Origin of the sequence: Mucilaginibacter flavidus, assembly GCF_024055575.1 — a bacterium.
GTDB classification, from domain to species: domain Bacteria; phylum Bacteroidota; class Bacteroidia; order Sphingobacteriales; family Sphingobacteriaceae; genus Mucilaginibacter; species Mucilaginibacter flavidus.
The window spans coordinates 115343-173013 of record NZ_JAMXOE010000001.1 but is presented as its reverse complement, the minus strand read 5'-3'; the positions used below and the strand labels follow the sequence as shown (position 1 = coordinate 173013).

General features: G+C 43.7%; 58 protein-coding genes (2 of these 58 running past the window's edge). 24 read left to right on the top strand and 34 right to left on the bottom strand.

What is annotated here, in order from left to right; translation table 11 throughout:
* Window positions 1-2891 carry the 5' portion of a cadherin-like beta sandwich domain-containing protein gene (locus NAF19_RS00770; RefSeq protein ID WP_252787830.1) on the bottom strand. 130 nt of this gene lie to the left of the window's left edge, so the window shows 2891 of its 3021 coding nt (coding positions 1-2891); it begins with the start codon at window positions 2889-2891; the stop codon falls past the left edge of the window.
* Window positions 2892-3188: 297 nt separating this feature from the next.
* Here NAF19_RS00770 and NAF19_RS00765 point away from each other — a divergent pair, with 297 nt between their 5' ends.
* Window positions 3189-3932 carry a LytR/AlgR family response regulator transcription factor gene (locus NAF19_RS00765; RefSeq protein WP_252787829.1) on the top strand — a complete coding sequence of 248 codons (744 nt, stop codon included), beginning with the start codon at window positions 3189-3191 and terminating at the stop codon, window positions 3930-3932.
* Here the strand turns inward: NAF19_RS00765 and NAF19_RS00760 are convergent.
* The 3 genes from NAF19_RS00760 to NAF19_RS00750 form a co-directional block, all read right to left on the bottom strand.
* Window positions 3915-6008, bottom strand: coding sequence for an ATP-binding protein (locus tag NAF19_RS00760; RefSeq protein WP_252787828.1), 2094 nt, complete (start codon window positions 6006-6008; stop codon window positions 3915-3917). The genes NAF19_RS00765 and NAF19_RS00760 overlap by 18 nt on opposite strands.
* A gap of 170 nt (window positions 6009-6178) precedes the next feature.
* Window positions 6179-6730: a hypothetical protein gene (locus NAF19_RS00755; RefSeq protein ID WP_252787827.1), complete on the bottom strand. Its 552-nt coding sequence runs from the start codon at window positions 6728-6730 to the stop codon at window positions 6179-6181.
* A gap of 95 nt (window positions 6731-6825) precedes the next feature.
* Window positions 6826-7254: a response regulator gene (locus tag NAF19_RS00750; protein WP_252787826.1), complete on the bottom strand. Its 429-nt coding sequence runs from the start codon at window positions 7252-7254 to the stop codon at window positions 6826-6828.
* 461 nt (window positions 7255-7715) lie between these two features.
* Between NAF19_RS00750 and NAF19_RS00745 the strand changes: the two genes are divergently transcribed.
* From NAF19_RS00745 to NAF19_RS00735, 3 genes are all read left to right on the top strand, one after another.
* Window positions 7716-9167 carry a circularly permuted type 2 ATP-grasp protein gene (locus tag NAF19_RS00745; protein ID WP_252787825.1) on the top strand — a complete coding sequence of 484 codons (1452 nt, stop codon included), beginning with the start codon at window positions 7716-7718 and terminating at the stop codon, window positions 9165-9167.
* Between the two features lie 138 nt (window positions 9168-9305).
* Entirely contained in the window at window positions 9306-10244 is a 939-nt protein-coding gene (locus NAF19_RS00740) for an alpha-E domain-containing protein (RefSeq protein ID WP_252787824.1), read from the top strand.
* A 133-nt stretch (window positions 10245-10377) separates the two neighbouring features.
* Window positions 10378-11355 carry a transglutaminase family protein gene (locus NAF19_RS00735; protein ID WP_252787823.1) on the top strand — a complete coding sequence of 326 codons (978 nt, stop codon included), beginning with the start codon at window positions 10378-10380 and terminating at the stop codon, window positions 11353-11355.
* Window positions 11356-11568: 213 nt separating this feature from the next.
* Here the strand turns inward: NAF19_RS00735 and NAF19_RS00730 are convergent, their stop codons facing one another.
* Window positions 11569-13107, bottom strand: coding sequence for a S53 family peptidase (locus NAF19_RS00730; RefSeq protein ID WP_252787822.1), 1539 nt, complete (start codon window positions 13105-13107; stop codon window positions 11569-11571).
* A gap of 234 nt (window positions 13108-13341) precedes the next feature.
* Between NAF19_RS00730 and NAF19_RS00725 the strand changes: the two genes are divergently transcribed.
* Window positions 13342-13746, top strand: a complete 405-nt coding sequence (locus NAF19_RS00725) for a hypothetical protein (protein ID WP_252787821.1) — start codon at window positions 13342-13344, stop codon at window positions 13744-13746.
* Window positions 13747-13840: 94 nt separating this feature from the next.
* On the opposite strand, the gene NAF19_RS00720 is transcribed toward NAF19_RS00725, so the two are convergent.
* Window positions 13841-14080 (bottom strand): hypothetical protein, encoded by a 240-nt coding sequence (locus NAF19_RS00720; RefSeq protein WP_252787820.1) that lies wholly within the window; start codon window positions 14078-14080, stop codon window positions 13841-13843.
* A 155-nt stretch (window positions 14081-14235) separates the two neighbouring features.
* Entirely contained in the window at window positions 14236-14781 is a 546-nt protein-coding gene (locus NAF19_RS00715; RefSeq protein WP_252787819.1) for a phage tail protein, read from the bottom strand.
* A 298-nt stretch (window positions 14782-15079) separates the two neighbouring features.
* Here NAF19_RS00715 and NAF19_RS00710 point away from each other — a divergent pair, with 298 nt between their 5' ends.
* The gene (locus tag NAF19_RS00710) at window positions 15080-16138 is read left to right on the top strand and encodes a glycosyltransferase family 4 protein (protein WP_252787818.1); all 1059 of its coding nucleotides are present in this window, start codon (window positions 15080-15082) and stop codon (window positions 16136-16138) included.
* 16 nt (window positions 16139-16154) lie between these two features.
* Window positions 16155-17117: a hypothetical protein gene (locus NAF19_RS00705; protein ID WP_252787817.1), complete on the top strand. Its 963-nt coding sequence runs from the start codon at window positions 16155-16157 to the stop codon at window positions 17115-17117.
* Between the two features lie 33 nt (window positions 17118-17150).
* On the opposite strand, the gene NAF19_RS00700 is transcribed toward NAF19_RS00705, so the two are convergent.
* The 5 genes from NAF19_RS00700 to NAF19_RS00680 form a co-directional block, all read right to left on the bottom strand.
* Window positions 17151-17891 (bottom strand): glycosyltransferase family 2 protein, encoded by a 741-nt coding sequence (locus tag NAF19_RS00700; RefSeq protein ID WP_252787816.1) that lies wholly within the window; start codon window positions 17889-17891, stop codon window positions 17151-17153.
* A 237-nt stretch (window positions 17892-18128) separates the two neighbouring features.
* The gene (locus NAF19_RS00695; RefSeq protein WP_252787815.1) at window positions 18129-18740 is read right to left on the bottom strand and encodes a CAP domain-containing protein; all 612 of its coding nucleotides are present in this window, start codon (window positions 18738-18740) and stop codon (window positions 18129-18131) included.
* Window positions 18741-19246: 506 nt separating this feature from the next.
* A complete protein-coding gene (locus tag NAF19_RS00690; RefSeq protein ID WP_252787814.1) occupies window positions 19247-19798 on the bottom strand; it encodes an REP-associated tyrosine transposase in 552 nt (183 codons plus the stop codon).
* Between the two features lie 187 nt (window positions 19799-19985).
* Window positions 19986-20249 (bottom strand): hypothetical protein, encoded by a 264-nt coding sequence (locus NAF19_RS00685; RefSeq protein WP_252787813.1) that lies wholly within the window; start codon window positions 20247-20249, stop codon window positions 19986-19988.
* Between the two features lie 136 nt (window positions 20250-20385).
* Window positions 20386-20937: an REP-associated tyrosine transposase gene (locus NAF19_RS00680; RefSeq protein WP_252787812.1), complete on the bottom strand. Its 552-nt coding sequence runs from the start codon at window positions 20935-20937 to the stop codon at window positions 20386-20388.
* Between the two features lie 223 nt (window positions 20938-21160).
* Between NAF19_RS00680 and NAF19_RS00675 the strand changes: the two genes are divergently transcribed.
* The 5 genes from NAF19_RS00675 (at window position 21161) to NAF19_RS00655 (ending at window position 26698) form a co-directional block, all read left to right on the top strand.
* Window positions 21161-22060, top strand: coding sequence for a hypothetical protein (locus NAF19_RS00675; RefSeq protein ID WP_252787811.1), 900 nt, complete (start codon window positions 21161-21163; stop codon window positions 22058-22060).
* Between the two features lie 111 nt (window positions 22061-22171).
* Window positions 22172-23269 (top strand): hypothetical protein, encoded by a 1098-nt coding sequence (locus NAF19_RS00670; RefSeq protein WP_252787810.1) that lies wholly within the window; start codon window positions 22172-22174, stop codon window positions 23267-23269.
* A gap of 21 nt (window positions 23270-23290) precedes the next feature.
* Window positions 23291-24229, top strand: coding sequence for a hypothetical protein (locus NAF19_RS00665; RefSeq protein WP_252787809.1), 939 nt, complete (start codon window positions 23291-23293; stop codon window positions 24227-24229).
* A gap of 14 nt (window positions 24230-24243) precedes the next feature.
* Window positions 24244-24867 (top strand): hypothetical protein, encoded by a 624-nt coding sequence (locus NAF19_RS00660; protein WP_252787808.1) that lies wholly within the window; start codon window positions 24244-24246, stop codon window positions 24865-24867.
* Between the two features lie 16 nt (window positions 24868-24883).
* Window positions 24884-26698 (top strand): hypothetical protein, encoded by a 1815-nt coding sequence (locus NAF19_RS00655; RefSeq protein ID WP_252787807.1) that lies wholly within the window; start codon window positions 24884-24886, stop codon window positions 26696-26698.
* Window positions 26699-27063: 365 nt separating this feature from the next.
* On the opposite strand, the gene NAF19_RS00650 is transcribed toward NAF19_RS00655, so the two are convergent.
* The 4 genes from NAF19_RS00650 to NAF19_RS00635 all read right to left on the bottom strand — a co-directional run bounded on the left by NAF19_RS00650 (window position 27064) and on the right by NAF19_RS00635 (window position 34071).
* Window positions 27064-29616: a TonB-dependent receptor gene (locus NAF19_RS00650; RefSeq protein WP_252787806.1), complete on the bottom strand. Its 2553-nt coding sequence runs from the start codon at window positions 29614-29616 to the stop codon at window positions 27064-27066.
* A gap of 346 nt (window positions 29617-29962) precedes the next feature.
* Window positions 29963-30460 (bottom strand): TlpA family protein disulfide reductase, encoded by a 498-nt coding sequence (locus tag NAF19_RS00645; RefSeq protein ID WP_252787805.1) that lies wholly within the window; start codon window positions 30458-30460, stop codon window positions 29963-29965.
* A 42-nt stretch (window positions 30461-30502) separates the two neighbouring features.
* On the bottom strand, window positions 30503-31519 hold the full coding sequence (locus NAF19_RS00640; RefSeq protein ID WP_252787804.1) for a Gfo/Idh/MocA family oxidoreductase: 1017 nt from the start codon (window positions 31517-31519) through the stop codon (window positions 30503-30505).
* 134 nt (window positions 31520-31653) lie between these two features.
* Window positions 31654-34071 carry a zinc-dependent metalloprotease gene (locus tag NAF19_RS00635; RefSeq protein ID WP_252787803.1) on the bottom strand — a complete coding sequence of 806 codons (2418 nt, stop codon included), beginning with the start codon at window positions 34069-34071 and terminating at the stop codon, window positions 31654-31656.
* 182 nt (window positions 34072-34253) lie between these two features.
* Between NAF19_RS00635 and NAF19_RS00630 the strand changes: the two genes are divergently transcribed.
* Window positions 34254-34673, top strand: coding sequence for a response regulator (locus NAF19_RS00630; protein ID WP_252787802.1), 420 nt, complete (start codon window positions 34254-34256; stop codon window positions 34671-34673).
* On the opposite strand, the gene NAF19_RS00625 is transcribed toward NAF19_RS00630, so the two are convergent.
* Together NAF19_RS00625 and NAF19_RS00620 are read right to left on the bottom strand one after the other, a co-directional pair.
* Window positions 34670-35440, bottom strand: coding sequence for an MBL fold metallo-hydrolase (locus tag NAF19_RS00625; protein WP_252787801.1), 771 nt, complete (start codon window positions 35438-35440; stop codon window positions 34670-34672). The two genes, NAF19_RS00630 and NAF19_RS00625, sit on opposite strands and share 4 nt — an antisense overlap.
* 234 nt (window positions 35441-35674) lie before the next feature.
* The gene (locus tag NAF19_RS00620) at window positions 35675-36205 is read right to left on the bottom strand and encodes a hypothetical protein (protein WP_252787800.1); all 531 of its coding nucleotides are present in this window, start codon (window positions 36203-36205) and stop codon (window positions 35675-35677) included.
* Between the two features lie 134 nt (window positions 36206-36339).
* On the opposite strand from NAF19_RS00620, the gene recJ reads away from it, so the two are divergent.
* From recJ to NAF19_RS00590, 6 genes are all read left to right on the top strand, one after another.
* The gene (gene recJ / locus NAF19_RS00615) at window positions 36340-38049 is read left to right on the top strand and encodes a single-stranded-DNA-specific exonuclease RecJ (protein WP_252787799.1); all 1710 of its coding nucleotides are present in this window, start codon (window positions 36340-36342) and stop codon (window positions 38047-38049) included.
* A 143-nt stretch (window positions 38050-38192) separates the two neighbouring features.
* The gene (gene lptB / locus NAF19_RS00610; RefSeq protein ID WP_252787798.1) at window positions 38193-38957 is read left to right on the top strand and encodes an LPS export ABC transporter ATP-binding protein; all 765 of its coding nucleotides are present in this window, start codon (window positions 38193-38195) and stop codon (window positions 38955-38957) included.
* A gap of 105 nt (window positions 38958-39062) precedes the next feature.
* A complete protein-coding gene (locus NAF19_RS00605; RefSeq protein WP_252787797.1) occupies window positions 39063-40583 on the top strand; it encodes a GH3 auxin-responsive promoter family protein in 1521 nt (506 codons plus the stop codon).
* 126 nt (window positions 40584-40709) lie between these two features.
* The gene (locus tag NAF19_RS00600) at window positions 40710-41189 is read left to right on the top strand and encodes a DUF3291 domain-containing protein (RefSeq protein WP_252787796.1); all 480 of its coding nucleotides are present in this window, start codon (window positions 40710-40712) and stop codon (window positions 41187-41189) included.
* 77 nt (window positions 41190-41266) lie between these two features.
* A complete protein-coding gene (locus tag NAF19_RS00595; protein ID WP_252787795.1) occupies window positions 41267-41659 on the top strand; it encodes a hypothetical protein in 393 nt (130 codons plus the stop codon).
* Between the two features lie 11 nt (window positions 41660-41670).
* The gene (locus tag NAF19_RS00590; RefSeq protein WP_252787794.1) at window positions 41671-42090 is read left to right on the top strand and encodes a hypothetical protein; all 420 of its coding nucleotides are present in this window, start codon (window positions 41671-41673) and stop codon (window positions 42088-42090) included.
* Here the strand turns inward: NAF19_RS00590 and NAF19_RS00585 are convergent, their stop codons facing one another.
* Window positions 42091-42585: a GNAT family N-acetyltransferase gene (locus NAF19_RS00585; RefSeq protein WP_252787793.1), complete on the bottom strand. Its 495-nt coding sequence runs from the start codon at window positions 42583-42585 to the stop codon at window positions 42091-42093.
* 4 nt (window positions 42586-42589) lie between these two features.
* Window positions 42590-43441 carry a dihydropteroate synthase gene (gene folP / locus NAF19_RS00580; RefSeq protein WP_252787792.1) on the bottom strand — a complete coding sequence of 284 codons (852 nt, stop codon included), beginning with the start codon at window positions 43439-43441 and terminating at the stop codon, window positions 42590-42592.
* 103 nt (window positions 43442-43544) lie between these two features.
* Here folP and NAF19_RS00575 point away from each other — a divergent pair, with 103 nt between their 5' ends.
* From NAF19_RS00575 to NAF19_RS00565, 3 genes are read left to right on the top strand one after another with little or no spacing between them, the layout of a single operon-like run.
* Window positions 43545-44714 carry a BT_3928 family protein gene (locus NAF19_RS00575; protein ID WP_252787791.1) on the top strand — a complete coding sequence of 390 codons (1170 nt, stop codon included), beginning with the start codon at window positions 43545-43547 and terminating at the stop codon, window positions 44712-44714.
* Between the two features lies 1 nt (window position 44715).
* Window positions 44716-45774, top strand: coding sequence for an ABC transporter permease (locus NAF19_RS00570; protein WP_252787790.1), 1059 nt, complete (start codon window positions 44716-44718; stop codon window positions 45772-45774).
* Window positions 45775-45834: 60 nt separating this feature from the next.
* On the top strand, window positions 45835-46371 hold the full coding sequence (locus NAF19_RS00565; protein ID WP_252787789.1) for a shikimate kinase: 537 nt from the start codon (window positions 45835-45837) through the stop codon (window positions 46369-46371).
* A gap of 41 nt (window positions 46372-46412) precedes the next feature.
* Here NAF19_RS00565 and NAF19_RS00560 read toward each other — a convergent pair whose 3' ends face one another.
* From NAF19_RS00560 to NAF19_RS00500, 13 genes are all read right to left on the bottom strand, one after another.
* The gene (locus NAF19_RS00560; RefSeq protein ID WP_252787788.1) at window positions 46413-46976 is read right to left on the bottom strand and encodes a hypothetical protein; all 564 of its coding nucleotides are present in this window, start codon (window positions 46974-46976) and stop codon (window positions 46413-46415) included.
* A gap of 39 nt (window positions 46977-47015) precedes the next feature.
* Complete coding sequence (locus NAF19_RS00555; protein WP_252787787.1) at window positions 47016-47525, bottom strand: phosphoribosyltransferase family protein; 510 nt, start codon at window positions 47523-47525, stop codon at window positions 47016-47018.
* Between the two features lie 158 nt (window positions 47526-47683).
* Complete coding sequence (locus tag NAF19_RS00550; RefSeq protein WP_252787786.1) at window positions 47684-48082, bottom strand: hypothetical protein; 399 nt, start codon at window positions 48080-48082, stop codon at window positions 47684-47686.
* Window positions 48083-48230: 148 nt separating this feature from the next.
* Window positions 48231-49643 (bottom strand): 23S rRNA (uracil(1939)-C(5))-methyltransferase RlmD, encoded by a 1413-nt coding sequence (gene rlmD, locus NAF19_RS00545; RefSeq protein ID WP_252787785.1) that lies wholly within the window; start codon window positions 49641-49643, stop codon window positions 48231-48233.
* A gap of 395 nt (window positions 49644-50038) precedes the next feature.
* A complete protein-coding gene (locus NAF19_RS00540) occupies window positions 50039-50719 on the bottom strand; it encodes a hypothetical protein (protein WP_252787784.1) in 681 nt (226 codons plus the stop codon).
* 1 nt (window position 50720) lies between these two features.
* Complete coding sequence (locus NAF19_RS00535; protein ID WP_252787783.1) at window positions 50721-51161, bottom strand: hypothetical protein; 441 nt, start codon at window positions 51159-51161, stop codon at window positions 50721-50723.
* Window positions 51162-51247: 86 nt separating this feature from the next.
* Window positions 51248-51688, bottom strand: coding sequence for a hypothetical protein (locus NAF19_RS00530; RefSeq protein ID WP_252787782.1), 441 nt, complete (start codon window positions 51686-51688; stop codon window positions 51248-51250).
* Window positions 51689-51729: 41 nt separating this feature from the next.
* Window positions 51730-52167, bottom strand: a complete 438-nt coding sequence (locus NAF19_RS00525) for a hypothetical protein (RefSeq protein WP_252787781.1) — start codon at window positions 52165-52167, stop codon at window positions 51730-51732.
* A gap of 57 nt (window positions 52168-52224) precedes the next feature.
* Entirely contained in the window at window positions 52225-53586 is a 1362-nt protein-coding gene (creD, locus tag NAF19_RS00520; protein ID WP_252787780.1) for a cell envelope integrity protein CreD, read from the bottom strand.
* A 63-nt stretch (window positions 53587-53649) separates the two neighbouring features.
* Entirely contained in the window at window positions 53650-54399 is a 750-nt protein-coding gene (locus tag NAF19_RS00515; protein ID WP_252787779.1) for a ferritin family protein, read from the bottom strand.
* Window positions 54400-54450: 51 nt separating this feature from the next.
* Window positions 54451-54672 carry a hypothetical protein gene (locus tag NAF19_RS00510; RefSeq protein WP_252787778.1) on the bottom strand — a complete coding sequence of 74 codons (222 nt, stop codon included), beginning with the start codon at window positions 54670-54672 and terminating at the stop codon, window positions 54451-54453.
* A 23-nt stretch (window positions 54673-54695) separates the two neighbouring features.
* On the bottom strand, window positions 54696-55001 hold the full coding sequence (locus NAF19_RS00505; protein ID WP_252787777.1) for a winged helix-turn-helix domain-containing protein: 306 nt from the start codon (window positions 54999-55001) through the stop codon (window positions 54696-54698).
* Window positions 54998-55651: a hypothetical protein gene (locus tag NAF19_RS00500; protein WP_252787776.1), complete on the bottom strand. Its 654-nt coding sequence runs from the start codon at window positions 55649-55651 to the stop codon at window positions 54998-55000. Before NAF19_RS00500 ends, NAF19_RS00505 begins: the two co-directional genes overlap by 4 nt.
* Before the next feature lie 132 nt (window positions 55652-55783).
* Here NAF19_RS00500 and NAF19_RS00495 point away from each other — a divergent pair, with 132 nt between their 5' ends.
* Entirely contained in the window at window positions 55784-56341 is a 558-nt protein-coding gene (locus NAF19_RS00495; RefSeq protein ID WP_252787775.1) for a hypothetical protein, read from the top strand.
* 298 nt (window positions 56342-56639) lie between these two features.
* Here the strand turns inward: NAF19_RS00495 and NAF19_RS00490 are convergent, their stop codons facing one another.
* A complete protein-coding gene (locus NAF19_RS00490; RefSeq protein ID WP_252787774.1) occupies window positions 56640-57113 on the bottom strand; it encodes a hypothetical protein in 474 nt (157 codons plus the stop codon).
* Between the two features lie 107 nt (window positions 57114-57220).
* Here NAF19_RS00490 and NAF19_RS00485 point away from each other — a divergent pair, with 107 nt between their 5' ends.
* Window positions 57221-57671: the beginning of an IS1595 family transposase gene (locus NAF19_RS00485; RefSeq protein ID WP_252787773.1), read on the top strand. The gene runs 542 nt beyond the window's last position; 451 of the gene's 993 nt are visible here — the first part of the coding sequence; the start codon lies at window positions 57221-57223; its stop codon lies beyond the right edge, outside the window.

Below are 57671 nucleotides of genomic sequence, written 5' to 3'. Positions count from 1 at the left end.
GTAGCATTGTCATAACCTTTAGCCTCATAAACCAATGCGCCGCTTCGGCTCATGATCTGCAGCTTGTTATCAGGGTGGGCCGCGATACCTTCAATAACCAGGGCATCGCTATTCCCGTCGCCATTTGGCGATACGTTCTGGTGAACAACAATTGCGGTGTTAGTGATCGGCGATTCCTGAGGCTGATATTGCATAACCACAGCAACCGGAGGCACAGGTTGCCTGGTTATGGTTAACGTGTAGGTGGTGGTCGACGAGCCATCGCTTGCGGTCACCACGGTAGTAATCAGGTTTGAGCCGACATCAAGTGATATAGGGCCCGAATCTGAACCAGATGCCACAGTAGTCCCATTGACCTTAATGGTTGCGCCTGCCCCTTGTGCGGTTGGGGTTACCTTAACCGTTGTATAGGTGTTGGCTACAGTAGCTGTGTAATCAGCGTAGTTAGAACCTGATACCAGCGTTTGTGCGAGCTGAGGGTAATATTTAAGCGTTGTTAATAAACTCGATGGCAGTCTTGTTACCACCAGGCTGTATGTTTTTGAACTTAAGCCATCGGCAGCGGTTACCACTGTATTAATAGTATTGGGCCCGGCCACCAACGGGATTTGGGCTGATCTGACACCTGATGGTACTATCGTACCGTTAACCTTTATAGTCGCCCCTGCATCGGCAGCAGTAGGGGTTACTAAAATGTAGCTGTATTTGTTAGGCACTGTAGCAGTGAAATCCTTGTAATTAGGGCCCGTTACCTGTGTTTGTACAATTGGGGGGCTGTAGCTAAGGTCGGTTAACAATGCCGACGACTGGCGCCTTATGGTTAACTTATAGGTTTTTGTTGTTCCATCCTGGGCCGTTACAACCGTAGTAATGGTGTTAAGGCCAACGTTCAGCGCTATGGGGGTGGAGGTGGCGCCCGAGGCTACAGTCGTTCCATTTATTTTAACGGTAGCTGTAGCGGCCTGCGTTGTAGGGGTTGCAGTAATTGACGTAAAAGTATTGGCCACTGTTGCAGAGAAGTCCTTGTAGTCAGGTCCGCTCACCTGGGTTTGCGATATGCCGGGATAGTACTTAAGCGTGGTTAACACGTTATTTGTAGCAAGCGCCCGGTTAACTGTTATAGTGTAAGTTTTTGTAGTTGTACCGTCCTGGGCAGTTACCTGCACGTCAATTGTATTATCGCCTGCATTTAGTGCAAGCGGGTCTGACGTGCTGCCGCTGCTTATAAGTTTATAACTGCCTGCATTAACACGTACCTTTATTATTGCGCTGGCATCTGCAACGGTTGGTGTTATTGTAGTAGTAAGCGAGTCATTTGGCACTGAAGCATTGTAGCTGGTGGTGTTAACATCAAAGGCCGGAGTAAATGAATTTGCAGAAGTGGTAAGATTGCTTAAATCGGCCACTGTACTTCCGGCTGCCCTGGTAACCGCTACTCTGTAAACATTTTTGGTGGTTCCGTCCTGGGCAAAAACTAGTACTGAAGCTGTATTTGTGCCTGGCGCCAATGGTATATCTAATGATGGTGTGCCACTTGTTACAAAGTGCGCATATATTTGAACCGTAGCATTAGGATCCTCAAGGGTTGGCGTTAAGGTTATGCTGGTTGTGCTGTAGGGGACATCCATTGTATACAAAAACGTCGCCTTATCAAAAGCCGGAGAAAAGCTTCCGGGACTTATTGTTAACCCGGTTAAATTAGCATCTGTCGATACCGAGGCAAGAACTCCTATGCTTAGAGTAACGCTGTTGCTGCCACTTGCGTTCGATGCCGTAATGGTGTAGTTTGTTGCATCGCTTAACACAGTTGGTGTGCCGCTTATGGTCCCGGTAGTTTGGTCAATGCTCAAACCCGCAGGCAAAGCAGGACTAACATAATAGCCGCCTATAGGTTTAAATTTCTTTAAGGTGCCATTGTCAATAACGAAAAGGTTGCCTGTGGCATCTAACATTAATCCCTCGGGGGCAAAGAATCCCGAACCTATCGCTACAGGTGTAGTGCTGCCTGCCGGAATCTCCGAAACTTTTGACCCGTTCCTTTCCGAGAAAAAGATATTGCCGGCCGGGTCGACAATTATCTGTGACAGATCCGCTGTACTGAAGCTTGTAAAGCCCGAGGCTATAGTTATCATGCTGCTGCCATCTGCAGGGAACTTTTTTATAGAGGCATCGTTATCATTACAAACATACACATTGCCGGCGGCGTCAACCGCTACGTCAGTCATGTAACCAAGGCCCGAACCGATACTAATACTACTCCCTCCATCAGCAGGGAATTCAAGAATTGACGTTGTACTACCGGAATACCTTGCCACATACACGTTACCGGCTCCATCTATTCCAATACCACTGGCCGAACTAACGGTTTGAAACGTACTAACGGCACCTGCCGGGGTAATTTTATAAATGGTTGCACCATCAAGCGCAAATACATTCCCTGAGGGGTCAATAGCAATATCTTCGGGTCTGCCTAAAAAAGTCAATAACTCAACGGGGTTGGTGCCCGTGGGCGATAATTTTACCAGTTTGTGGTTGTTGGAAACTGAAAAATCAAACGTGTATATATTGTTGGATGCATCACGTACAAAACTAACTGAGTACGATGTGCCCGAAAATATATTCACCGGGCTACTGCTGTAACCGGGCGCCGCCACTGCGCCACCGTTATTGGTTGGTGAGAGTGGCGTAATTGCCGCGTTTACGAGGTAATTTTTTGCGACGCCATAACTTATTGACGGGACCTGTGCAAAAACATTCTCCGCGGTTACCGATACCAGCAACGCAATTGTTAGCAGCGGGTGTGTAATTATTTTAATCAGGCGCCCTGAAGCAACTTTCATTATTTGTTGAAAGCCGGAATTTACCGGGGGGAGTAGGTCAAACTTTTGCATGGGGTTAAATATTTATAATAACTTTTCTGCCGGTGGCTATTGTGATTTTTAATAAGTGCTTTGAATTTAGCGGATACCGCCTTAGCAATTTCGCCAATGAACACGAAAGGCTTTTTTTTGATGATAAAAGGGTTTTATTGAGCGGTAGAAATAATTTGGATATATTTGGAGGAAGAAGAGAGTCAAGAATTAAGAGCCAGGAATCAAGACACATCAGCTGTCATTTTCCTATCTCGACTCTTGGTTCTTGCCTCCTGGGTCTAAAGCAAATCCACTTTTTTAAGAAAGCGACTAACGATGCAAAGCGATATTTCAGTTTTAATCATTGAGGATGAGGAAACCTGGATGCAGAAAATAAAACACGTGCTGAACCAATTCGGTTATAAAATAGCAGGCAGCGCCGGTAACCTAGACGATGCTTTAACTGCAATCCGTGCAAATAATTTCGATATCGCATTGCTCGACATCAATCTTCACGGTAAAAACAGCGGCATTGAATTGGGTAAGCTGATTAGTGGTATGCTCAAAAAGCCGTTTATTTTTATAACAAGTTCGGTGCACGATGGTATCCTGAACGAAACCGCTGCAGCTATGCCATCTGCTTTTTTAACCAAGCCTTTTAACCCGGCGTCATTGTACATCAGCATCCAGAGCGCGCTTCACCATTTTTCGGCAGGGCAAGTCGCCGAAACTCCCAAAACTGCTGCATCACCTGATAGTTTTTTTGTAAAATTGGGTAATAAATATGTACGTGTAGAATGGCAAAACGTAGTTTACCTGAAGTCGGAAACTAATCATACCAGCATAGTCACCAATAACGGCGATACCTATATGGTACGAAGTTCGCTACAGAAAACGTTGCAGTATGTTATTCCAGATGCTTTGAAAACCAGCTTCGTGCAGATAAACCGGGCCGAAGTTTTACATACCAGGTATCTTGAAAAAATTGTGGATAACGAGGCCATAACCGCCCGGCAGTCCTTCAATATTTCTGATGTTTATATAAAAAATTTAAAGCAGCAGCTAAATATCATATCCTAACGGCAATTCAACATAAAAAACCGTACCCGCTTGCGGCTCACTTTTTACCCATATTTTGCCGCTGTGGGCTTCCACTATCTGTTTGCAAACCGAAAGCCCGAGCCCAAATGATTTTTCGCCGGCAGTTCCCATTCGCCTGGTGTTGCCAAATTTATTAAACAGTTCGCCCAGCATTTCCGGCGGTATACCTATGCCGTTATCGACCACGGAAATTATTACTGCATTGTTTTTTTGTTGAAGGTTTATGCTGATTTTTTCGCCGGCCGGGCTAAATTTAATGGCGTTGCCAACAAGGTTATTAATAGTTCTCTCAATCTTCTTTTTGTCGATGCGTACTGTTAACGGCTCAGGCAATGGAGTGAATTTTAACTGTTGATGTTTCTTATCGGCAATTAATTGCATTAATGCTGTGCATTGTATAACTGTTTCGTTAATATCCACCGGTTCTTTATGTAACTTAATTTGCTCAGCCCCAAAATCAAGCACCAGCAACTCATTAATCAGGGTTAGCGAATTACCAAGCGATTTTTCAATCAGCCGCAGGCTCTGCTTTTCATCCTCTTCGGGCAAATCATCATTAAGGATGGTGTCTACCAGGCTGGCAACGCCACCTATTGGGTCGCGCAGGTCATGCGCCACTACTCTTAAAATACGTTCCTTATCGGTATTGCTTTTTTCAAGCTCAACCATTGCAAATTCAAGTTTATCGTTTTGCTCGCTTACTTCACTGTTCAGCAGGCTCAATGCATCATTCTTCTTTTTGCCTTTGCGATAATAATAATACACTAAAGCCACTATAGCCAGGGCCATTACTGAAAGTGCTATTGTTATCCATAAGTACAGATGGCTAAGTTCATTATCCTTTTGCAGCAAAATGATATCCATTTGCTGCCCTTTGGCTTTTAGTTCTTTAGAAATGTCTGATGCCGTGTTGGCTAAGCGGGCTTCGTTAAGCGAATCTTTAAATGCAAGGTACCTGTTGTTGAATTTCAACTCCTCCAGCGGCAGGTTATTTTTACCGGCGTAAACAGCCATAGATTTTCGCCAGCCCAGCTCAACTTCATCATTATGGATTGTATCAAGGCTTTTTCTAAGGCTGGCCAGGGTTTCCTTCATTTTTGGGTACTGCTTCCTTAAGTCAAAAAGGTCGGCCAGGTACAATTGCGACAGTTGCGCATATTTGATTTCGTTTTTAAAGGTGAGCGCATTGATAACAATATTTTTCTTGATAAACATTTCGGCGCTGTCAAGCTTATTTTGTTTAACAAATACCTGGGCCATATTTGTGATAATGACGCCCCTGCTTACCTGTTTTGAGACATTGTTTTGCACTGCATCGCGGCTAAATTTATCGGAGTCGGCAATTGTTACATGCAGTGCCCTTCGGTAATATGCAAGTGCACTATCGGCATTCTCCTGTTTAACAAAGCACAAACCAACATTATCCAGGAATTGCTGTTCATAACCGGCCACATATTTATCGGCCGAACATTCCTTCAATTCGTTATAAGCAAGCATGAAATACCGCCTGGCCTCGTCAAACTTTTGCTGCTTATATAATATAAGGCCGATATTATTATCAAGTTTATACCCAATCCTGCATTTATTTCCCGGCCTGTCTGCCAGGCCTTTTATATCGGAGTAGATATTGATAGCTGATGAATAATGCCCGGTTTTAAACAGCAATACAGCTTTATGGATATTGGCCGCAAAATAGTAATTGGTCCACGTGCTGTCTGTTAAGTCCTGGTTTGCAATTATTGCAATGGCTGAATCAACATATGGGGTTGATTGGGCATATTGAGCTTTTAAATCGTAGTAGTTTGAATAAGCCATTAAACGGCCGGCTTTAAGATACGGGGTTTTGTGTTTTTGCGCGCGGTATACCGAATCGGCATAGGGTAGCATTTTTTCGCGGGCTACTATTGATAACCTGTCGGTGGGAGCTAATAGATCTATTTGCTTTTCGGCTTCCGTTTGTTTTTGGCTGTTATTGCATGCGCTAAAAACACAGAAAGTCAATGCCAGCCAACAATAAATCGCCGGGATAAATTTATCAGGGATGAGCAGCTTCACTCCACTAAAATATATATTATTTTAGTTTATTTAAAATTGAGAAAAGGGACTAAATCCTCGCGGTAGACGGAAATAAACAGCTGTGGCTTTAAGCAGCAACAACTGTTTATTTTTAAGCTAAAGATTTACTATGTAGCGGCTAATGAGGACGGGTTAAATTCTTCAAACGTTTACTTCATCTTCCTCACAAGCAAATTAAAATCGACCCCGGCAACTGCCAATTTTTTCCAAACGCCGTTTTCAAAATGGTAGGTGCCACCGTTAAACAGGCCGATAGCAAAATGGTTATCGCAATGGTAGTCGTTTAAAAACTCAATGGCCACCAGCAACTCCTTTTTGGCGATGATCTTGTAGGGCTCAAGATCGATACTGATGTGGTGTTTGCCTCGGGTGATGCCGCCTGTAATTTCCTGCTTTGCCAGGTTAGCGCCGGGGGTTACATAATTAAACTCGTAAATGTTTACTTTAAACCGGATAGTGTCGGTGCACTGGCTCTCTACCGTGAAGTTAAATTTTAGCAATTGTACAGGTTTGTGGCCGGCATTCATTTTAATACCAACCTGCTTGCCCTTAACCAAATCGAAGCTGGTGCTTGCTGAACCCGAGCGTTGTTTGTTACCGATGATTTTGGTGTCGGTTTGTGCCTGCGTGGTAAGTACTACGCTTAGTAACAGTGCAGTAACCAGCGTAAGTTTTTTTAGTACCGTAGAGATATTATCCATATAATTTAATTTTTATATGGGCAAGACGAGGGCACAACTGATATGGTTGCATGGAGTGGTGAAAATGGCAAATCAGCCATTTCCTGGCCAAAACTTCATGATGCTTCCATCTCAGGGCTCCCGGAAACCATTTTTTCAGCATCGCGGCTTATTTCGATATAGGTTTGCTTTGTAACGGGTTTGCTGATAAATTCCCTGACGAAGTCATATTTCAGGGCACGTATCCTGTCACCAAGTGATATTGAGGTGGTAATAATATATACTATTATCTGTTTACAAAGCGAGTTGTTTAGTTTATTAAGTTCGTCAAGTACTTTCCATCCGTTAACGCCCGGCATTTCCAGGTCAACAAACATCATATCGGGCAGGCAATCAGGGTTTGTTTTGTTGGCATGGAGGTAGTCGACCAGCGGGCTGCCGTTTTCATAGTACGATATATCCTGAAAAACCTTAAACTGGGCCAGGTTGGCCTTTATTATATATTGCTGAACTAAGTCGTCTTCAAGAACAAATAGATTACACATTTACAATTAATTAAATATATTATCTATAACGATTTATTTAGCTGTTTGTTTGCAATTAAAAGCACTCCGTAAAGGGGTAACTGCTCATAAGTGAGTTGAAATGTGATGTCGGATTTCAAGTCTATCCAAAAAAAGAATTTTCTGCCGCAGGAAAACAATGGGACTTTGACCCACCGGGCGGTTATGTAGACCATATTAAACGCGATTCGCTCCTGTATTTTGCACGAAGGTATTTATTTCTATTGGTCAAACCCCACTTAATTTTAAAGAATTCTCAACTAATCGCTAATTTCAAGTCTTTAATCACTATTAGTAATTGCCATTTTAAGTGCAAAAATCCAATTTTGTTAAAAATATTATAAAATAATTGTAAATTAATTCGCTTTTATACAAAAACTGTTCATAAATTACGGTTTTTAAAAGTAACTGGTGCTCGTGTTTTAGTTTTTAGGTAAAATGTTATGATTGAATCTGGTTATTTTGATAAATATAGCCCCATAAATGGTGTTTGGGACGAAATGTATGGCGCAGATGCAGCCGTTCGTGATCATTATCGCAAGGTGATCGACTATATCTCGGGCGAAAGTGCCGACGATTTGAATAAGAAAGAGGAACTTGCCAAGCGCCTGTTTATGAGCCAGGGTATTACCTTTACGGTTTATAACAGCGGCGAAGGCATTGAGAAGATTTTCCCCTTTGATATTATCCCGCGCATTATTACTGCCGATGAATGGGCTTTTGTGGAGCGTGGAATTAAACAGCGGCTCACTGCCCTCAATCTTTTTTTGAAGGATGTATACCACAACCAGTTCATCATCAAAGACGGTATCGTACCTATCGACATTATCTATTCGTGCCCGCACTTTTTACGCGAGATGTACCAACTGCAGGTACCCTATGATATTTATGTCCACATCAGCGGTATCGATATCATTCGCGATTATGACGGTACCTTCTATGTACTGGAAGATAACTTGCGCACGCCAAGCGGCGTTAGTTACATGCTGGAGAACCGCGAGATCACCAAGCGCCTTTTTCCCGATTTACTGCCCCAGTGCGGTGTACGCAGCGTTACGGAGTATCCTACAATATTATATAAAAATTTGCTGGCTTTGTCGCCGAGGCAGATATCAAACCCAACCATTGTACTGCTTAGCCCGGGGATATACAACTCGGCGTACTTTGAGCATACCACGCTGGCCCGCCTCATGGGGGTTGAGCTGGTTGAGGGCCGCGATCTGGTGGTAAATAATCACAAAGTTTTCATGAAAACCACCACCGGATTGCAGCAGGTTGATGTAATATATCGCCGCGTTGACGATGAATACCTCGATCCACTGGTGTTTAATCCATCCAGCATGTTGGGAGTTGCCGGTATTATGGGCGCCTATCGCAAAGGTAATGTGGCCATAGTAAATGCCATAGGTACCGGCGTAGCCGACGACAAGGCCGTATACGTTTATGTTCCCGAAATGATAAAATATTACCTTAACGAGGAACCCATACTTAAAAATGTGCCCACCCACCAGTTAGGTAACCCCGACGAGCGTGCCCATGTGTTTAAGAACATCAACACCATGGTAATTAAAAAAACCAACGGCAGCGGCGGCTATGGCATGCTTATGGGCCATGCATCAACAGAGCAGGAGATTGAAGAATATAAGCTGGAAGTACTGAAAGACCCGCGCAACTTTATCGCGCAGCCAACCATAAGCCTGTCTGCAGCACCGTGCTACATGCAGGGCGAGTTGCAGCCGAGACGCATTGACCTGCGCCCATACGCGCTTTACGGCCCCGATGGCATCGAAATAGTACCAGGCGGTTTAACCCGCGTAGCGCTAAAAGAAGGCTCGCTGGTGGTAAACAGCTCGCAGGGCGGTGGCAGTAAGGATACGTGGGTCTTAGCCCCCTAGCCCTCTAAAGGGGAACAGAAAATAAACGTATAAGAGAAACAAAGTTATGAGTGTAAATAAAATTTTACTAATCTGCCTTCCGCCCCCCCATTTAAGGGGCAGGGGGGCCAATTCCCCCTTTAGGGGGTTAGGGGGCCTATGTTAAGCAGGGTAGCAGCAAGTTTTTACTGGTTAAGCAGATACATTGAGCGCAGCGACGGTATGCTGCGGATGCTGAAGATTAATTACGCATCTAGCCAGGATACCATACAGGAGTTTACCTGGGCGCCGGTTATCCGCATTTTTGCAGGCGTGGGCGACGAGGAAGAAGCAGACAAGCTGGATAACAACAGTCGCGCGGTATTGAAATTTATGGTTACAGGCAAAAATAACCCTAACTCGATATTGAATATCATTACCCTATCGCGCGAGAACGCCCGCGGGGTGCAGGAACATATCCCAAAAGATTTGTGGCAATGCCTTAACGAGTATTACCACACGGTAAAGGATCCCAAAATTGAAAAGGCACTGCTACGCGATGACCCTATCGGCGTGCTTGACATACTAATAAAACAGGTAATGCTTTACTATGGCACTGCCGAAATTACTATGGAACGTGGCGAGGGCCGCAGTTTTATGAACATTGGCAAGTACCTGGAGCGGGCGATACAAAGCGTAGATATATTAGATACCAAATTTGGTTCAGTAAGCGATAACCCCGATTTGCTGACCGATACCAGCTACTGGAAACACCTGCTGTTATCACTCGGCGGTTATGAGCTGTACCTGAAAACCTACCGTGAGGGTTTTGAAGCCAGTAACATACTGGAGCAGGTGGTGCTCAACAACGATTTCCCCCGCTCGGTAATCTACTCGGTAAACAACATCCAGCGGTATTTCGACAGGCTGAAAAACAACAGCAATGCCGACGATTTCCGCGAGTTGAGCTTCCAGATCGGCCGACTGCAAAGCCGCATCAAATACAGTTCGGTAAAAAGCATAGAGCAGGACGGGCTGCACCAATACCTGCTGCAAATCCGCAAGGAACTGTATGGCATCGGCAACGCATTAAATGAACATTATTTTGCTAATAGCTGATTTGAAAATTTGATGATGTGCCGATTTGAAAATGAAAAAAATGATTAAAAGTGAGATGATTTGAAAATTTGAAGGGTTGCCCGGCATCAATCATCTTCAAATTTTCAAATCATCAAATCAAATAATTGAAACCATGCCCGAATTTGAAATACAACATATAACCCGCTACATTTACGAGGGACCGGTGCGCGACAGCGCAAACCAGATTATCCTGTACCCAATAAAGGACTTGTACCAGGATGTGATCAAACAGGAACTCATCATCAGCGGTAACCCGCCGGTTGATACTTATATCGATTATTACGGCAACGAAGTAGGCAGCTTTACCTATAGCGAACGGCATATGGTGCTTACTATCAACTCAAAAATATTGGTAACCACTAAACACAGGCCGCTGCCCGTGAGCGATATTTTCCCCTCCCAGCAATGGGAAGATTTAAAGCGCCTGAAATACGTGGTGCCTTATATCGATTTTCTCCGCCAGGAATATTTTGATGGTATTGAAGAACTGAAAGAAATTGTTGAAGCGGAAAAACTAAATGACGATACGCCTTACCACGTTGCCTTGCGCTTCTGCCAGTATGTATACGAAAACTTTACCTATATAAAAGGGGTAACCACGTTCGACACACAACTCGACGAAATATGGAAACTAAAGGCAGGCGTTTGCCAGGATTTTGCTCACATACTGGCCGAAATGCTGCGCATGGTTCAAATCCCTGCGCGCTACGTTAGTGGCTATATTTGCACCAGCCGAAACAACATGCGCGGCGAAGGCGCCACCCATGCCTGGACTGAAGCCTATATTCCCGACTACGGCTGGCTCGGCATCGACCCGACCAACAACTGCGTAGCCAATGAAACCCACGTACGCCTGGCCGTTGGCCGCAACTTTGCCGATTGCTCGCCGGTTAAAGGGATTTACAAAGGTTCATCGGGCCACAAGCTGGAAGTAGCCGTTTCCGTCGACGACGAGAATGTACTGAACAATAACGATGTAGTTGAACACTCACCCATATCAGCCATGAACTCCGCCGCACAAAAAAACAGCTACCAGCGCCATTTGGAAATAATGCAGCAACAGCAGCAGCAACAGCAGCAGCAACAGTAAGGAAGTTCATAGTTGATGGTTCATGCGCCACTGCTAAAGCTTAGGCGGCACACGGTAGTTCATAGCCGGAAGTGGCAGTGAGGAGCAGCGTGGTGGTAGTCAAAAAAGCACCTCGTGCCAAACTTGTTTCAACACCCCATAGGACAGCTAACCCGCAACAGTCTCAAACTCTTCTACCAATGAACTAATGAACCAATGAGCTAATGAATCAACTTAAAGTTTATTAAACACCCCCAACCCCGTACACGCGTCCCAGCCGGCCCCTGCATCATAACCCTTATTGCCATCGGCGGTGCGGTTGTTACCGCTGGTTATATCGCGGCATAGCGATGGGTTGGCGTATAGCTTTGGGTTGATAAATCCTGCCCATTTGCCGCTTTGCTGGTTAAGACAGGCAAGGAGGCCTGCATATAACGGTGCAACAGCACTGGTGCCGCCAATAACCATTTGCTGCCCGTCAACCAGCACAACGTATCCAGTGTTTGGATCGGCGTTGCCGGCAACATCGGGCACGCCGCGACCAACATTGTTTGTACCAATAGCTTTGGGCACGTTTGCGTTCTTTTGATAATCAGGTAGGGGGAACACGTTGCTTACGCCGCCGCCGGTTGCCGAGCTTACCGAATCGTCCCAAACAGTCTCGGATGTAATGGCATTACCGTTTGCTTTTAACGACGTACCACCACAGGCCAACACATAAGGACTTGAGGCCGGGAAGTCGACATGGACATCGCCACCCTTTATGCCATCGCTCGAGCCATTGTCGCCGGCTGCTGCGCAGATGGTAACACCGAGCGCGGCTGCGCCTTTAAAGGCCTCGTTATACGTGTTTAACGACTGTGCCGTCCACGCTACTTCTGCGCCGCCCCAGCTTATGGAAACCACAGAGGGCTTGTGCGTGCCATCGTGTACCGCTTTGGTAATCGCATCCAGGAACCCCTTATCCGTATTGGTGCAAAAATAAACTACAATTTTGGCACCCGAGGCTACCGCCCCGGCCACCTCAATATCCAGCATCACTTCGCCGTCCGCACTATCGGCAGTGCTCGGTTTGTTTTTGCCTCCATCAACCGAAATTGCTTTTACAGATGGCTTCTTAATGCCGAGGCCTTTAAAATATGCTGTTAAATCTTTAGTGCGGTAACCGCCCCCCAGCTCAATTATGGCAATGGTTTGGCCTTTACCGTTAAATCCGGCAGGGAAACCATATATCTGAGCTAGCCGGGTGGGGGTAAATGAGTTACTTACCTTGGCCGACGGACTAATCCCGCCCTGCCCGTCCAACGCCTTAAACATTGGCCGCGCCACCTTGCGGTTATCGAGCCCGAAAACGCCTTCAATTATATCTGCCAGTGATTCAGGGATAAAAATATCTCCCTTCCTCACCCTGATGTCGTCGCCGTGTGAGTCTACTGCTTTGGCAAGGCTTACACCAAAAGCGGCTTCCATATTGGCCACACTGCCCCGTAAAATAACACTACGGCGCGGCAGGCTAACCTCAACCGTTTTTAGTTTGTACTGGTGGGCAAAAGCCTCTACCTGGTCCACATCCTTCTGAGCTGCTCCAAACTCTTTTTCGTAATCGGCATGGCCAATCTGTTTGCCTTCGCCCAAATGCGCTTCGATAGATTTTTTGCGGCGCACCCGAACGGTAACATCAATAAACTGGCGACGGTTAACTTTAGCAGTGGTTTCGCCCTTATGGGCTTTTTTGTAGCTGCCTGCTAGTGCAACTTTGTCTAATGTTTTCATGCTTAGGTGTTTAAGAAATAAAGCTACAACTATTTTTGATTAACTGTGGATTAAGTTTTATTTTTTAGTTAAGGGAGGTTAGTCCATAGACCATAGTGGTAGAGATAGGCCGATCATTGCAGGCATTAAAATTTTTCCTGCCCATTGGTTGAAAAAAGTGCCCAATTGGTTCAAATGCGCAACTTTTTTGTATCGTCCGGCTTGCGGGGTGCGTAAGGGTTGAAAACAAATTTTATGAAAAGAATAGCAATTTTTATGATGGTCGTATTATTGGCAAGCGCCTGCAAAAAGGAAAAACATACGCCCGATTTAACCGGAACGTACAGTGGGTTATTTAAAGTCACACTTGTTAATACTACCCTGCCGCCGGTCGATCCAAACCCGGTACAATTAATCATTTCGGGCAATACTTTTAAGTCGGGTACGGGCGTTGGCTATATTACGGTGGGTGGTGGCGACCTGCGAATTAGTACCGGTGTTTTAAATTTTACCAACAACCAATTCTTTCCTGACAATACATCAGTTAACACTTCTGCCGTTTTAAATAGCAGTTATAATTATACCGTTAAGGGCGATAGCCTGCTGCTCAGCAAAACGTCAGTTGATGTAATCTATACCTATAAGTTTAAAAAGCAGTAAGGCGTGTGAAAACGTTATGGAGCGCTAGCGTTGCCGTTGCCGCAGGGTTTGTAAAAGTCTGCGAGAGACCCTGCGGCAACGCGAAACGCGAAAATTATTGCTGCGGATTAACCAAACCCGGCAAATCGCCAACATCCGATTTGTGTTTTACTTGCCTGGGATGTCTTGCATCCAGGTAGTCATGAGCATGCTCGTGCTGGTAATTGGCGGCCAGGGCAGCGGTGCGCATGCGGCTCAAATAATACCAAAGGCCTGTACCGGCGGCCAGTACTCCTGCAACAGCCGCACCTACTACTAATGGACTGATTTCGTTATTTTGAAATAGATTTTTCATAATATGTGTTTTTTATACTAACAATAACAATCGGTTTTAGTTCCGATTTTTTTAAAAAGTGTTTGGTTAGCCGTAAAACAACGAAGGCCAATCTTGCGATCGGCCTCCACGTTATAAATCTTAATTGTTATCTATTCAAAATATGCAGAACCCTTTTAGTTCCTGCTGGGGAAAATGCCTTCCAATGTAATTATGTAAAACATAGACAGGTAAGGGTCGCGTATCGAAATGGGCTGGCCACCACCGGTGCTGGTTGCAGAACCGGCTCCCATAACCACGTTAGGGGCATTTGTGGCATAAGTTTTTAACTGTGTAGCGTTAGGTCCGGAACCCGTACCCGGGCCCGCAGCAAGGTATGTGGCGCCGCTTGGCACCCCCGTTGTGCCTTGCCCCGCGTATGCCGTTAAGTTATGCGTGTGCGAAGGCAACTGGTTTGTGGTGAGCGTAACAACTTCCGACCCGCCCAGTTGTCCCTCAACGAAAGGCGATAACCCCGGCCCCTGGCCCTGGCCTACAACTGTACGCCCGCGAAGGTCAGGGAGGGCAAACGTGGATTGACCGTTACCTCCATAAGTAGTGCCCAATAGCGAAAATAATGCCGTATTTTGTGCTATTGACATTATTTGCCCTTCGCATGAGGCAAAGCCGCGCGGCGCAAAATTACCCGCGAACATGAATACCATTGCTAAATCAGCTTGCATAATAATATTTTTAGGTGAGAATGTTTTTTAACCAGTTGAATATAAAAGTATTATTTCAAAAATAAATAAAATATTATAAATTATTTTTCTGCTTTGGGAAAATTTCCGCGTTGCTGTGACGTGCAGCAGTGACGGCTAAGGAATTGCTAATAGCATCCGACTAACCTAAATGCAGACCATCCCGATATAAATGACGCTGGCATACATCAATTGTCGGCGTGCTTATCTTCCTTTTAAATGGTGCTAATACTTATATTTGCAGCCATTAATGCGGCAGTTTAACTATTGATATTAGCTAATGGGAAAACCCAACATATTAACCACATTTGATTCGATGAAGGATGCTAATTGCGGTTATTTTTCTTTTGGAAAAGGGCTTGGCGATGCCATTATCAGGCAAAATAAAGGCAGATTTAATTTGAATTACTACCTATTCAACCAATCGGCTTACTCATTTGATAAAAAGGTAAATGTAGTTTACCTGTCCAGGTTGCATAGAATTTTCTTCCCTGGCTACAACAAATTTGATGTCGTTCACTTTACAGACCAGACTTGCCGCTTACGGCCCAATAAGGTAAATGCAAAGAAGATTTTAACTATTCACGACATCAATAAAGTACACATAAAGCAGAGCAAGCCCCACCGGATAAAAGCGCATATCAATAAGATCAAAAAGTTAATATCGGAGTGTGATAAAGTAGTTACGATTTCGAAGTTTGTTGAACAGGATATTCTGCATTATATTCCGGAGGCCAGGGATAAAATCAGCGTGATATACAACGGTGCCGATAAGCTCCTTGTTCCGGATAATTACACGCCCACCCACTTGCCAAAAAGGCCTTTTTTGTTTACTATCGGTTTAATGTCTGTTCAAAAAGGGTTTCATTTTTTGCCAAACCTTTTAGCCAATAATGATTTTGAGCTGGTGATTTCCGGAATAGAAACACCCCATAAGAAGGTGATCATTGAAGAAGCTAAAAGATTTGGCTGTGAAGATCGCTTGATTATAACCGGTCCCATTTCTGATGATGACAAGGCCTGGTATTATAAAAACTGTATGGCTTTCGTTTTTCCCTCAAGAGCAGAAGGGTTTGGTTTGCCCGTAATAGAAGCGATGCATTTCGGCAAGCCGGTATTTCTATCGAAATTCACGTCGCTGCCGGAAGTCGGGGGTGACGTTGCTTACTACTTCGACAATTTTGAACCGGAACATATGCAAGGTGTTTTTGCCGAAGGAATGAAAGATTTCCGCGCCAGAAACCGTGAAAAAGAAACAATGCTGCATGCCGGCAAATTTACCTGGGACAATACCGCGGACCAGTACCTTAAATTATATGAGGAATGTTTACGCGGTTAGAACAAAAATTAAAAAGATGTTTAAAAGAAAAAGTTCAATAGAAGCGCTGTGGTTGAAATACCGCGATAAAAACGAGTATAGAAAATATAAGTGGGAGCTAAAAAACTATACCGAGCAGGAAGTTTTAAACTTTTTTACCGGGACCGACCGTTTAGATACACAGGAAAAAATCATAGCTGCTGCAAAGCAGGATAAATTGCTGAATATAACCCATAGCGGAAACGTTGGCGATATTATTTACGCATTACCGACTATCAAAAAAATTCACGAGGTTACCGGGGTCCCCGTTAATTTATACCTGCGCTTAGACATGCCACTGCCTGCACCCATCTTTAGCAATACTTCGCATTCTATGGGTGCCGTAATGATAAACGCCAAAACAGCCGGCAAATTAATTACACTTTTAGACACGCAGGATTATATAAATAAGACAGACGCTTACAGCGATCAAAAAATCCATATCGATTTAGATTTTTTTCGGTCCAAAATACTGCCTTTAAACAATGCCAACATTGCCAGGTGGTGCAGCTATATCACCGGGGTTACGCCCGAACTTTGGAAGCCCTGGCTTTTGGCAAAACCGGATACATCGTTCAGTGATAAAATAGTTTTATCAAGAAGTGAGCGGTACAGAAACTCAACCATAGATTACTCGTTTTTAAAAGACTATAAAAATGTCGTTTTCATCGGCGTAAAGTCGGAATATGAAGACATGAAGAAATCCATACCCGATTTAGAGCTGTTCCACACTGAAAGCTTTTTGGAGATGGCGCAAATAATTGCCGGCTGTAAGTTTTTTATTGGCAATCAATCGTTCCCCTATTCGCTTGCCGAAGGCTTGAAAACACCGCGTATATTAGAAGCGTACTATCATGTACCGCATGTTATTCCGGAAGGCGAAAACGCGCACGATTTTTATTTTCAGCATCACTTTGAATCGTTGGTAAGCCGGTTAGATAGGGGAGATACGGTAAAGTAGCGGTTGCTTGACCGGCTTATTTCAACCACGGCCTTAGGCCCTGGGGTTATGCCTGTTCTTGTACCTGTGCAAAATATACCTGACACAGGTTACTAACCCGAAGTTTTTTAGTATCAATCCTGCCTTGTCTTGCTGAAATGGCGTGTCTATCGTTACCCCTGACAGGCCGGTGTGATTGAATTTAGCGATCACAAAATCTTTATAAATAAAATGATATCCCGCGTCACCGCAAAGTGTGAGCGTAAGGGCAAAATCTGCTGATATCTTATACTTTGTATTGTATGTATATTTTTCAAATACCGATTTTGGAAAGATCATTGCCTGGTGATACGGGCCAAATTTCGCAAACTGGTACCGTGATAGTTCCCCCAGCCGTTTGGCTCCTTCGGCGAATACGTTTGCATAATATACGGCCGTTTTGTCCGCCAGGCACGTCGCAAACTTTGTAAAATCAGGCAGTAGCTCATCATCCGCCCCGAGAAAATAAACCCAGTCGCCTGTGATGTGTTTCAGAGCTTTATTCATGGCATCATAAACACCGGCATCCGCCTCACTCATCCAGAAAGCAATTTTATTATTGTTTCGTTTTATTATTTCTATGGTATTATCGGTGCTGTTACCATCAACAATTACTATTTCGATATTGGCGTATTCCTGTTCAAAAATGCTGTCTAAACATTGCTGTAAGGTTTTTCCTGCGTTGTAGGTGACGATAACGATAGAAATTTTAGGGAAATAAGATTCGGCTGTAGATTGATTTGAGTCGTTCACCATCGTTTATTGATGCTATAATTATAGATTACCGGCGATCACCGGCTAATCTTTCAAAGGTAAAAGTATTTTAATGAAGGCTCTAAAACAATTGGAGATAACCGTTATAACATCCGGTCAGGCAACCTGATGGACTACAGGTGCTATACAATAAATAGATTTACTTTGCCTTTACAGGCCGCCCCCTGCATACCCGCGCCTGAACGGCCAATGGAAAGTGGGTTCACATTGTTAATTCCCTTAAAACTTATGCTTGGCGATAATAAAGCTATAGTATGATGAGTAAGGCGCACCGCTCACCCTTGCTTCGCCAATGCCAATATCGTAACAGTTGTTCCAGAAATCGCCCTGGCCCAGCAGGTGCAGCCGATGGCCAAGCGAGGGCGTGCCTGCGTCGATAATAAGGTTTTTAATAGCGTCATTAATATCCCGGTATCCGGCGCCTAACGACTCAAAATAGTTTTGACTGCGGGGCGTTGTCCAGCTTTGCAGCAGGGAGTAGCCGGCTTCGGCAATTTTTATGTTCATACCGTTCCCGTCGGGGTCAACGTGGTCAAAATATCCGCGTGTCGCCATATCCATAGCCTTGGCCTGGGCCACTTTGGCAAGTGTGTCGTTCCAGGTCAGGGCAATGTTTGGTTTCATGGCGCTTAGGTCTATGCCAAATTCGGTGCCGTATTTGGCGGGATTTTGTCGCACCAGGTTGAGGAAAGCAAGCCCGTCTTTCAGGTCGGTGCCCGGTTTGGCAGCTATGGTATTGGCAGGCGCGTTAGCTTTTATGCCCGGCCGCAGGGCGGTGCCGCCAACAAGCAATAAGGGCAGCAGGATAAACACGTTTACGTAGCTTCTCATACGGGTTATAAGTATAATTATCAATCACTTAAATATAGTAAACATTTGACGGACGGCAAAATGGGAGGATTTATGCGGAATAATTTTGACGAAGCGTTCCACTTTTGCACGCGGAACACCCCGAACGCTGCTGAAACATGCTGATTATCAGCAATATTTAGTTTTATCATTTTATAATGCATTAATAATCAACGTATTAATTGGGGGTTTACAGGCGGGGTTTACAGTATAGCCATGCCCAATAGTAAATTGTTGAAATCCAATATATTATAAAATAAAAGGCCTTCACGCCTGTAAACCCTCCTCCGCCGGTTCAAGTGTCCCGCTTGAACCTAATCACTGGTCAGCGTCCCGCTGACGTCACCAAATAATTTTCAGCGGACTTTCGGGGTTAGCACTGATGTACCAGTACTCATGCGCCGAACCCACAAATCCTGCTCTTACCGGGTTTCCCTCCTGGTCTAAGTTTAGCGCAGCGTAACTTAGACCTAAAATTTGTTAAGCTTTCAGCTTAATCCTGCAATCTGCAGTAAGCCTTTTTGATCGGTATAATAATCTATTGCGCTGCTATATAAATAATCCGGCGGATGAGCGACCGCGCCGGATTCAAACGGGTTATAGTGGAGGTAATCCAGCCGCTGGTCAAACATTGCCTGGGTGGATAATTCAATCGGGTGATTATTCTGTTGCCAAAACTGATATTTTTCGTTATTGGAATTATACGCGCCTGCTCTTTCAAACATGTGCATCATCCATTCCCTGCGGCTTTCCTGCATATTTTCGCTGATGGTTTTTAGTAATAGTTTTGAAGTATGTCGTTTCATATCCCTGATGATATCTGATAGGTTGCCGTTTTTGGTACCAATTATCAGGTGCACATGGCTCGACATTATACACCACGCGTATAGCTCAAGCCCCTTGTTTTCGATACAATACTTCAAACTGTCGACGACAATGTCGCAATAAATTCTCCTTACAAAAACGTCTATCCAATTTACGGTTGCGAAGCTTACAAAATGAAGTTTTTGATGATCGTGGAATTTGTATTTTCTGCCCATATATCTAAGATAGGTAAGGTGGTTTGGTTTCGCAAGCAGAATGCTTGCAACGTTTTGGGTCTAAGTTACGCTGCGCTAAACTTAGACCAGAGGCAGGGTGCATATTAGTGGGGCACGAGGTACTGTCTTTAAAAGGCCTCTGCGCTGCATACGCGCCAGATTGAAAATACAAATTGACGCATGAGTCCTAATCCGCTATGCTTGATGAAATTTTATCAATTAACGATTCGAGTTTATTTCCAAGCTGATTTATTTTAAAATCATCGTTAAAACCCACTTCCATTAATTTACTTATTACCTGATCCTGCAATATATCAACAACATAGGTTGTCACTTCTATATTTATAATGTCATAATCTCCTGTTTTATAACTTAGTCTGTCAAAAACATCTGGGTCAACTACTGATTTAAGAAGATCGAAGTCGGTTTTATTTAATTTAATATTTATCATCTTATCATGTTTGGGTTATAACTCCCACCTGTTACTTGTATTGATTTTCTTTGCGCTGCCCCACCGCCACTACTTCTTCTTCCCTCCTGGTCTAAGTTTAACGCAGTGTAACTTAGACCTAAAATTTGTTAAGCTTTCAGCTTAACTCTGCAATCGGCAGTAAGCCTTTTTGATCGGTATAATAATCTATTGCGCTGCTATATAAATAATCCGGCGGATGAGCGACCGCGCCGGATTCAAACGGGTTATAGTGGAGGTAATCCAGCCGCTGGTCAAACATTTCCTGGGTTGATAGTTCAATCGGGTGATTGTTCTGTTGCCAAAACTGGTATTTTTCGTTATTGGAATTATTCGCACCTGCTCTTTCAAATAGGTGCATCATCCATTCCCTGCGGCTTTCCTGCATATTTTCGCTGATGGTTTTTAATAACAGTTTTGAAGTATGTCGTTTCATATCCCTGATGATATCTGATAGGTTGCCGTTTTCGGTACCGATTATCAGGTGCACATGGCTCGACATTATACACCACGCGTATAGCTCAAGCCCCTTGTTTTCGATACAATACTTCAAACTGCCGACGACAATGTCGCAATAAATTCTCCTTACAAAAACGTCTATCCAATTTACGGTTGCGAAGCTTACAAAATGAAGTTTTTGATGATCGTGGAATTTATATTTTCTGCCCATATAGCTAAGATAGGCAAGGTGGTTTGGTTTCGCAAGCAGAATGCTTGCAACGTTTTGGGTCTAAGTTACGCTGCGCTAAACTTAGACCAGACGGGGGATGTTTTGGATAGCCACGGTACCTGGACAAGTAGCTATAGAAACAGATATTAATAAATATTAAAAAATATTTGTTTTTGTCTGAAATTTTATTTTACCTTAGAAAAACCTTAAAACCCCCTATCACATGAAACTATTGTTTACCCATCTTGTTCCTAAATTAGCTGTTAAGCTTCTTTTTTATTCGTTGCTTGTTGCTTTTGTTTTTATTGCGGCAGGTACCAATTCGTATGGCCAGGCAAATGAAATTGTTACCAATGAAACTGTGTTAAAGCTTCAGAAAGCCGGCTTAAATAAAGACATCATTAAATCAAAAATTGAAAGTTCGCAATGCAATTTTAATTTATCGGTTGATGCACTGCTGGCTTTAAAAAAAGCAGGCGTAGCCGATGACGTAGTTACCGCCATGCTAGGTAAAACAAAATCGGCACAGCAACCAGCGGATCCGGTAGCAGTTAATAATAGTAATAACAGTGCCGAACTTGCATTAGAATCGGGCATCTATTACTATAATGCCTCAACCAGTGAATATGTAGAGCTTGACCCGGCCGTACTCACCAACAGTAAATCGGGCGGGATGGGTGAGGCCCTTAAACGGAGCGTTAGTACATTGTTTAACTCAAAATCAAAGGCAGCGCTTAGCGGCAAAGAAGCGAACCTGAGAATTAAAGATTCGAACCCATTGTTTGTTTTCGTTTTCGATACCGACAAAAAGGGATTAAATGACAATAATCACACTGAATCGAACGTAGAAAGCCCGAACGAATTTTTCCTTGTCAGGCTCCAGATTGGTAAAAATGACCGCGAGGTTGTGGTTGGCAAGTCGAACTCCGTAAGTGCCGACTTTGGTATTGATGAGGCCTCAAAAGTATTATTTAAATACAAAAAAATAAAGCGCGGTATTTATGAAGTATCATTTTCAAATGGGATTCCCATTGGCGAATATTGCTTTATGTACGGAGCTTCAACCGCAAGCGCGCAGGGCATTACCCATAAAGTTTTTGACTTTGGCATCGCCGCCAATTGAGTATTAAAAGCATTTTTTATTTTCCTGATATGCCGGGAGGCATTTAAACATCCGGATGTCTTTTTTAGACATATAAGATTTGATATTTTATTGATTACTTAAACTATTATCATGACCATGCGACCTGTTACCAACAGAGAGATCGGGAACTTTAGGATACCCCCATCTGTATTAGACAATTGGAGGCCAACCCGGAAAGCCCCCAGAAAGTTAGGCTCCATATTTGAGCACCCCAGGATATTTTCAACCGTTGGTTATAGGGCTGACAGAAACTGGTTCATTTTTGCCTTGATTATAGAAGCAGCAACCATATTAGTTTCAATTTTTGTTATAGAATTTGATTTTATTTATGTGAGCGTTGCCTGCCTGGTTGTCGCTATTGATATCATATTCGCCTTCTTGTTACACAAACCGCAGGATCATATCAACAAACTGCGATGTTCAATTGCATTAAATGATTATAGGGGTAAAACCGGGAGCGTCGATAAAATAACAGCCGGCGATATTGCAAATGGTTTTGAAGACGAGATAAAAAAAACTCAACGAAAAAAGATATTTTTTATCGCTGTGATCATACTGGTTGCCATTGTTAAAAGTATAGGTGTTATGATTGCCCTTAGTGATGACGATGCCGTGTTACTACCTTATGTTATCCCGATACTGTTTTGCCTGACTGCCTATGTTCATATTAAACATACGGGGTACTTTCTGTCGGAATGGTATGTCTTCAGACGTAGCTTTTACAAAGAAAGGAAGAAATATTTTAAGGACATGGCAAACCTGCCTGATAAAAACACAGACCTGACTGAGTTGGTAAGGGTGGAGCAGAAAGTGCCTCTCCCTAATATCCCCCCGGTATTAAAAGCTGAACTTGATGCTTTAGTTTATAAAATTAAAGTTAATAAAGAACCTGGGAGGCGGTTTGATGAAAAACGCGAACCAAAAGAGAGCTCTGATTTTATCACCTTATTTAAAAATGATAATAACAGCAATGTCAGGATTGTTTATGACGATTCGAAAAATTCTGATGCACCCGAGAATGAGGTGGTTGATACCAGCAGCAGGTATTATTTAACCTCGTGGGGACGGATTTTGGATGATAATTTATTTGACCTGGTTGATGGCGCCGGGATGAATGCAGAACTGAAGTCATTTATTGGATATAATGGCTTGCTGATTCAAGCTCAAAACTTCCAGACACATGATTAATCACATTTAATTTAGGTAAATATGAATAATATTAATAAAACATTCCTGGTGGCGGCTGCGTGCTTGTTTGCCATGGCGTGTAAAAAACAGCAAACAGTTGCTTTAGTGCTCGACGTACGGTACTTTTCAAATACCGTACCGTGTGCCAGCCATGGCTTTAGCGAAGATATCAAAAACCTTTATACACCCTTTCAATTTGCCGGAGATACTAAAATTGGCGTTTTAAAAGGAAGCATTCGCTCAGTTGATTCATTACAAAAAGGTAATATAATTATTTCAGACACAGCCACCAATATTCTATCCAACTGGAAGAAAAAGCTTTTTGGTTCAAAAAAAGACTTTAGCGATGTGATGAAAAAATACGATGATGCCTTTAGCAAGGTAAGTACAGCATCGTTATGTGTTGGCAGTACTGGCAATGTTCCCGCCCAGCCAGCCGCGATTTTACCAAACCCAACTACCATGAAAAAGGGGTATACAGAAGTTTTGGTTTATTCAACAATTGCCGGTGATAGTATATGGGAAAACTTTAAGGTTTATCACAAAATAACCGACATCCGCACCCACCTAATCGCGCTGGCTTCAAGCTCCACCGGCCCTGTTTTGGTGGTTTTTAAACCACAGAATGGTAAGCTGGAAGATCCGCACAATACCCCCCCGTCATCTTTAGAAGAAACGCTGGGTGAATTAATACAGCCGGGGATATCAGAAGAAATTAAGCGGCAAAAAGTAGACGCAATGATGAATACTTATTTTGCTACAAATTTTATGGTTGTTATGCACCCTGACGATGCCTCGGCAATTCCGCGAAGATGGGAGGGAAGCGGTGAAGGTATAAAGTATCTTGAACGCCTAACAACCGACCAGTCAATAACCGGGTTTAAAATAATATCAGCCTATAAAGGCAAAACTGATAGCAAAATAACAAGGCTCGAACTTGTTGAATCACATAATCAATGATTATTCCAATAACCATGAAGAGATTATTTTTTTTACTCATAATTTGTTTTTGCGCAATAATCAGCCATGCACAAGTCCGGAATGCACCATTTACGCCCGAGCAAACAAGGAGACTGGACACGGCGGCAAAAAGATTAATCGAAGAATACGCCAGGTCAATAAAGCACCTTACAAAAGCGCCGGCAAACCAGATTGGTATTATTGCCGATAACATTGTTGATTTTTTCATAAAAGGGGCAAAGGTCCAGGTTACAACCGTGCACAACGGAAGTAAGAAATACGACCTTAGAGAATATTTGACAGATATAGTGCCTTCGTATAAGGAAAAATTTGAAGACGTGATTATCTCTTTCACACGAATATCTATCGATGGAACGCACCTTCAGCAGAAAAAAGACGGCAACGGAAATGTTTATTATGTAGGTGATTTTTCTTATACTCAGCAATTTTGTGTACGGTATAAAAATTCGTTACCCGAAACAGATGAAAACTCCCCAACTTATTGGAAATTTTGCGAGCAAACACAAAAAACCGGCAAATTTATTATAACGCGACAGTTTAGCCCCGCCGATGGCAATATATGGGAGATAAGGCTTGGCGATATTTTGGTTAAGAATATACAACAAACAAAACCTTAGGCTTACCGCAATACGCATGAAAAATTGTTTTTTATTTCTGCTAAGCTTTTGTTTTATCCAGGGCATAGCAGCCCAGAATTTAACTCAAAGAGATACAGATAAAATTACCGAACAGGTACAGGGCTTTATAGCTGCAATTAAACAATACTCAAGTATGGGTATAAGCGGGCCAAAAGACGATGCGCTGTATGGCCGGATACTTGAATTTAAAGATGGCCCCGATCCGCAGTTGCCGTTTGCAAATGATCTTCCTTTTGCTCAAAAAGATAAAACAGTGGGCTTTATGAGTTATTTAAACACTATTGATGAAAGCTTTAACAATAAAATAAATGTTGAATACGATACTGCGGGTATAAAAATATTGGATTGTATACAGGTAAAGCATACCAATAACGGCGACCTGCGATTTGCGTACGCAAGCTTTAGGAAAAAAATAACTTATGAAAATGTAACAAAAGAGGTAACGGAAGTTGCAGCGGTAAACCTTGATACCTATCTCATACCTTCGGTTTTTTTTCCGGATGATTTAGAAAATGGCAGCGGATTGTGCAGCAATAAGATTGTGGCTTTAGGAAGCTACGCGCCCGAAGAACCCGCCAGCAGGCCCGATGGCAGTTATAAAGACAAAATTACCCGCGCCGATCTGTTGTTCAACAACGGGGGCTATGAACTTGCAAAAAATGAATATGCCGATATTATAAAACAATTTCCTGGGGGTAAACAAAATGAAAACCTCGGAGGAAAAATGGAATTGTGCAACAATTTAATTAAAAGCAACGCTTATAACAAAATGATGGGTTATGCTGCTTATTATTATAATAATGGGATTTACAATAAAGCTATCGAATTTTATGGCTACGCGCTTCAATATCAACCTAATGATACGGGAGCCCTTGCCGGTATAGTAAAATGCAAAACCGCGTCTGACCCTTCGCGTATTACGGTACAGATTCAAAACGCCGAACAGGCGGAAGCTGATGGCCCTGAAAATTTTGGGAAAGCATACAGGATGCTTTCCCAGGCGGAACCAAGCGGGCAATTAAGTACAAACGACTACTATTTTATGATTGAAAATTTATACGAAAGGAACCCCGTTTTAATGCGTGAAATGAGCTACACGGAAGATGATTGCGAAAATTATTTAAATATTTATCGTTACAAATTGCGGCGCGCAATGGAACGGGATAATAATACCCATGTAAAAGGCGATGTCCTGGTGTTGTTAAAAGATATTGTTGCAGGCTCAAAAAGGCAACACGGGTTTGTACGGTCGGTAAACTATTATCCGGATTGGGTTATCAGAACAAAAAACAAGAATAAGCAGCAATTTATCATCAATGCCCCCAGGCGAAATAATTCCCCGGCCAAATTTGAAAACGGGGGTAACAGGGGGATAAGGGAACGAGCGGTTCCAAATTATGAAAGAGTCCAGGTCCAGGGACAATCGCAACGGCAGGTACCGTCTCAAACACAGCAACGGTCGCCTGTACAGAGTCTGGGCAACAATCCTTATCAACAGCGTAGTTTAAATTCTGATCGTTCCCGCGGTTCGTTAAATAATGGTGCTGCAAATCAGGCAACAAATAATCAACTTGCAAATCCGCAAAACAATAGTCTCCGAAACTCGCGGCCCGCTCTTAACACCCCGGGTGCCGGTAATAATAACGGGCGGAATTCAAATGGTCGCAACAATACACCCGCTAATACAAATAATCCTGCACCGGCAGTAAATAACAACAAGTCCCCGGTTAATAACAATAAAAATTTGAAGCCCACGCCCAAACCAAAGCCTGTAAAAGTAGACAAAACTGCACCGGTTTTAAATCAATAATATATAATAGCAAGAAAACGTAAAAAAATCACCGCTCCCGTAAGCCCTTTTCTTTTTTTCGCTGCCGCCCCGATTTATCGGGCTGGCCCGCTGACAGGTAACCTCCCCTTTAATCACTATAACATTAAAGACGATATAAACACTGACACCATTTTGTCAGCACTTTTCACATTTTCCATAACGGTTTTCAAGCAAAAAACAGCCATAACAACCCGGGAACGCACTTTTCGCCAAAATTTATCTACTTTTTACTGTTCCACCCCGTTCCTTGTGTTTCACTGTGAACAGGAACGTTTTAACGCACAAAAAAGACCCGCCATCCCCGGCGAGCCTTTCCCTCATAGATATCAAAAATCCCTAAAAAATCACCCTTTCCCCTTCACAACCCCGCCCCCAGGCGCAGCGCCACCACCGGCACCCGGCGCAGCACCACCGCCGTTTTCATCCGGCATATTATCCTGGTCCTGTTGTTGGTTATTGCCATCCTTTTTCTCTTTCTTTTTCTGTGGTATGCCGTTGTTGCCAAAGCGGTAGCTAAGGGTTACCATGCCGGTGCGGGTGCCAAAGCGGCGTTCGCTTACGGTACTGCTGGTAAAGTATGGCGTATTGTAATTTATATCCGAGCGGAATTTGCGGCTGTTAAATATGTCGCGCACGTTGCCGCCCAGGCTGAGGGTTTTGGTAATGTCGTATTTTATGCCGCCGTCCATGCCGTACATGGCGCGCATTTTGCCCTGGGGTATTACCTGCGGAGCCTGGTAGTCGCCGCGCAGTTGTATGCCCAGTTTTTTAAAGGGTTTCAGGTTGCCGGTAAGGTTGGCGTTCCATGCGTAGCCGCTGGTGGTGGCTAAGTTAAATGCCGCGTCGCCGGCAATATGGCGGTAGTAAACGTTCAGGTTGGCGGTAAGGTCCAGTATCGGGCTTGGGCTCACCTTGGCAATCAGCTCGTAGCCGGCGTTCGAGGCACTTTTGATGTTCTGGAACGTAGTTAGCGAGGTATCAATATTAGTAGGGCTCAGCGGCGTGGTAATGCGCTGTATAACCCCGTTAGTGAGCCTGTAGTAAAGCGACGAGGTGAGCGTAACGCCGGTAAAGTAGTTAATATAGCTCAGCTCAAACGCGTGGGTGTCTTCGGGCCGCAGGTCGGGGTTACCCTGCTGGTAGTTCAGGCGGTCGCTCTGGTCAACAAAGGGCGACAGCTGGCGGTCGCGCGGGCGTTGTACGCGGCGGGTGTAGCTCAGTTGCAGGGTTTGGTTTTGGCTCAGCTTCTGGCTTAAAAACACGCTGGGGTACAGGCGCAGGTAATCCTGCTTATGCTGTTCGGTCACGCTGTCGGTAAGCGAGGTGCGGATATGCGAATCCTCCAAACGCAAACCCACCTGCAGGCCGAAATTGCCAAACTGGTGCTGGTAATTGGTGTAGGCGGCGTTTATGTTTTCCTTATAAATAAAGCGGTTGCTTAAAAACGGGTTGTAGTCAAAGCCGCCGTTGGTGTTGTTAAGGGTATCAACAACGTAGTTATTATCGCTGTTATTTATCTGGCTGCGCAGGCCGGCCTCCAGCTTGCCATTGGTAAGCGGCAGCGTAAAATCGGTCTGGAAGTTCCAGTTATGCCCGCGCCCAACCGTAGTATTGTTCTGCTGCGATTTACTGTATGGCTGCGGCAAGGTATAATCGTTGTACTCGCTCAGCAGGTTATCAAAATTGTTGTTTTTATCTGTCGAGTAATTTACGTTGGCGGTAAGTTCTTCGCCTTTCTTTTTGTATTTGTGGTTAAAGTCGATGTTAAAATCGATGTCGGTACCAGTGCCATGCGAAAAATTATTTTGGTTGATGCGTTGCAGCAGGCTGTTGTTCTGGCTAATTAACGTACTGCCGGTTTGCGTGCGGTCGCGGTCGCGGATGTTGATGTTATCCGAAAAGCCCAGCGTGGTTTTAGGGTCCAGGTTAATATCAATCCCGCTACGGATGTTGTGCCCCGTAAAAGTAAACGACTGGTTTTGGGTTTGGTTCTGGCTTTGCAGCAGGGTATCGCCCACATTGGTCAGCTTGTTCGAAAAGCCATTGCCAACGCGCGTGCCCTTGCGAAAGCTGTAGTTGGCATATATGTTCACCTTGCTGTTTTGGTAGGCAATGGCCGCGTTGGTATTTACCGTGTTTTGCGTACCCACCGTTGCCGAAACCGACCCGGTAAAGCCTTTCTGTGCATTCTTTTTCAGCACGATATTAATTATCCCCGACTGCCCCTCCGCGTCATACTTAGACGATGGGTTGGTAATCACCTCAATGGTCTCAATCGCACTCGCCGGTATCGACTGTAAAATATCCGAAATATTCCCGCCCGTCAGCGCCGACGATTTCCCATTGATCAGCACCTTAACACTGGTGGACCCGCGCAGGCTCAAATTACCGTCCACATCCACCTGTACCGATGGCACATTGCTCAGCAGATCCGTAGCCGAGCCGCCCTGGCTCACAATACTTTGCTCCACGTTGAACGATTTTTTGTCGATACCCAGCTGTATCTGGCTTTTTTGGGCGGTAATGGTAACCTCTTTCAGCACACCCTTAGCCGGGCTTAGCTTTATATTGCCAAGATCAACCTGGCGACTGGCAGCTGATATATTAATGTTGCTGTTTAAATAGCTCAGGTAGCTCACATACGTGGCCCGCAACAGGTATTGGCCGTCGTTGATGCCTGTAAGGCTGAAATTGCCCTGCAGGTCGGTTTGCATGCTTTTAACGGTATGGTTATCGATCTTGCTCACCAGCGATACGGTGGCAAGTTCAAGTGGCTGGCTACTAGTAGCATCAACCAGTTTACCGCTAACAGTGCCGCTGGTTTGCTGCGCCTTAACAGCTATAAATGAAAATATAAAAAGTGAAAAAATGAATGTCTTTATCAAATTGGGATTCATGCCGCAAAAGTGTGACTTTTACTTTTTACCACCCAGCACCCCATGTAACTTTGTTGTTGGGATGACGGAGATTTTGGTAAATTTTTGGTGACAGGGGAGGGGAGGGATGATTTGACGATGTGTTAATTTGATGATTTGAAAATTAGGCGAAGAAGCTGTCAGACAGACCCTTCCCCGTGCTGTGTCCCCACAGCACGCCGCTATGCATTCACGATATGCAATGACGTTTATGGGTTGTGTTGCTCCTGATTTTTTCTCCGATACTCTGCGCCTTCTCAGCGAACTCCGTGGTTAGTTTTTACCACAGAGGACACTAAGAAAGCACAGGGGCCGCGCAGTAGAAAATTTACAATTTCTTAGTAGCCGCCAATATATCCGCAACCTTAGGGTCTTTGTCAATATACTTTACCGGCTTACCGTTTTTATCGTAAATGGCAATATATGGTGTAGTGGCTACATGATAAAACTGCTGCACTTTATAGGTATATCCTTCAGTTCCTACGGTCCAGTTAGGCCATTTTTTCAGATCGAAATCGCGATAAAAAGTCTGGATAGCTTTTATCTGCTGTACAAATGTTATCATTTCTACCTGCACATTTTTAAGCTCCTTCATGTGTGGCTTTAACTCAAACATCAGGTGCTGACAATGACTGCAATCAGGCGCGAAATAGATGATTATGGTAGCCTTATTCTTTTTCAGGTTGGCCGGGGTAATGGTTACGCTGTCGGTAGTTAAAATACTATACGGAGGAATATATGCCGGCGGGGTAAACGGCGCTTGGGTTTGCGCATTGGTGCAGCCAACCGCTGCTATAAAGCATAAAAAAAAGAATAGTTTTTTCATTGTGTTCAATTGCATTTTTTAGGGGACATATATACGATATTTTTAAGCTTCAAGCAATTCTAATTGCCAGGCAACATGCTCTTCAGTTACAGGGAATAACGCATTATTACGGATTGTATGATAAACCGCTTCAAATAAACCGGGATAATCGCCCTTTGGCGGGGTTAACCATTCTGTAATTTTTTTGTTATCCGGGCCCATGGTCACCAGTTTGCCATCGCTGCCTTCCGGTTCAATGCCGTAGCCGGGCGCGGTTGGCAGCATGCCGGCGTCAAGCTGGGCTTCCTGCACATCGTTGCGGCCTTTCACAAAGCTGCCCAGGGTACCGTGCACCACAAAACCGGGCAGGTGCTCGGCAATTAAAAGGCACGATGTTAAATAAACATTCAACTGGTTTGGGTAGATGAGGTGGTAGTTAAAATAATCGTTTACCTCCGAGCCTTCGCGGTAAATGCCGGTAGTTTTATGAAAACTAAGTGGCCTCCCAAAAAGGGCAATGATGTTATCTATCAAATGCGGGCCGAGGTCGTAATCCAAACCATTGGCGGCGTTTTCTTTTTTCTCTTTAAATGCCTTTACGCCCAGCGCAGCTTTATACCGGTCGAAACGCATGTGCACTTCAATCAGTTGGCCCAGGCGACCGCTTTCAATAACATCGCGGGTAAGCATAAAGCCACTGTCGTACCGGCGGTTTTGGTATAGCATCAGGTGCAGGTTCTTGCTCCGCGCCAGGTCGAACATTTGCTTTACTTCGGCAGATGTTGCAGCTGCCGGTTTTTCCAGCAGTACGTGCTTGCCGGCATTTAAGGCCCGCATAGTAAAATCAAAGTGAGTATTGTTGGGCGTGTTTACAATAATCAGCTCAATTTCATCATCAGCTAACAGTTCATCGATTGAACTGTAGCTTAGCACATCCGGGTAACGGGCGGCAGCTTTCTTTTCGTGCCGCTCCACAACGGCCTTAAACTCAAAGCCCGGGTTAGTAGTTATAAACGGCGCATGAAATATACGCCCCGACATTCCGTAGGCCATCAGGCCGGTTACTATTGGTTTTGACATAGGTTATATGATGTAAAAATTATGTCATTGCGATCCGCTGGCTAGCGCAGGCAATCGCGAACTTTGCATGACCGTTCTGCAAAGTTCGCGATTGCTTCGTACCTCGCAATGACAATTGTGAATTAAATCCGTATTTATTGCTCTCCTATAGGCGAACCATCCGGCATCCCCACTGGCGCAGCAGGCTTAAACTGTCCAGGCTCTTTTTCAAATGCAGCAATCTGCGATAATCCAAACAACAAATTAGCCTTTTGATTAGTTACCGAAGTCCTAACCGCCGCTTGCATCCACGTTTTTAAGCCGCTAATTTCAAGCAGGGCAATACCTCTAACACTCTCCGGCGCGCCGCCATCGGCTGCCAAAGTTAACAATTGTTTCAGCGTTAAATTGTTCACCAGCCGCTGCAATTCGCCTTTGTAGCCGGTTGGCTGTGGCGCTTTCCAGGTTTGAGCAACCAGTTTATCCAGTACGGCAATTAAACCCGGCTGGCTGTTATCGCGCGAGTTATATTCCACCAGCCGTGCACAGCGCTCAGGGTTCAGCATGAATTCAAGGGTGGTGGCAGCAGCCCCTTCGGCAGCGCCAATCGGGTCGAACGTTAGCCCCGTGCGCGATTTAAACAGTTCCCTTGTGCGCGGGTAGCCATCGGGCCTCGGCGGTATTTTGGCTATCAGTTTTTCGGGTAATGCCAGCGCGTTCGGGCTGATGGTTGATATCAGCGCATTAAACGCTTTCCATTGTTCAGCAGCAGGAATAAACCGGGTAACGGGCTGGCCATCGTTTTTAATAGCGTAGGTGTAATACAGGCCGCCCAGCATTTTTGAGGCAGCCTCAACCTGGTAACGGTGCAGCAGGTAAATAGGTACCAGCGGTTCTTCTATCATGGCCATTGGCGCATCCTGCCTTATGGCTTTTTCCGAAAAGTTATCCAACAGTTTTCTGCGGATATCCATCAACCGGTTAAGTTCGTCGGCAGCGTTTTTGCCGTTGTCCCACAGGTGGGCGAGGGGATGGGCGCCGCTTGCCGGCCTTGCATCTTCATCAGTGATAAATACCTGGCCCTGCTTAAGTGTTTCTGTTAATATTCCTTTTAAGGCTTCATCCTCGTTTGTTCCTGCGGGAAAATCCTGGTAGCCATATAATATGGCGCGTTTGTCCCAGGTGCCAATTTCGGTGGTATAGGCGTTTGATAGATCTACCGTTCCGTCAGCATTCAAAGTAAACGCCGGTGGCGGGTAATCCATTACTGATGCGCGGTTGTTGGTGCTGGCGGCAAAGTTATGTTGCAGGCCGAGGGTGTGGCCAACTTCGTGCGCGGCTAGCTGGTGCAGGCGGGCAATGGCCATCTTCAGCATTTTATCGCTGGTTGGCTTGCCGTCTTCGTAAGGTTGGAGCAGGCCCTCGGCAATCAGAAAATCTTGCCTGTCGCGCAGCGAACCTAATGATACCTGGCCTTTTATAATTTCGCCGGTACGTGGGTCGTTGATCGATGCTCCGTACGACCATCCTCGGGTTGACCTGTGTATCCACTGGATAATATTATAGCGTATATCCATCGGGTCGGCATCTTCCGGCAATAGTTTTACCTGGAAGGCATTTTTGTACCCTGCTTCTTCAAAGGCCTGGTTCCACCATGCAGCGCCTTCCATCAGCGCGGTGCGCACGGGTTCGGGGGCGCCACGGTCAACATAATAAACAATGGGCTTCACCGCTTCGCTCATAGCCGCCGAAGGATCCTTTTTTTGCAGGCGGTGGCGGCTAAGCATACGTTTTACAATCGGCTGATCGATAGGGGTGGCGTAGTCCATATAATCCACATCGTAAAACCCTGAACGGGGGTCGAACTTGCGCACTTTATAATTATCGTCAGGCAATTTTACAAACGAGTGGTGCATGCGTACTGTAACGGCATTAGGGTCGGGTGTTACAGAGCTGATTTCGCTGCCTCTTCCGCGCCCCGCAAGCGTTATGGTAGCCTCAAATTCCGAATTGTCCGGAAATGCTTTTGAGTTTGGCATGTACACTGCCGAGCGTGACTCATCCAGGCTATAGCTTCCCTGGTTGCCCAGCCTGTCGGCAATATGGTGGGCATCGCGCAGCAAAAATGGCGTAAAGTCAATTAAAATTTCGCTGCCTTCCTGTGCTTCGGCCTTAAATCCCCATAAAACTGATTGCGCAAATGCTTCCTCTACCGATTTCTTTTCATCGGCATTATTGCTAACGGCGCGGTAAGCATAGTTGGGTTGTACCAACAGTATTTTTGGTCCGCTTTTTATAAACTTTACAATGCGGCTGTCACCAATCTGCCCGCGGTCCAGCCCCAGGTCGTTCGACCCAATGCCTGCTGGTAAGGAGTTTACGTATAGAAACTCGGTATTAAGCTTGTCAACCACCAATAGTACCCGGCCGGTGCTTTCATCCCAATAAAAATTAAAATAACCGGTATACTTGGTAAGGTTCTTTGTCAGCGTTGCCATGTCGGCGGTTTTTTGGGCGTTGGCAGCCATCAGTATGTTAACTGAAAGTAAAATTAAGAGGTAAATTTTTTTCATATTAAGCTATTGGAATGTTCAGTCTAAAGTATTAATTTTAATCAATATTACCCAATTAACTGACGGCCCGGGCAATTCAACGTTACATTCTACCGTTCTAATCGCTCTATTTAATTTATTCGTGCAAGGTGTATAACCTTTTAATTTTTTGTTGCGTATAAAGCATATCATAATTTAGTTATATGGAATTTAATAGCAGATCCGTTAGTATTTTACTTGTTGATGATGATGAAATTAACAACTTCATCTCCATTAAACTGATAAAGAAAGCGCTAATGAATACCGAGATCATGGCCTGCCTAAACGGTAAATATGCTATAGATCAGTTAATGGATATACAAAAGGTCGACCCCGAAAAACTACCGGACTACATCCTGCTCGACATAAATATGCCCATAATGAATGGCTGGGAGTTTTTGGATGAATTTAAACGCCTCAACATCGACCCACTGGGCAAATGCAAAATTTATATCATTTCGTCATCAGTATTCAGTAACGATATCAACAAAGCACGCTCATACCCACTGGTAAAAGACTTTATTTCAAAACCACTAAACGTTGAAAAAATAGTTGAGCTTTTTAAAGTGGAAGATCCCGCTTAAGCAGGTATTACCTGGAAATGCTCATCATTATAAACAACCGTTCCCACACACGTCGATTTTGCATGGTAAAATAAACAGGTCCAGCCTTCTGCTGCCGCTATTTTACCATATTGTTCCCTTAGTTGCATAGCTTTACGCCCGTCAAAATCGTATTTCGCAATAAATTTCCGGATAAGCTGCTCTGGTTCAGGTAATTCATCGCCGCCAAAAAAACATTTACCTTCACGGTCCTCAATCCAAATTACCATGTGATAAGGCGAGTGCCCGCCCGAATGCTCATAACGTATGCCCGGCTTAAATTCGCCGCTGCCTTCAACAAGGGTTAGGTTAATATTGCCCTGCAAAGCTTCAAAAATTTCTTTGTGATAGGATGAAGAGCCGCCGCTGAGTCCCTTCTCCCATTCCTGTTTTGCAATAACATGCTGCGCCTGCGGAAAGCTTGGTACCAGTTTGCCACCGCGCTCAACCACCAATCCGCCCGAGTGGTCATAATGCAGGTGCGACATGATAACCAGCGTAACTTCTTCCGGATCGAAACCCGCATTGCGGATGTGCTGGTGCAAAAATAATTCGTCGCGGGTATCTTTATAGCCCAGCCCGGTATCCAGCAAAATTAAATCAGTATCAGTTTGTACCAAAAACGGGTTGACATGTATAAACAGCGAGGCCGGCCTGTCCTTCGGGCTATCCGTTTCGGGATTAAACGGGATAAACTTTTTAGTAGCATCAACAGAATAGGAGCCTTCGGCAAGGGTGAATATGTTCATTTTGTGTTTTTAATATTTTTATAGCGATGGGTTTTAAACCCATCGCTATGGAAAATTATGCTGCCTGGCACAGGCCTGCGACCTGTGCTGACGAATTACGCCCCTTTGGGGCTTTTAGTTAATCTTTTAATTTATAACTGAAGATAACCCCCAAGCCCCAACGGGGCGGTACCCACCAGCGCAGGTCGCCGGCCTGCACTGGTGGGCGTGTATTTTCATCGCGTGTATTAGCATTCAAGCATCAAACTCTATGCCCCATGCAAAAAATAGGGCTTTGAAGATTGGGAACTTTTTGATGACTGCGATATCTAATTTAATATCATCAATAATTTTGGGAGCTCCCGGACTTTTCCGAAAAATCTCATTAAACTCCATCTCCAGATATTTCAGATAAAATTCTAAAAACTCCGTTTGATTTATTGGATGGTAGTCGAAGCCGTACATATCATCATACAACTCTTCAAATGTTATTAACCCGGTATTTTTATCAAATAGTATAGTCCCTAGTTCTTCAATAGTTCCGATTTGCTCAAGTTGATTATCTGTTTTTCTTCGTTTGAAATGAATTTTAGAAAAAGAAATGTCACAAATGTTGGTGTTCCAGATCAAATCAAATATTGGAGCGTCATACAAATCATTCGACACTACTTTAAGGTCGAAGTCTTTGGCGATTTCGATAATAATCTCGGGCGGTATAATTTGCCTGATTTCCTCAAAATCAGGCTTAATTAGATTAAAATATTCGACAAATTTTATAGCATCCATCTGTAATTTGATTAATGTCGGCTAATATGTTTTGAACTTTATCTTTTTTATTTTTATTGTAATTTTCTAATCCTTGATCTCCAACCTCTAACCACTATTCTCTATCTTTATCGCCATTTACAGGTACAAAGATATTGAATAAACGGTGGGCTATAAGAGATAATGCTGATGAACAGCTGGTGAATGAACTGGCTGCCGCGTTAAAAATTGATGCCGTTTTAAGTACCTTGCTGGTACACAGGGGGATTAAAAGCTACGAAGACGCCCGGCTTTTCTTCAGGCCCGATTACCGCCACCTGCACGACCCTTTCCTGATGGCGGATATGGAGAAAGCCGTATTGCGCATTGAAGCTGCAATGGCTGCCGGCGAGAAGGTTTTAATTTATGGCGATTATGATGTGGATGGCACCACTGCTGTTTCGCTGGTTTACAGCTTTTTTAGTAAATATTATAGCAACCTGGAGTATTACGTGCCCGACCGCTACCTGGAAGGCTACGGCATATCAACCAAAGGTATCGACTACGCCGCCGAAAATGGTTTTACGCTGATAGTGGCCCTTGATTGTGGTATTAAATCCGTTGATAAAATTGCTTACGCCAATACCCTTGGTGTCGATTTTATTATCTGCGACCACCACCTACCCGGCGACGAATTGCCAGCTGCCGTTGCCGTGCTCGATCCAAAGCGCGCCGATTGCGGATATCCATTTAAAGAATTATCAGGCGCAGGTATAGGTTTTAAGCTGATACAAGCTTACGCCGAAAAGAACGATATCACGTTTAGCGAGGTGGAATGTTACCTTGATTTGGTGGCCATCAGCATTGCCTGCGACATTGTGCACATAACCGGCGAAAACCGGGTGTTGGCACATCTTGGTCTAAGTAAAATAAACAGCAACCCCTGCATGGGCGTTAAAACCCTGATGGAGGTTGCCGGGCGGGGAACCTATTATACTATATCAGATGTGGTGTTCCTGCTCGGTCCGCGAATAAACGCTGCCGGGCGGATTGATCATGCGAAACATGCGGTGGAACTGCTGATAAATACCGAACACGCAGGAGCGACGGAAAAAAGCGAACTGATAAATATCCACAACACCGAACGCAAGGGGCACGACCTGCAGATAACCGAGGAAGCCCTCGGGATGATAGATGGTAATGAGGAGCTGATCAACCGAAACTCTACCGTAGTGTTTAACGAGCAGTGGAACAAAGGCGTTATTGGCATTGTTGCATCGCGGCTTACCGAAAAATATTATCGCCCTACAATTGTGCTAACCCGCTCTAATGGACATGTAGCAGGTTCGGCACGCTCGGTACTCGGTTTTGATTTATACGAGGCGCTCTGCGAATGCAGCGATTTGCTCATCCAGTTTGGCGGCCACCGTTATGCCGCAGGGCTAACTATGCACCCCGAGAATTTGCCGGCCTTTATCGACAGGTTTGAACAAGTAGTTAGCGCTACCATAAAACCCGAACAATTAATACAGCAGATACAAATTGATGCAGAATTACGTTTAAGCCAGGTGGATGCGAAATTTTTTAGGGTGCTGAACCAGTTTGCGCCGTTCGGCCCCGAAAATATGGCGCCCGTGTTCATCAGTAAAAACGTGTATGTTTGTGGCGTGGCCAATATAGTGGGTCAAAACCACGTGAAGATGACGGTGATGCAAGCTGGCTCCGCTATGTTTGATTGTATAGCTTTCAGTCACGGCGAATACCTGCCCAAACTGGTAGCGGGTGCACCTTTCGACATGTGCTACACCATCGAAGAAAACGTTTGGAAAGAGTGGCGGACGATACAGTTAAATGTGAAGGGGATAAGGTTTGAAGAGGGTTCATAGTTGATAGTTCATAGATCATGGTATAAAGTCCATGGACCATGGACGATAGACAATAGCCTGGAATCACGAAAATCCTAAAATCACGAAAATCAAGGTTCAAACAAAATCAGCGAAATCAACGTAATCAAACAAATCAACGGTTAATGATACTAAGAGCAGAAAATCTATTAAAAAAATATAAACAGCGTACCGTTGTAAACGATGTGAGCTTTAACGTGGCGCAGGGCGAAATTGTGGGTTTGCTTGGGCCAAATGGCGCCGGGAAAACCACCTCGTTTTACATGATTGTGGGGCTGATAAAGCCTAACGAGGGCCAGGTGTTTTTGGATGATGTGGACATTACACAAGACCCGATGTATCGTCGTGCCCAAAAAGGAATCGGCTATTTGGCGCAGGAAGCATCGGTGTTTCGTAAGCTCTCGGTTGAGGATAACATTAAGGCTGTGCTCGAAATGGGCACCATGCCTAAAGACCGCCAGAAAGACAAGCTGGAAGAACTAATTGACGAATTTAGCTTGCACAAAGTACGCCGCAACCGCGGCGATTTATTGTCGGGTGGCGAGCGTCGCCGCACTGAAATTGCGCGTGCCCTGGCAGCCGAGCCTAATTTTATTTTGCTGGATGAGCCCTTTGCCGGTGTTGACCCCATTGCTGTGGAAGAAATACAAACCATGGTAGCCAAGCTAAAAACCCGCAACATCGGCATCCTGATTACCGACCACAACGTGCAGGAAACCCTGTCAATTACCGACCGCGCCTACCTGTTGTTCGAAGGCAAGCTGCTGGAATCGGGCGTACCCGAGGTGCTTGCTAATAATGAAATGGTGCGCAAAGTTTACCTGGGCTCAAATTTTGTATTGAAAAGAAAAGTTTTCAATTTTGATAAACCTGCGGTTAAAGTTGATTAGGGGTATAGACCCGAAATTAGGGGAGGAATATTGATTTTAACTACCTTTAAGTAAATAACTTTTTAAAATCACTAAATCACTAAATCAGTAATTCACTAATTCCCCATGACCATCTTTAACTCCGTATTTACCTGGTTCATGAAAAAGCGTATCCACCAGATAGAGCTTTTTATGAAATACCCCAACGAAGTACAGGAGGAGTGGTTTGAGCAGCTGATAAACGCAGCCGAAAATACCGAATGGGGCCGCAAATACGGTTATAAGTCCATTACCCATTTGGAGCAGTTTAAAGAGCGCGTACCCATACAAACTTACGATACCTTAAAACCCTACATCGAGCGCATGCTGCGTGGTGAGCAGAATGTGCTTTGGCCGTCGGAGATACGATGGTTTGCCAAATCATCGGGCACCACCAGCGACCGCAGTAAATTTATCCCCGTGAGCGAAGAAGCACTGGAGGAATGCCACTTTAAAGGCGGCAAAGATTTGCTAACCATTTACTTTAACAATACGCCCAATGCCCGGATGTTTACCGGCAAGATATTAACGCTTGGTGGTAGTTACCAGGTGAGCCAGCTAAGCGCCGATACCTCATTTGGTGACCTTAGTGCGGTGCTGATGAAGAACCTGCCCTTGTGGGCCGAACTTCACCGCACACCACACATGGATATTGCCCTGCTGGAAGATTTTGAAGAAAAGATTGAGAAGATAGCTCACGCCACTATCGATGTTAACGTAACCAGCTTAAGCGGCGTACCTACCTGGAATATTTTATTGTTTAAAAGGATACTTGAAATAACCGGCAAAAAAAATCTGCTGGAAGTGTGGCCCAATCTCGAAATGTACTTTCATGGTGCAGTGAATTTTACACCTTATCGCGAGCAGTTTAAAAATCTGATACCAAACGATGACATGTACTACCTGGAAAACTACAATGCATCCGAAGGTTTCTTTGGCATACAGGACACCCGCGAACCCGGCGAAATGCTGCTGATGCTTGACTATGGCATATTTTACGAGTTTTTACCGCTGGAGCAACTGCACGATGAAAACCCGCAGACGCTTACATTAGATGAAGTTGTGTTGGATAAAAACTACGCACTTATCATCAGCACCAATGCGGGTTTATGGCGCTATTTAATAGGGGATACCGTGAAGTTTACTTCGCTTTCACCTTTCCGCATACAGGTTACCGGCCGAACCAAACATTTTATAAACGCCTTTGGCGAGGAACTGATAATTGACAATGCGGAGCGTGCTTTGGAAGAAGCCTGCCAGCAAACCGGCGCCATCATCCGCGATTATACTGCAGCTCCGGTTTACTTTAACGGCGATGAGTGCGGCGCCCATGAGTGGGTAATAGAGTTTGAAAAAAAGCCTGCCGAGTTTGAACGCTTTGTTGATATTTTAGATGAAACCCTGCGCCGCATCAATTCCGACTACGACGCCAAGCGCTTTAAAGATATGGCCCTGCGCCGCCCCATAGTGCGCAAAGCCCCCGAAGGTACTTTTTTTAACTGGATGAAAGAGAAAGGCAAACTGGGCGGTCAGCATAAAGTGCCCCGACTGGCCAACAACCGGGAGTATATCGACGAGATTTTGAAGGTGATGGAGTTGGTGGGGTGATGTGTTATTAAGTTGCAGATTTCGGATTTGGTGAAAATATTGGATCTTGCCATTGCGGCGTAATATTTAGTTCTGATAGGAGCGCCATATTGGTAGATTTCGTATTTTCCTCCATAAAAATATTCAATGGAATACCACTTGGCACAAATAAACATCGCAAAAATGCTCGCCCCGATTGATAGTCCCGTGATGACTGAATTTGTGGCAAATCTCGACAGCATCAACGCCCTTGCAGAAGGTTCGCCAGGTTTTGTATGGCGGCTTAAAGACGAGGCAAATAATGCAACCTCAATAAAAGTTTATGACGATGATTTTATTATCGTAAATATGTCGGTTTGGGAAAATGCAGATGCGCTGCACCAATTTGTTTACCAGTCGCACCACGTCGAAATATTTAAACAGCGCCGGCAATGGTTCGAAAAAATGTCGGATATGTATATGGCCTTGTGGTATATTCCCCAAAATTACACCCCTACAGCGACCGACGGGGTTGAACGGTTGAATTATTTACGAAACAACGGCGACACACCACTCGCATTTTCGTTTAAAAACCAATTCACTGTCGACGAACTTAATACATATAGTCTTAGCAATTCTATCTCATAAATTTAGCCCCAACGATTTTTGCAACCCACTGTAGCGTTGAAAGTTAAATGCCCGTAATACTTAATAAATAAACCGCCATGAAAGCATTTTTATTTATTTTTTGTATATCGGCAGCGCTTGCCAGCTGTTCAAAAAAAGGTGTAGCCCCGGTAAATTTGGTTGGCACCTGGGAATTGCGACATTACTCGGGCACCATAGCCGGGGTTAATAGAGATGTGCCGACCGGTAGCGGTAGCATGTTGCAATTCAAAGCAGACAGCACTTTTCAGCATTTTACTAATTTCAAGGCTGATGAAAACGGGCGTTTCAGGATAATAAAAAACGGCATTAGCTGGGGTACTGAAAGGCACGATGCAATATATCTCGGTCAGGGGGGCGACCCAAGTTTTTTAATTTTAAAGGCTGACAGTTTAACTATCGGTAACACGTTTGCGGACGGGATAACAGCATTATATTTACGGACTAAATAAATCTAAATGTTATGAGAACTATAAGGCTTTTGCTTTTTGTTTTTTGTGCCGCCATAACAGCTATGGGCTGCAAAAAGGACTCATCGCCCCCTGCTAAGTTAAAAGCTTCTACCAACAGCCCCTTTTTTGGCAAATGGGAGCTTAGAATTACCAGGGGCGGGCTGCAGCCCGACGTAAACTTTGCCGCGGGTAACGGCAACATCGTACAATTTAACGCAGATAGCACTTATGCATTTTATGTAGCCGACGCAGTTACAAAACAAGGCAGCTTTCATATAGCAACGCAAACTTATGCACAGGGGGCCGAAAAGTATTACCTTATTTACTTCGACGGCAGCGCAAACGGCGAAGTAATTGATGTGCAAAACAATATGCTGACTTTAGGCACCAGCATTGCCGACGGCCCGTCGTATGTCTACGCAAAAAAATAGTCAGTCCTGCATTATTTTACGCTGCAGCGCTTCAATATCATCCCAAAACATCCATTGCGGGTTTAAATAGCCAGCGCCCTGTTTCAAATAGAACGCCTGGTAGGGATTAGTGCTGTCAATTCCCACGCAAAGGCTGGTAGCCCGCTGGGTTTGCAGCCAGCCTAAAAATTCAGTCAGCAATTTCGCACCGATCCCCTTTCGCTGGTACTCTTTTAAAATATAAAACGACTGAATTTCGGCATCCTTTTCATATCGTGTGGTAAGATGTCCCGCAATATAGCCCACTATTTTACCATCAATTATCGCCTTATAAACAACCCGCTGCTGCTTTGCACTGGCCGGCGATTGCCCGTTAAAATAAGTATTCCACCTGTAATAACGGGTATCATAGTCAATAGCGACCGGCTCATTATCCGTAAATGATCGCAGCTTGCTTTCAACTTCTACATTGGTAAGTTCATCAACATCTGCTATGGTTGCTATAACTATTTCCACTTTATCATTTACAAGCTTCCCAAATCTTTACCGCCTCAACCGCTTCCTTCACATCGTGCACCCTTAAAATATTGGCCCCCCTGGTTAAAGCGACAGTATTTAAAGCGGTTGTCCCATTCAAAGCCTCGGCAGCGGTAATATTTAGTAATCCGTATATCATTTTTTTGCGCGATATGCCTGCAAGTATAGGCAATCCCAGCATTTCAAAATCTGGCAGCCGGTTCATTAATGCATACCCGTGTTCCGGCTTTTTGGCGAAACCAAAGCCCGGGTCAATGATTACATCATGCACGCCCAACTGTTTTAGTTGGTGGTATTTGTCAGCAAAATAATCGTAAACCTCCGCAAATACATCATCATAAACAGCCAGCTGGTTCATGGTTTTTGGGTTGCCTTTCATATGCATCAATATGTACGGCACCTGCAGGCGGGCAACAGTTGCAAACATGTGCTCATCCAGTTGTCCGCCACTTATATCGTTGATAATGTGAGCGCCCGCGTTTATGGCGGCTTCAGCAACCGGCGCTCGAAAGGTATCTATAGATAAAATTGCATCCGGGAAACGTTTTGCTATCGCCTCAACTACAGGCAGCAGCCGGTCGGTTTCTTCTTCTATGCTGATATCATCGGCACCCGGGCGGGATGAATACGCACCAAGGTCCAAAAAATCAGCGCCTTCATCAAGCATTTTTTCGGTCTGTTGCAGTGCCGCGTCAATACCTTGTTTGCGACTGCCTGCATAAAACGAATCGGGCGTAAGGTTGATAATGCCCATCACTTTGGGCCGGCTTAAATCAATAAGTTTACCCCCCGCATTCAGCGTTACCTTTTTCTGAAAAAATGTATCTTTAGCCACGCGTTGTTGTAATGTTTAAAAGTTGTAAAGTTGAAATGTTATTTAGCGGTTTCTCAACCTTCCAACGTTTCAACCTTACAACATTACAACTTCTAAATAACAAATGAAAAACAAAACTTCCGCATCACCTTTACTTTGGACAGCCCGCATTTTAGTGGGCTTGCTTTTTATATTCTCGGGCCTCGTTAAAATAAATGACCCGCTTGGTTTTTCGTACAAGCTTGAAGAATATTTCGAGGTGTTCCATATTACGTTTTTAAACGGGTTTGCGCTCAGTATTTCCATCATACTTTGCTCGCTCGAAATTATACTGGGCTTTGCTTTGTTAATTGGCGTGCGCGCTGTATCGGTGGCATGGGGACTGCTTTTGTTGATTATTTTCTTCGCCTTTTTGACGTTTTATTCGGCTTATTTCCAGGTGGTGCAAACCTGTGGCTGCTTTGGCGATGCCATCCCGCTGACCCCTTGGCAATCATTCAGTAAGGATGTGGTATTGCTGCTGCTTATCATCGTAATATTCAAAAATAGAAGGGATATCAAACCATTATTTAGCGCCAAAACAAGTGATAATTTACTGATTGCTTCAGTAGTGATGTCAGTTGGATTTGGTTTATACACGTACAACTTCTCGCCGGTGGTTGATTTTCTCGCCTATAAGGTCGGTGCAAATATCCCCGAAGAGATGGCAACCCCGCCCGGCGCCAAGCCTGATGAATACGAAATTACTTACAACCTGAAAAATAAAAAGACGGGCGAAACCAAAACCATGACGAATACCGAATACATGAAAACCGGCATTTGGAAGGATAATAATTGGGAAGTGGTTCAGGGTAAGTCTGAAAGCCGTTTGGTAAAAAAAGGGTTCACTCCCAAAATTCGTGACCTCGCAATACAGGACGCGCAGGGCAATGATTATACCAAGGAGCTGGTATCAAATCCGTACAATAGCGTCATCATCGTGGCCAATGATTTAGCTAAAGCAGATGAGGAAGCCATTGGGCGATTGAACGCCATGGCGATAAACCTTGCGCAAAACTTTAATACGCGTACGGTAATGCTTACCTCAAGCTCACACCAATATGCTGAGGCTTACGCTAAACAACATAAGCTGATGTTCGAGATATTTTATGCTGATGGGGTGCCATTAAAAACCATGGTACGGGCAAACCCTGGTATACTGTTATTAAAAAATGGCGTGGTTTTGGGCAAATGGCATTACCATTCCATGCCGAAGTATGATGATTTGGTAAAGAAATATTTTCAGCAACAATAAAATGATAAGCTACCTCATCCGCAAGCTATTTTACGGGATTGCTGTGATGCTCGGCATTGTGGTGGTGGTATTTTTCCTGTTTAATATTTTGCCGGTGGACCCTGCCCGGATGACACAAGGCCAGCGCGCTGATGTACAATCCTTACAGGCTATCCGGAAAGAATTTGGGTTGGATAAGCCCGTTCCTGTTCAGTTTGCGTATTATTTGAATGATCTCTCTCCGGTTGGGCTGCATGCCAATAACAAAGAGGAGCGGGAACGGTATCATTATGTAAAACTATTCGGCGTGCCCGGCGATAAGGTAATCGCGCTGAAATGGCCTTACCTGCGCCGTTCCTATCAAACGCATAAAGAAGTTGCCCGGTTATTGATGGAAGTCATCCCCAATACGCTGGTGCTGGCCACAACCGCAATGATATTCGCCATATTCCTAGGTGTGTTTTTAGGGGTTTTAAGCGCTGTAAATCAAAATACCTGGATTGATAAGCTGGCTATAGGTTTTTCTACGCTCGGCGTATCGGCGCCATCGTTTTTTGCGGGAATAATTATCGCCTGGATATTTGGCTTTGAGTTGAGTAAATACACAGGGCTTAATATGTCGGGCAGTTTGTACAGTTACGACCCATTTAAAGGCGAGGTAATAACCTGGAAAAATCTAATATTACCTATGGTGACACTTGGCCTGCGGCCGCTGGCGATAATTGTACAGCTCACCCGCAACGCCATGCTTGATGTGCTTGGGCAGGATTATATCCGCACCGCTAAAGCAAAGGGCTTAAGCAACAACGCCATTATCTATCGCCATGCGTTAAAAAATGCCTTAAATCCGGTTATAACGGCTATAGCCAACTGGTTTGCGTCACTATTGGCAGGCTCGTTTTTTGTGGAGTATGTATTTGGCTACAATGGCTTGGGTAAAACCACTGTTGATGCATTGGAAATGTCGGACTTCCCGGTAGTAATGGGCAGTATCCTGTTTATCGCATTTATTTTTGTGGTGATAAACATTTTAGTGGATTTGATTTATGTTTGGGTTGACCCAAGGGTGAAATTGGCGTAAAGTTCAGGGAGGAGAAGTCCATAGACCATGGACGATAGACCATAGTGAAAAATAATTTGAATGGATAATTTAAAAGATAATAGTCCCGAAGGTTTGGGTTTGATATTTCTTATCGGCTTTATGGGCTGCGGTAAAACTACTTTGGGGCGCAAATTGGCCTCCAGGCTGGGCTATATGTTTATCGATCTTGACCATGTGCTGGAAGCGCATGTAGGGATGACTATCGCCGAATATTTCAGCGCGCATGGCGAGGCTGCTTTCCGCAAGCTTGAATCTGAAATATTACAAACAACACCTTATCCCGACAATGCTGTTATTTCAACAGGCGGTGGGCTGCCTTGCTTTTTTGATAATATGGAGTGGATAAACAGGCACGGCAGATCGATATATATACAATTACCCCCTAAAATTCTTGCTGACAGGCTGGAGCACGAAAAAGTAACCCGCCCCGTGTTGCAAGGCAGGCATGGCGATGAGTTGATTGCGTTTATTGCTGATAAATTGGCTGAGCGGGAGGTGTTTTATAAACAGGCAACGATTGTCGCCAAGGGATTGGGTTTAAATGCTGAAAAAACAGTTGAATTATTAGGAGTATAGATGACAAATTAGGTGGATAGCCTTGAAAAATCGTCTTCTAATTATCTAAGAATAATTCCTCGTTTCTCAAGGAGGTCGGCCCCGGCCAGCACACCATAGGTTCCGATTTTCCTTACTGCCAGTTTCTTATCTAAAAGATATTTTAGATGATTAGATGTTTTTTGGATTGCTTGCCAATCCCATAAATCTACCTTTCCGTATTGAAGATTAATGCTTTCCCATTTTAAAGCACTTTTATAATTAAAGTGGCCAATGTGAGAGTGCTTAAGAGTGGAGTCTTTTATCCCGCCAAAATAAAGTTGAATTAAACCCCATCCGCCGGTTGTAAAACGAAAAGTATGACCATTACAATGCTTAGGGTTTAGTTCGACTCTTTGAAATAGAGGTGGGGATTTAAACTTCGGCGACCATAATTGAAAATATGTGCCATGTGGTTTTTCGTTTTTTAAGTCGAAGCAGGAGCTGATTTCAGCAATACTTTTGTATTCTTTTACCTCTTCGCCATAGGCGGAACTGAGATCGAAAATTTGCAAATCAGACTCTTCGAATAAATAATTCAAAATGGAGATCTTATCTTCCTCATCGGCAAAGAAATCGTAAGTCATTTTTAAATCCCGGCTATGTTTTAGGTTTTCGGGGGGGGACTACCTCAAATAAACCCCATCTTCTTCGCCTTCTTCGTCCAGAACCACATCAACAAATTCCTTTAGCACGGTGGATAAGGCCATCCCTGCAAAATCGGTTATCATGGGGAAACGTTTGTGGTTACGGTCGATAAGTACAGCTGTACGCAGCTTTTTAAGCGGCACATCGCGAAAAACACCAAAACCATAAGCAATGGTTTTGCCACTATTCAGCACGTCATCAACCAAAATAACTACTTTGTTGCTGCAATCCTGCACGTTAAAGTTAATAGTAGCTTTTAAACTGGTGCTTTGCTTATCCAACTCGATACCAATGAAAGTGCTTTTAAACGGCGCAATATCATCCAGGATGGCTTTTATGCGTCGCGCAATTTTATCGCCGCTTGGCAAAATGCCGGCTATTAAAATCTCTTCTTCTTCAAAGTTATCTTCCAGTATCTGGTAGGCAATACGGTCAATTTTTTGCTGTATTTGCTGGTGGTTTAATATTAGGAGGTGTTTATCGCTCATGCTGTTGAAACGTTGTAAAGTTGGAAGGTTGAAATGTTGTTTTTTTGTTGAAACGTTGTAAAGTTGAAATGTTGCAATGTTGTCAAATGCGCCTTACTTTATATTGTAAAGATAGAATTAACCTTTCAACCTTACAACTTTCAAACCTTACAACGTCCTTACTTCACATACGGTACATATACAAAATTCGCACCTTCAGGCACTACCACAAATACACACATATAATCGTGCGGGTTTTTGTAGCTGTTGATGAAGCGGTCTTTCAGTATTTCTTTTATCACACCTTTTTCAACAAACTCTTCCAGCGTGCTGGCGTGTATGCTCCACTCGGTGTTTAAATCGAAACGGTCTAATATCAATTCGCCCAAAGCAAGTTCATGCTGATGGGCAATAAAGATCGGGTAATTTGACAGCCCCTCCACCATTATTTCAACCGCCACCTCGCGGATAGACTCATTGAAAAATTTCAAATCCTTCTCCAAACTTAACAGCGGACTCTCCTTTTTTGGCCCATCACTGTTGGTTCTGTCTTCGTTTAAAAGCTCTTCCGGTTCCATTTTATTTTTTTTGATTACACCGATTTGAAAATGATTTCACCGATTATAACCGTTGATTATTTTGATTGCGCTGATGTTGATTTTTTTTACTATGGTCTATGGTCCATGGTCCATGGTCTTTTTTTTACCATGAACTATGAACCATCAACTATGAACCATTCCTCAGCACCAGCAACACCACATTCTCTACATGCTGCGTATGCGGAAACATATCCACCGGCTGAATTTTTACAGTATCGTATTTCTCTTTCAATACCAACAAATCGCGGGCCTGGGTTGCTGCGTTGCAGCTTACGTACACAATTTTGGGTGCTTCAATTTCCATCAGGCGGGCAACCACATCGGGGTGCATGCCGGCACGCGGCGGATCGGTTATGATTACATCGGGCTTGCCGTGTTCGGCCACAAAATCGGCTACCAGTACATCCTTCATGTCGCCGGCAAAAAATTTGGTGTTGGTGATGTTGTTGATGGCCGAGTTTACTTTAGCGTCCTCGATAGCGGTTGGTACATATTCAACCCCAACAACTTCGCGCACATGGCCGGCTATAAAATTGGCAATGGTGCCTGCGCCGGTATATAAATCATAAACCAGTTCGTTGCCGGTAAAGCCAGCAAAATCGCGGGCTATTTCGTACAGCTTTAAGGCTTGTATCGAATTGGTCTGATAAAACGATTTCGGTCCGATGCGGAACTTTATGCCATTCATTTCCTCGTGGATAAACTCCGGGCCTTTATAGGCAACCACATCCTGGTCGAAAATAGTATCGTTCTTTTTTTGGTTGATGATGTATAACAGCGAAGTTATATCAGGGAAATTGTTGTCGATATAGCTCATCAGCTTATTCACCTCCTCCTCACTTGCGTAAGCAAAGACAACTATCACCATAACTTCGCCGGTTGATGAGGTACGTACCACCAGGTTGCGTAGTGCTCCTTCATGGCGTTTTAAATCGTAAAAGCTGTAGCCCTCACGTATCACAAACTCGCGGAGCGTATTGCGTAAAGTGTTTGATGGCTCTGCCTGCAGCCAGCAGTGGTTTACATCCAGTATCTTATCAAACCTGCCTGGGATATGGAAACCCAGGGCATTCATGTTCAGTTCTTCGTTGTCGCGATTCTCGCCATCATACAGCCAGCGTTTGTTGCTGAAGGTATATTCGAGTTTGTTGCGGTAATATTTGTCGGCAGGCGAGGGGATAATGGCATCCATGTGGTCCACATCAATCTTTGCCAACCGGCCAAGCGCATCGGCTACCGATTTTTGCTTGAACTTTAGTTGTGCCTCGTAGGTCATGTGCTGCCACTTGCAACCACCGCAGGTGCCAAAGTGCTCACAAAATGGCTCCGTACGGTATTCAGATGCTTGTTTAAGCGTAACTATTTTACCTTCGCCAAAGTTTTTCTTGCTGCGATAAACGGCCACGTCGGCGATATCGCCTGGCACGGCTTTTTCCACAAAAAGCACAAAATCATCGGCTTTGCCTACGCCTTTGCCTTCTTCGGCAATATCAATAATGGCAACATCTTCAAAAAACCTTTTCTTAGCAACTTGATTCATCAGGCTGCAAAGGTAATAGTTTTGTTGTAAGGTTGGAATGTTGTAAAGTTGGAACGTTAAGGAAGCCTGCTGTTGCTGTGCAAAGCGCTGGCGGACAATTATTCCGCCTCTTGCATAACACCATCAACTACGGAGATCACGGCGCAGCAAGTTATGGGCGACCGTGCAAGGTCAGTCACCACGAGTAAACGGGGCACAGCTAAATAAACATGTTTACTATCAATTGCCAGAAATTATCAGGCTCAATAGTGGGCATGTCAAACTGTGCATCAATCATTTCTGAAAATTCAAACAGCTCCCGGCTCATATAATAATGTCTTATTATTACAAATTAAGGTATTTATATACCAAAAACCAAATTGGTATTTAGTTTTTATTTTTTTCAATTTATTCACCTACTCAAATTCCTGGTCTGTTTTTAAACGCCTTAAACTGTAAATCGCGCGTGCTTTTATTTTAAATCCCTTACTTATATGCCCAACCGTATCTGCACTAATCTTTGATCGCGAGGTATCTGCAGGGGCGGGTAATTCAGTCCTTTCCAGTTGTTCCACCGTTATTTTGTCGCCGTTGCATCTTGTAATTATCATCCCGTCGTCCTCATCAAAAGTGCCCAGGTATTTTCTGAAACCGATGGAATCTGTTAAATACTCTGAATATACATCGCCACCCCATGCTCCTCCGCCAAATACCATGTAAGTTTCAACGTATAATTTGCAATTACACCCTTTTTGATATTCGCTTAAATCGATAGTGTAGCCGTGGTAATGCTTGCTGAAATTGCCGGAAGGGAGGATACATATCAACAACGCCGTAGCAACGTTTACACCTAATGGCAGGTAAGGCCTGCGGCAAATTTTGGCGTGGGTTACCCAAAAAACAATGCTTTTAAACAAAACCTTTATGTACAATAAAGATGCGCATAGGTTAACGGATATTAATACAACCCACCATGTGGCGAAATAGTTGAAATTAAGCAGGTATACAACCACGGCAATTGCCATGGTTGCAACCGGCCAGTTATATGACGAGGTTTTGGTTAGTTTATCTTTTTCAGATAATTCTATGTATGGCATCTTACGCCCAATTTAAATACTCAGGCGGGCGCAACTCGTAAAACCAGCTCCCGGCGTAGATAAAGAAGCAATTGGCAATCATTAAGTAAGCAAAGCCGCTGTTATCATTAAATAACCCGTCCTGCAATAAGGTGATTTTAAACGTTATTATAGTCAGTACAATGCCAGTGCTTGAAATTGTCCATAACCTGTTGCGATGATTGTGTATGCGCTTTACAATCAGTAAAATAATTACATAGAACACCAGCCAGGTCGCTATCGAAAACAATAACTGGAATCCGGCAAAAAAGACCCAATCGGAAAAGAATGAGCCTATGGACTGCCAGAAGCTTTGTGAAAGGCCTGGTTCTTTAACCATGGTTATAAGTACAAAAAATAACGCGGCACCTACAACACTGGTTAGCCATACGCGTAAGGAGTATTGGAAGATATTTGAGTTCATGATTTATTATTTTTTAGATTAGATACTGATCTGGTGTCTTTTAACCACAGAGATAACGGAGAATATAAAGAGGGCACGGAGTGGGGTTATGGGTTAATTTGTGTATCCGGTTCCGGGTGTTTGTATAATTTCAACTTGTATATCCACGAACCAAGGCCGATACACAGACAGTTTAATAACATAAGTTGTGTAAAATCGTTACCGGGATTTAAAAAATCTACAGGTAAAATGGTTAAAATAAATGTTGCAGCAACCATCAAAACGCCGGCGATACAAATTGTCCAACGCGCCGCCATTTCATTTGATATAAAGCCACTTGCCAAAATGATAAATACGAAGAATAAAAACCAGGTTATGAATGAAAATAGGAGTTCATAGAACAGCAATAAAAAGTACGTTTCTCCTATTGAATCAAAGCTCCATGGATCGCTAAAGTGGCGGAAAAAAGGGATCATTATATAAAATACAGGCGCTATTGTCACACTGGTAAGCCATATCTTAAGGCTGTATAATAAATTAGTTACCATTGAATTTATAATTGAAATCTTTGTGTACGGTGACTTTGTCATTATTTAGTAGTTTGATTTTCTTCCGTCGCCAGGTCATAAAACCAGCTGAACCAAACGATACATATACCATAAGAAGCTGATACATAAAATATTTCGAGAGGAAAGTTTCGTTCAAATAAATACGACGGAATACCAAAAGTGCCTATCGATAATAAAAAGCCACTGCTTGATATAATACGTTTGCATTGGGAAACAGAGCCAGAATACGTAACCGTTACTTTTACTATTAATAAGAAGATCGCAAATATGATGGTTGAGAAAAAGCCGCCAATTACAATAAGTCCGAAGTAAAACACAATATATTCGTACCAGTCTGACATTGGTTCGTCAAGAATGGAACCTGTTAAAGCCCGGTCAACGACAAGAAAAATAATTGGTGCAACAGCTATAGTCGAAAACCAGATCTTTAAGCTATAGGAGACTTCTTTGTAAATCATATATTTTTTGTTTTACTGGGTTAACCGCAATTCCGTGCTCTGTTATTTATGTTACTCCTATTGCCTATCCCAGCTAATTTTCCTCGAGAAATACATCAGTGTTGCTACTATCACAAACAGTGCAACGCTGCCAAACAACAGCGATAACTCTTCCAACTGGATAATGATAAAGATGAACCCGTAAAATATCCCCAGGATAAAAGAGAAGGTTACCGCTAACATCCGGTTGTTTAATAGCGATGCGGTGAAAATTGCGATCAGCGCTATGGTTGATACCGAACTGATAAAATAAGCCCAGTTATAACCCACCTGCTCAGAAAAGGAGAGCAACAGCGTGTAATAAACCACCATTGCAGCGCCAATAAGTACGTAGTTAAATACATGCACACGTTGTTTTTTAACCATTTCAGCTAAAAACAGCGAGATAAAGGTGAGCAGGATAATAAGGGTTGAATACTTGGTGGTGCGCAATACTTTGCGGTACTGATCGATAGGTAATTGCAGTTTTACACCAAAAACTGCGTCGCTGCCACCGCGCTTTTTAACCAGTTCCTGGTTGTTATTTACCCATTGCTGCGGGAAAGGCCGGTTATAATATACCATGTGCCATTTGGCGTTAAAACCTTGCGCGTTTATAGCCTTACTATCCGGCTCGTGGTTACTAAAATCGGGCGATTTCCAGTCACTGCTTATTTCAACATCGGTGGTTTTACCGGTATGCAAAAAGTTTAACTGGTTGCTGCCCTTAAGTTTTAGCTGGTAACTAAAAGCAAAGCCCTGCCCGGGCTGCAGGTTAAATTTTACCTGCAGGCCCTTATCAAACGGTATCACATCCTCTACGGTGGGCTCGGGCACATAGGTTTGGTTTTGTATTTTCACCGCCGGGTTGTTCATCAGTCCCTTATTGTCTGATATGCTGAAAACCAACCTGGCCTTATCATACATCACTGCCGATGGGTCAATGCCCACCAGTGCCAGGTCGGGCTTTTCGAAATCGCCGGTGATGGCAATATCCGCACTGTAGCCGGTTGCATCGTAAACGCCTTTTGTAAAGGGTTGTGTTTTAACGGCTGCTTTCGCCTGTAGTGTTTGCGGCAAAACATACAGCGTGTTAATTACCTCGCGGGTGCTGGTTTTTTTATTGCCGTCGGTTTCGGTTACCTGTTTTTTGTAGGGCAATAATAGCACCGGACCCTGCACCAGTTGCGTGTCGGCCCATGTGTTTGCAACACCGCCACGTTCTATTTTCTGGTAGCCTTCGCGCTCAATTACCAGGCTTTGTATCCACGCCGAGGGGATAAGCAGTAAAATTATCAGCGTTGCAATAATGCCGAGTTTAATCAGCACGGAGTCGGTGTGCCATTTTGCTGGCGATGGCGGGGTAGTAGGTTGAAAGGGGTTTTCTGGTTGTTGATTCATGATTATGTCGATTTAAATACACTTTGTATTTCAAAGTAAATGGGTAAAAAAATGGGCTATTTATTATATTCCAAAACTTATTGCATTGGTATCGTACTTTACGGGGCAGGTGATGGCTTTAACAGTTTTGGCGTGCTTGTAGTCCATCTTTCTCATATAATCCTGGAAAGTATTACCGCCGGCTTTAAAAAGTTTGCTATGTGCAAACCATACCATTAATGATGTAGCGTAGAAAAAATACTTGTACACCATTTTTCGCCAGCTCTTTGAAAAAGCTGATTTATTTTCAAAAATTGCTGTGAGCCGTTCGGTTTGAAACGCGATATGCCTGGCTTCATCAATTAGTATATCTGTGCAAATTCCCTTTAACAAAAAACAACCTGTCGCATCTTTAAGCGACTGGTAAAATATCTGCGCTGCGCTTTCAACTACAATAACAGCCAGTGTCCATGATTCCATGCTGGTATTCAAATGCCTAGCCTTCCTGAATAAGGTATCGCCCCAGTTTTGTTTAATTCTCGGTTGCCCAATTCTGTCTAAATACAAACCGAGGTTATTGCCGTGTTTTTGCTCTTCTTTAATAAATAGCTTAGTGCAGTAAACATAGTCCGCGTCCTGCGTTTTATCGGCATATTTTTCGGCGGCGGCAATCAATTGCTTACCCTCCGACGTTTCGCCCAATTGCCAGGCCTGCAGCGACTTCAAAATGGTATCAATTTCATTAGCAGTGATGTTTGCAGGTTGGTTCCAGTTAATTCTTTTTTGGAGGGCATTTGCTTTGAAATGCGTTATCCAGTAACTACTTGTGTGCATCGTGATTTATTTAAAAGTACTTTGTATTTCAAAGTATGTGTATAAAAAAATTTAGTTCGATTTATTGGTTAGCAAATGCTCCCTGTCGAGAGATGTTAGTACCAGGTACGAGTTTAAAGCAAGCAGGCATATTAAAAACAGGCATGAAACAATTTCAGGCAAAGTGCCGCGAAAGCCCTCGTGTATGGCGTTGTAAATTATCCAAAGTATAAACAATAAGTTGCCGAACACGGCCATAAATCGCATAAGTAGTTGGGCGTTTTTTTTCTGCATGATTTTTGGGGTTTAGTTTGAAATTAAATTATTTTTTGCTGTTTAATTAATTGTTCCAATGCATCCAGGTGCTGTTTAAAGGCTTTCTTTCCCTTTTCTGTCGATTCATAAGTAGTATTCGGTTTGCGGCCCAAAAAAGCCTTGTGTACCACAATATATTCCTCTTTCTCGAGGCCCTTCAAATGCGAAGCCAGGTTGCCGTCGGTAGTGTCCAGCAGTTCTTTAAGCGAGTTAAAGTCGTACCGGTCGTTCACCATCAGCACACTCATTATTTGCAACCTTAAGCGGTTCTCAAATGCCTTGTCAAGTTTTTCAAAGGGGACTTTCACCTATCGTATTTTAAGTACATAATGCTGCCGTAAATAATATGCAGCACACCAAAACCAATGGCCCAAAATAGCAAACCATAACCTGGTAAACAAGCGGTAACCAGGCCTAATATAATATCGCACAGCCCAAGGTATTTTACGTCGTTGAAAGTAAAATTGCTGGCGCCAACTAACGACAAGCCGTAAAAAATAAGCGATGCAGGCGCAACGATGCTGTAATGGCCGCGGTAGATAAAGATTAATATCAACAACCCGCCCGTAAATAAAGGTGTAGCCATATAAAACAACAGCGACTTGCTGGTTTTGCCCCAAATAGGCTGCCCTTTGCGTTTTGCTTTGCGGTATGATAAGACGATACCCGTAACCACCGAAAGCAGCAACACTACAAAGGCTATGGCTATAAGCTCCCATTCCAACAGCCGGTAATTACTGCCGAAGAAAAGCCCGGATGACTGCGTACCGTTATCCACGTAACCCCTGCCAGTAACAGGCGTATGGTCATAAATAACATGATAAGCCAATGCCGCGCCAATCAGCGCATACACCCCCGCCAATATCCCCGACAGGCCGCTAAGCGATATAAACTTCGACGACCGCTCCATCAGGTTGCGGATGGAGGCCAGCTCGTTTTGAATTTCTTTTTCTTCCACGTAAAAGTACTTTGTTATTCAAAGTAAATAATAATAATTGAGATGTGCAAATAATTTATTATTTCGGATGGAGGAATTTCGCTTTCGGAATTGAATTATCTTTATTTTTAATTTGCATTTATACTGGAAAAGATGGCAATCTGGCAATTCAACATAAATTTCATACCGAGAAAATCACTTATAAATAAGTACGGATATATCCCGGAGCAGCTGGAAATTAATTCGGGCGCCTGGGAAGAGTATTTTAAAAATTCAAACCTTGATGAGGAATATGATTTTGAGGACGCCCACACAATAAGGTGGTGGCTCGATTTGAAAGTTTCTACTGACGACTTGTATCCATTGATTAAGGAAGGTAATACGTTGAACGAACGGACAATACCCGGCCTAATGAATTTTGGGAATGTTGATACCAACCATATTGACGTATGTTTTGATGAAAATACAAATCAAGTAGAGGAATTAAGTTGTCGGGTAGATCTAAGGGAAGTTGATAAAGTATTCGTGAACAAGATTTTTGCTTTAGCTGAATGTTTCAATTGCTTATTGATGGATAGGCAGGGGAGACTTTTTGAACCGACGAAGTCAGCGTTTATAAATGCGATAAAGCTTTCAGATGCTTTTCGTTTTGTCAGTAATCCGGAAGGATTTTTAAACGATATTTCAACTGGTGCTGTTAAGCCGGAATAAACAAAGACATTATGGGGACGAACCTATTTGCATTTCATTGAGAAACAAAAGCAAACTCTGTACTTGCTAATCAAAGCAAAAAAATAGGTAACTATATAGCAGTTGGGACAAAAATAAAAATCGCTAATTACTTGTTTAAGTAATTGATAATCAGTATACTTACGTAAGAAATTTAAGATTTAGGAGGCATGGGCGTTAATAACCCCAATGTCGGCCTATTAACGCCGAAAGGGGACGCGTTGACTATTGGCTCCGTGCGCACGAGTGCTTAATACGAGCGTCATCCCGATTCGGTTATTTACATGTGTAACGCTTCTCTTATGACTTCCCGACACTTTACAACCCGTTGCTTAAACAGTAAATAATCCCCCTTTGAAAACTTCTTAAAGTCGGTTGAGTTTCTGAAATTTATCAATTGAAACTCTTTAGGTATTTCGTCCAGTTCATCATAAAATGAATACGTCATATAGTGCGCAAACATGTTGCGCTGGTCTTTTAATATTCTAAGCTCACTTATTAGTTTACTGAACTTCTTTTCATAAATTCCTGGATGTAGTTTTTTTAACATAGTATCGAAAATAGCCAGTTTAGCATCAAATGTTAATCTGTCTAAAATCAATTCCAAAAGTTCAATTTGCTTCTCTACATCATTAATAAAGTAATTTGCTAAAAATGTGTCTACCTCTTTTTCTATCTGTATTGAATCGTGTAATATTTCACCCCTGTATTTTATGCTTAACTGAATGAGTGCCTCTAATTTCTGTTTATCCATAAGGGGTGAGTTCTATACTCCGACTAAACTACAAAAACTATTTGAAAATAAGTTTGTCCCAATAAGTTATTAATTTGTATATTTGTGAACTTTAATACATTAACACAATGACATCACAATTTAACAGCCTCTTACAGGTTTTAGACTACTTCAAAGATGAAGCGGTTTGCACTACTTATTTAGCCGCTGGCCGCTGGGGTAATACACCATCTTGCCCTCATTGCGGTAACGTTGGCGCGTACGTTACAAACCGTGGTTATAAATGCAAAGCGAAAGAATGTCATAAAAAATTCACTGTAACCACCGGGACTATTTTTGAGAACACTAAAATCTCATTGCGTATTTGGTTTGCAGCTATCTATTTGGCGACCGCTCATAAAAAAGGGATTTCATCTTTGCAGCTTTGCCGGGACTTGAATATAACTCAAAAAACAGCGTGGTTTTTATTACACCGCATTCGCTTAATGCTGGCTAATAACGCGCCGGAAATGTTAGAGGGTAATGTTGAGGTTGATGAAACTTTTGTAGGTGGTAAGAATAAAAACAGGCATGCTAACA

Coding starts and splice junctions, on each gene's coding strand:
- NAF19_RS00765 (WP_252787829.1), top strand. CDS start 3,189: ATGCAAAGCGATATTTCAGTTTTAATCATTGAGGATGAGGAAACCTGG.
- NAF19_RS00755 (WP_252787827.1), bottom strand. CDS start 6,730: ATGGATAATATCTCTACGGTACTAAAAAAACTTACGCTGGTTACTGCA.
- NAF19_RS00750 (WP_252787826.1), bottom strand. CDS start 7,254: ATGTGTAATCTATTTGTTCTTGAAGACGACTTAGTTCAGCAATATATA.
- NAF19_RS00745 (WP_252787825.1), top strand. CDS start 7,716: ATGATTGAATCTGGTTATTTTGATAAATATAGCCCCATAAATGGTGTT.
- NAF19_RS00740 (WP_252787824.1), top strand. CDS start 9,306: ATGTTAAGCAGGGTAGCAGCAAGTTTTTACTGGTTAAGCAGATACATT.
- NAF19_RS00735 (WP_252787823.1), top strand. CDS start 10,378: ATGCCCGAATTTGAAATACAACATATAACCCGCTACATTTACGAGGGA.
- NAF19_RS00730 (WP_252787822.1), bottom strand. CDS start 13,107: ATGAAAACATTAGACAAAGTTGCACTAGCAGGCAGCTACAAAAAAGCC.
- NAF19_RS00725 (WP_252787821.1), top strand. CDS start 13,342: ATGAAAAGAATAGCAATTTTTATGATGGTCGTATTATTGGCAAGCGCC.
- NAF19_RS00720 (WP_252787820.1), bottom strand. CDS start 14,080: ATGAAAAATCTATTTCAAAATAACGAAATCAGTCCATTAGTAGTAGGT.
- NAF19_RS00715 (WP_252787819.1), bottom strand. CDS start 14,781: ATGCAAGCTGATTTAGCAATGGTATTCATGTTCGCGGGTAATTTTGCG.
- NAF19_RS00710 (WP_252787818.1), top strand. CDS start 15,080: ATGGGAAAACCCAACATATTAACCACATTTGATTCGATGAAGGATGCT.
- NAF19_RS00705 (WP_252787817.1), top strand. CDS start 16,155: ATGTTTAAAAGAAAAAGTTCAATAGAAGCGCTGTGGTTGAAATACCGC.
- NAF19_RS00700 (WP_252787816.1), bottom strand. CDS start 17,891: ATGGTGAACGACTCAAATCAATCTACAGCCGAATCTTATTTCCCTAAA.
- NAF19_RS00695 (WP_252787815.1), bottom strand. CDS start 18,740: ATGAGAAGCTACGTAAACGTGTTTATCCTGCTGCCCTTATTGCTTGTT.
- NAF19_RS00690 (WP_252787814.1), bottom strand. CDS start 19,798: ATGGGCAGAAAATACAAATTCCACGATCATCAAAAACTTCATTTTGTA.
- NAF19_RS00685 (WP_252787813.1), bottom strand. CDS start 20,249: ATGATAAATATTAAATTAAATAAAACCGACTTCGATCTTCTTAAATCA.
- NAF19_RS00680 (WP_252787812.1), bottom strand. CDS start 20,937: ATGGGCAGAAAATATAAATTCCACGATCATCAAAAACTTCATTTTGTA.
- NAF19_RS00675 (WP_252787811.1), top strand. CDS start 21,161: ATGAAACTATTGTTTACCCATCTTGTTCCTAAATTAGCTGTTAAGCTT.
- NAF19_RS00670 (WP_252787810.1), top strand. CDS start 22,172: ATGACCATGCGACCTGTTACCAACAGAGAGATCGGGAACTTTAGGATA.
- NAF19_RS00665 (WP_252787809.1), top strand. CDS start 23,291: ATGAATAATATTAATAAAACATTCCTGGTGGCGGCTGCGTGCTTGTTT.
- NAF19_RS00660 (WP_252787808.1), top strand. CDS start 24,244: ATGAAGAGATTATTTTTTTTACTCATAATTTGTTTTTGCGCAATAATC.
- NAF19_RS00655 (WP_252787807.1), top strand. CDS start 24,884: ATGAAAAATTGTTTTTTATTTCTGCTAAGCTTTTGTTTTATCCAGGGC.
- NAF19_RS00650 (WP_252787806.1), bottom strand. CDS start 29,616: ATGAATCCCAATTTGATAAAGACATTCATTTTTTCACTTTTTATATTT.
- NAF19_RS00645 (WP_252787805.1), bottom strand. CDS start 30,460: ATGAAAAAACTATTCTTTTTTTTATGCTTTATAGCAGCGGTTGGCTGC.
- NAF19_RS00640 (WP_252787804.1), bottom strand. CDS start 31,519: ATGTCAAAACCAATAGTAACCGGCCTGATGGCCTACGGAATGTCGGGG.
- NAF19_RS00635 (WP_252787803.1), bottom strand. CDS start 34,071: ATGAAAAAAATTTACCTCTTAATTTTACTTTCAGTTAACATACTGATG.
- NAF19_RS00630 (WP_252787802.1), top strand. CDS start 34,254: ATGGAATTTAATAGCAGATCCGTTAGTATTTTACTTGTTGATGATGAT.
- NAF19_RS00625 (WP_252787801.1), bottom strand. CDS start 35,440: ATGAACATATTCACCCTTGCCGAAGGCTCCTATTCTGTTGATGCTACT.
- NAF19_RS00620 (WP_252787800.1), bottom strand. CDS start 36,205: ATGGATGCTATAAAATTTGTCGAATATTTTAATCTAATTAAGCCTGAT.
- lptB (WP_252787798.1), top strand. CDS start 38,193: ATGATACTAAGAGCAGAAAATCTATTAAAAAAATATAAACAGCGTACC.
- NAF19_RS00605 (WP_252787797.1), top strand. CDS start 39,063: ATGACCATCTTTAACTCCGTATTTACCTGGTTCATGAAAAAGCGTATC.
- NAF19_RS00600 (WP_252787796.1), top strand. CDS start 40,710: ATGGAATACCACTTGGCACAAATAAACATCGCAAAAATGCTCGCCCCG.
- NAF19_RS00595 (WP_252787795.1), top strand. CDS start 41,267: ATGAAAGCATTTTTATTTATTTTTTGTATATCGGCAGCGCTTGCCAGC.
- NAF19_RS00590 (WP_252787794.1), top strand. CDS start 41,671: ATGAGAACTATAAGGCTTTTGCTTTTTGTTTTTTGTGCCGCCATAACA.
- NAF19_RS00575 (WP_252787791.1), top strand. CDS start 43,545: ATGAAAAACAAAACTTCCGCATCACCTTTACTTTGGACAGCCCGCATT.
- NAF19_RS00570 (WP_252787790.1), top strand. CDS start 44,716: ATGATAAGCTACCTCATCCGCAAGCTATTTTACGGGATTGCTGTGATG.
- NAF19_RS00565 (WP_252787789.1), top strand. CDS start 45,835: ATGGATAATTTAAAAGATAATAGTCCCGAAGGTTTGGGTTTGATATTT.
- NAF19_RS00560 (WP_252787788.1), bottom strand. CDS start 46,976: ATGACTTACGATTTCTTTGCCGATGAGGAAGATAAGATCTCCATTTTG.
- NAF19_RS00555 (WP_252787787.1), bottom strand. CDS start 47,525: ATGAGCGATAAACACCTCCTAATATTAAACCACCAGCAAATACAGCAA.
- NAF19_RS00550 (WP_252787786.1), bottom strand. CDS start 48,082: ATGGAACCGGAAGAGCTTTTAAACGAAGACAGAACCAACAGTGATGGG.
- rlmD (WP_252787785.1), bottom strand. CDS start 49,643: ATGAATCAAGTTGCTAAGAAAAGGTTTTTTGAAGATGTTGCCATTATT.
- NAF19_RS00540 (WP_252787784.1), bottom strand. CDS start 50,719: ATGCCATACATAGAATTATCTGAAAAAGATAAACTAACCAAAACCTCG.
- NAF19_RS00535 (WP_252787783.1), bottom strand. CDS start 51,161: ATGAACTCAAATATCTTCCAATACTCCTTACGCGTATGGCTAACCAGT.
- NAF19_RS00530 (WP_252787782.1), bottom strand. CDS start 51,688: ATGGTAACTAATTTATTATACAGCCTTAAGATATGGCTTACCAGTGTG.
- NAF19_RS00525 (WP_252787781.1), bottom strand. CDS start 52,167: ATGATTTACAAAGAAGTCTCCTATAGCTTAAAGATCTGGTTTTCGACT.
- creD (WP_252787780.1), bottom strand. CDS start 53,586: ATGAATCAACAACCAGAAAACCCCTTTCAACCTACTACCCCGCCATCG.
- NAF19_RS00515 (WP_252787779.1), bottom strand. CDS start 54,399: ATGCACACAAGTAGTTACTGGATAACGCATTTCAAAGCAAATGCCCTC.
- NAF19_RS00510 (WP_252787778.1), bottom strand. CDS start 54,672: ATGCAGAAAAAAAACGCCCAACTACTTATGCGATTTATGGCCGTGTTC.
- NAF19_RS00495 (WP_252787775.1), top strand. CDS start 55,784: ATGGCAATCTGGCAATTCAACATAAATTTCATACCGAGAAAATCACTT.
- NAF19_RS00490 (WP_252787774.1), bottom strand. CDS start 57,113: ATGGATAAACAGAAATTAGAGGCACTCATTCAGTTAAGCATAAAATAC.